Origin of the sequence: Roseovarius roseus, from assembly GCF_043355935.2 — a bacterium.
GTDB classification, from domain to species: domain Bacteria; phylum Pseudomonadota; class Alphaproteobacteria; order Rhodobacterales; family Rhodobacteraceae; genus Roseovarius; species Roseovarius roseus.
Genome location: NZ_JBHFPE020000005.1, coordinates 168,383 through 224,945, shown reverse-complemented (window position 1 = coordinate 224,945; position 56,563 = coordinate 168,383). Strand labels below are relative to the sequence as shown.

The following is a 56,563-nucleotide window of genomic DNA, read 5'->3' as shown; positions in this document are numbered from 1 at the left end:
CCAGAAGGGCCTGCGCCAGTGGATGCGGCAGGCCAAGGGCCATCGCAGCTTTACCGTGCTGCGCCACCCGGCGGCGCGCGCCCATGCCGCCTTCTGCCATCGCATCCTGCATCCCGGCCCCGGCTGCCTTGGTGAAATCCGGCGCGTTCTGCGCAATTTTCACAAGCTGCCGATCCCCGGCAGCGGCCCGGACGCGAGCTATGACCGGCGCGCGCATTACATGGCTTTTACCGCGTTCCTAGAGTTTCTACGCGCCAACCTGCGCGGCCAGACCAGCGTGCGAGTGGATGCTAACTGGGCGACGCAAGCCGCGATCCTGCAAGGCATGGCGCAATTCGCCCTGCCCGACATGTTGATCCGCGAAGATGAAATGCCGTTGCAACTGGGCGCGCTGGCCAAGCAGGTGGGTTATCCCGGCGCGGCGCCGATCGCAGCCGTGCAAGACGACACCCCCTATGCGCTGGCGGACGTCTATGACGACGATATCGAAACGCTCGTCGCCGACATCTATCAGCGCGACTACATCTTGTTCGGTTGGGATCGCTGGCGCTAAGACCCCCGCCGCGTCACGCGGCGAGGATCGACTGCGCTTCGGTTACAATCGTGTAGAGCGTCGCCGGATCGGGATTGCCCCGCAACTTGGCGCAAAGCTGGGCATCGCGCAACGTGCGCGACACCAGCGCGAGCGCCTTCAGATGCTCGACCCCGGCCTCCTTGGGCGCAAAGAGGGCAAAGGCCAGATCGACGGGCTGGCGGTCGATCGCGTCGAAATTGATCGGCGTGTCGAGCAGCACGAGCACACCGACGACCTGGTCGAGATCGTCCAGCCGTGCATGCGGCAGGGCCACACCGTGGCCCACGCCGGTCGGCCCCAGCGACTCGCGCTCTTGCAGCGCTTCGACGGCGGCATGAGCGTCCACGCCATAGACGGCGTGGGCGATATCGCCCAATTCATGCATCAGCCGCTTTTTGCTGGATGCCGCACCAAGCACGCGCACGGCCCCGGGTTTCAGGATCATGGGTATGTCCATTCACTGCTCCGACGGCCAAGGTCGCTTTCGCAGCCCGGCCAGATTTTACGGATCGATCCACCCTATATTGCCGTCATCGCGGCGGTAGACCACATTCAACCCGCTTTTTGCCTCGTTGCGAAACACCAGGACGGGGGCCCCTGCCAGCTCCATCTGCATCACGGCCTCACCAACGGAGAGGGACGGGATCTGCGCCTCCATTTCGGCGACGATGATGGGCTGAAGGCTATCGGGCTCTGATTCCCCCCCTTCGGCTTCTGACGCGAGGATATACGAGGAGCCCCCCGAGAGTTCAACCGGCTGCGCGCGTTCCTTGTGGTGGTCTTTCAACCGGCGCTTGTAGCGGCGCAGCTGCTTCTCCATTTTCTCGCGTGCGGCGTCGAATGCGGAGTAGATCTCGTGTGCCTTTCCCGTTGCCTGCGCGGTCAGGCCGGTCGACAGGTGGACGATAATCTCGCAGGCAAATTCGCTGGCGCTTTTCGAAAAGATCACATTCGCACTGGTCGGACGCTCGGCATATTTTGCCACAGCCTCGCCTAGTTCGGTTCGCACATGGGTTTGCAGGGCCTCGCCAATATCGATCTGTTTGCCAGTGATTTGATAGCGCATGGTCTCTCCTTCAAAAAGGCGTGCCTCTCCAGGCCCAAAGCGTCGAAACGCCCCTCGGACGGCCAGGAAGGGCTGCTGAAAATTGATATTTCGTTAACGATTTCAACGCACGTCCGATGCTGCGTGGCGTTTGAATTCTGGAAACATCATCCCTCAATTGACGCCCTTTCGGCCGCTGTTGTCAATGATGATCGGCGCGGCGCCGGCGGAATCTGCCGACTGATTTCACGAAATGCGAAAGTTCTCGCCCAGATAGACGCGGCGCACATTCTCGTTGGCGACGACCTCTTCGGGGGTGCCCGACATCAGCACCTTGCCGTCATGCAGAATATAGGCCCGGTCGACGATCTCAAGCGTTTCGCGGACGTTGTGATCGGTGATCAGCACGCCGATGCCCCGCTTCTTCAGGTCAGCCACAAGATGGCGAATATCGCCAACGCTGATCGGATCGACGCCGGCAAAGGGCTCGTCCAGCAGCAGGTATTTCGGATTGGCCGCGAGGCAGCGCGCGATTTCGACGCGCCGCCGCTCACCGCCCGACAAGGCCAGCGCGGGCGCGCGGCGCAGATGCTCGACCGAGAATTCGGCCAGAAGCTCTTCGAGGCGTTCGCGCCTTGTATGAGCATCGGGAACGGAAATATCGAGGATTGCCATGATGTTATCTTCGACCGACAGCCCGCGGAAGATCGACATTTCCTGCGGCAGATAGCCAACGCCCAGCTTGGCCCGGCGATACATGGGCAGGTTCGTCACGTCGCGCCCGTCGATGCCCACATGCCCGCCCTCTGGATAGATCAGACCGGCAATCGCGTAGAAGGTCGTGGTCTTGCCCGACCCGTTCGGCCCCAGGAGGGCCGCAACCTCGCCCTGGCGCAGGTGCAGCGACACGTCCCGAATGACGGTGCGTTTCTTGTAGCTTTTGCGCAGGTTGCGGACCACCAGCCCGCCATCCTCCAGGCGCACGGGATCAGTGTCGCTCGCGATGTCCAGATCAGGCTTGGTCACTGGGACGACTCGGGTTGCAGCACGGTGCTGACCCGTCCGTTCATGCGCGCCGTGCCCGCCACCGTATCGACCGACATCCGGTCCGCGGTCAGCGCCGCCGGCCCCTGGACCAGCAAGACGTCGCCTTCCATCTCGATCATGCCGGTCTGCACATCGTAATCCGCCTGCGCCGCCTCGGCCGCGTCCTCGCCGCTGACCAAGGTTACGCCGCCCGTGGCCTGCAGGCTTGCGATTCCGCTGCGATCGGCCAGATAGACGACCAGAACCCGCGGCGCCGACAGACGCATTTGCCCTTGACCGACGATAACATCACCGGTGAAAACCGCTGTCCCGTCATTCTGATTGACGTCTAGATTCTCGGCGGTCACCTCGACCGGCAGATCGCCCTCCTCCGCAGCACTGCCGAAGGCAACCTGCATCCCCTGCGCCTCTGCCGTACCGCCAAGGGCTATCAGCAGCACGAAGAGTGTGGCTTGAACAAAGCGTGACACGTAACTCAATCCTTCGGCTTTGCGGGGTTGTATATCAGCTTGACCCCGTCCGTGAACTGCAAATGTGCAGCGCCGGTTACCGGATCGGAGGTCAGGATCATGCGCCCCGCATTCAGCGCGCCCGGCGGGCCGGTGCCACTGACCGGGCCGGGCGTTTCGGCAAACAGGGTATCGAGGCGGGTATCGATCGCCTCGGTTTGGATATCGTAGCCTGTGGTTGTGGTGACATGCACCTCCCCCTCCAGCCGGGCGGTCATGAGGCTCTGATTGGCCTCACCCCGCAGCGCGGCAATATCGACGACGCCGCCGCCATTCAGGCGCAGCGATGCCGCCGCATTTTCGGCCAGCACCCTGTCACGATCCTCGGGGTCCGGCCGGACCGTGGCGGCGCGGAACGAGATTTCCTCCCCCCCCACCGCCATGCCTGCAAAGCTGGGATTGGTCGCGCCCTGATCTTGCGCGCGCCGCACGAGGTCGACATCCGCATAGGGGATCGTGTCGCCGATATCGGCCTTCTGTGACAAGAGGAACACGGTCGAGAGCAGTCCCAGCGCGACGAGCGGCAGGATGATCTTGGCCCAGTTGACCAGACGCGTGTGAAAATTGTCGCCCCGGCGGATCAATGTGAAAAGATATCCTGTTCGGGCCAGCCCGCCAGATCAAGCGCCGCGCGGGTGGGCAGAAAATCAAAGCAGGCCTGCGCCAGGTCCATCCGCCCCTCACGCTCCAGCCGCTTGTTCAGCGCCTCGCGCAGACGGTGCAGGTAAAGAACGTCGGATGCTGCATAATCCAGCTGAGCCTCGGTCAGCTGCGGCGCGCCCCAATCGCTGCTTTGCTGCTGCTTGGAGATGTCGACATTCAGCAGTTCCTGCAGCAGGTATTTCAGGCCATGCCGGTCCGTGTAGGTGCGGATCAGCTTGCTGGCGATTTTGGTGCAGTAGACGGGCGCGGTGACGGCGCCAAAGGCGTTCTGCATCGCGGCGATGTCGAACCGGCCAAAGTGAAACAGCTTGAGCACGTCAGGATTGGTCAGCATGTCGCAAAGGTTCGGCGCCTCGGTCTGGCCCTTGGCGACCTGCACCAGATGGGCATTGCCATCGCCGCCCGACATCTGGATCACGCAAAGCCGGTCACGATGCGGGCTCAGGCCCATCGTCTCGCAATCGACGGCCACGACGGGGCCCAGATCCAGCCCGTCCGGCAAATCGCCCTGATAGAGGGTGTTCGTCATGTCCGCTCCTTCGCATGTTTGCCTTGGGGGATATATAGGAACGGCGGGACGGGCCACAAATATCTGGCGCATCGTGATGCCCAGGCGCTGAAATCCGGCCGGATTTCAGGCGGGAAAACGCGCGTTTTGCCGTTACTCCTCGCCTTCGACCTTGCCGCGTAGCGCTTTCTTCTCGCCCTGCACCTTCTTGGCCTTGAGGCGGCGCTTCTTGCTCCCCAGCGTCGGGCGCGTTGGAATGCGGCGCTTTGGCTTCTCGACCGCCTTACGGATTAGCTCGGCCAGACGGTCGCGCGCGATGTCGCGGTTTCGGGCCTGATGCCGCGTCTCGTCGCATTGGATGACCAGCGTGCCCTCGGTGGTCCAGCGCCGTCCAGCCAGGCGCCGCAGCCGCCGTTTGACCGGATCGGGCAGGTTGGGCGAGCGTTCGGCCTCGAACCGCAACTCGACCGCGCTGGAGGTCTTGTTGACGTTCTGCCCGCCCGGCCCGCTGGAGCGGATGAACTGCTCGGTCAGCTCCCAATCCTCGATGGCGATGGTGTCGGTGATGCGCAACATGCGCCTAATCTAGGGCGCGGGCCGCGAAACAGGAAGGCCCGCAAGCAAAAGGGCCGCTCCGCTTGTGGAACGACCCTCTAGAGTTTTTCGGAGGCGGGCCGGTTAGATGGCTCACCAATTCAGGTTCGTCTATGCCTCGGGGCTGCCCTAGGCACGGCTCTCCCAAACTGTTCCGACACCTCGCTCCAATACCTCTGTAGACACTGGACCACCTCCTTTCAGCTGTTGAAAACTAAGGACAGGTTGCCACAGATTTCGCACATGTCAAAACAAAATACAGTGGCGGCCCAAGTTTTTTCCACGCCATGTGGTTGCGGCCCATAGGGGTTGCCTATTGTGCCTGCAAAACCCCCACGCATTGCTGCGGCAGGTCGGCCATGGTCAGCTCACGCCTCGGCTTGGGCTTGGGCGCGTTCGGATCGGGCGGCGGCGGGTTGAGGATGTTGTTCACCCATTGCTGCGCATCGGCGCAGCCATCGCCGCGTGGCATCGGATCCTGATCGATGCAGCCGGAGGCGCCCGCCGGGCAGGCAAGCCGGACGTGCATGTGATAATGGTGCCCCCACCAAGGCCGGACCTTGCGCAGCCAGTCCCGGTTTCCGGTCTCGTCGCTGCACATCTGAACCTTGGCGCCGGGAAAGATGAAAATGCGCGCAACGCGCGGATCGCTGGCGGCAGCCTTGACCAGTTCGTGCTGGCCGCGGCTCCAGCCGGAGTTGACATAGGCGCCGTTCGCGCGCCGCATGGAGGTGGCCGACAGGTTCTCCCGCTCGCGGATGCTCAGGTTCAGGCGACTGGGCTGCATCAGCCAAATATCGGCATCAAGGCCCATCTGGTGCGAGCGGTGCCCGGTCAGCATCGGGCCACCGCGCGGCTGGCTGAGATCGCCGACGTAGATTCCGGGCCAGCCTGCCTGCCGCATGTTGCCCGACAGGTCCGCGATGAAATCAATCAGTTGCGGGTGGCCCCAGTTACGGTTGCGGCTGAGGCGCATGGCCTGCCACGTGGGCCCGGTCTGCGGCAGTTGCACGCCGCCCGCGACGCAGCCCTTGGCATAGCTGCCGAAGGGCGCGGCATTCTGGCGCGAGCCGACCTTGGCCGCACCGAAGAATTGCTTGGCCTCCTTGCCCTGCATCGATGCGGGCACGCCCTGGGCAAAGGCAGGCAGTGCCGCAAGGCCGAGGATGACGGCGACGGTCCTGAGATAGATCATCATTCGGATGGGTCTCCTTGGGGTTTCACCCAGACTAGCAGCACCAGGCCCAATGCGAAAAGCCCGATCAGCGGACTGACGCCAATTTGCTGACTGCCCGAGGCCGCCGTGGCCATCCCGATCAGCGACGGCGCGATAAAGGCCGTCGCCTTGCCCGCCAGACCGTATAGCCCAAAAGACTGCGCCATCTGCCCGGTCCGCGCCTGCCGCACCATCATCGACCGGCTGGCAGATTGCAAAACCCCGCCCGCCGCCCCGATCAGGATGCCGCAGCCGTAGAAGAGGATATCCGGCAGGGCCGATCCCGGCGACACGGCAATGCCGTAGACCGATCCGCGCGATATGGTCGCGATCGAGATGGCGACAAAGAGCAGCACCAGTATGGCGCTCACGATCACCGCCTTGGGGCCAAAGCGGTCATCCGCATGCCCGCCCAGCGCCGCAAAGACGGCGCCCGAGATCAGCGCAAGGATGCCAAAGACACCCACATCGACCACGCTCCACCCCAGAACGCCCGAGGCATAGATGCCGCCAAAGAAATACATGCCGTTCAGCGCATCGCGGTAGAACATCGACGCGCCAAGGTAGGAGAACATCGAGGGCGTCTGCGGCAGCGCGCGAATGGTCCCGATCACCTCGGCCAATGCGCGGCGCACGGCGCCCGCGCCCACGCGCACCGGCCTCGGGTCGCGCACCCACAAGAAGAACGGGATCATGAAGACGATATACCACATCCCTGTCAGCGGCCCGACAAAGCGCGTGCCCTCGCGCGCCTCCGGATCGAGGCCAAAGGCCGGCGCAAGGCCGATCAGCGTGCGGCCCGTGCCCGCCCCTTCGGCGAAGAAAAGCAGCATGATCAGCAGTGCCACCAGTCCGCCCAGATACCCGAACGCCCAGCCACTTCCGGAAATCCGCCCGATCTCTTCCGCGCTACCCAGGTCGGGCAGCATCGAGTTGGTAAAGATCGTGGCGAACTCCATTCCGATCATGCCCAGCACGAAAAAGCCAAGGATCACGAGCAGGTTCGGATCCCCCGGCGCGGCCCACCAGATGCCGAAGGCACCAAGGACATACATGACCGAGAACCCCCAGATCCAGCGCAGCCGCGCGCCCGAATGATCCGCCATCGCTCCCAGCACCGGCGCGCCCAGTGCGATGATGACGCCGCCCGCCGCGATACCGAAGGCCCAAACCGTCTGCGCCCGCGCGCCATCGCCGATCAGCTCGTTCATGTAAGGCGCAAAGATGAAGGTGATCAGAAGGGTGTTATAGGGCTGACTGGCCCAGTCGAAAAAGAACCAGCCCCAGATGCGGCGTCTCTTGCTGATGGCTGCCATGCTCGTCCCCGCACCTTGCGCTAATCGCCGCCCCGGTATGACAGCGCCCGCGCCCGCGCGGCAAGCCATTCCTGCCTGCACTCTTGCGCTTTGCGCCGCTGCGGCCTAACTCGGGGCTAGCTTGATACAAGGGATGGCATGACATGCTGGCAATCTACGGACCTTTGCAACTGATCCTCAGCATCGTCTATTTCGTGATGATCATTCACATCATCATGAGCTGGCTGATCAATTTCCAGGTGCTGAACCTGCGCCAGCCGCTGGTCGCCCAGATCTGGGAAGGGCTGAACCGCCTGCTCGAGCCAATTTACCAGCCGATCCGCAGCATCCTGCCCGATACGCGGCCTCTGGATCTGGCGCCGCTTGTCGCGCTGATCATCGTGATTTCGCTGCGCGCCTACGTGCTGCCGGTGATTTTCGGCTTCGCCTGACGCGCCTCGGGACTTGTTCACCGAATCTTAGTGTGAAAATACTTCTGTAAGAGCGAACGCCACCTACAGGATACCCCGCATGCCCTCCGCCGCCACCCTTCTGAGGGATATCTTCGGATTCGATGCCTTCCGTCCGGGGCAGGAGGATATCGTCAGCGCCGTGGCTTCCGGGCAGAACGTGTTGGCCATCATGCCCACGGGCGGCGGCAAATCGCTTTGTTTCCAGTTGCCCGCGCTGATGCGCGAGGGGGTGACAGTGGTCATCTCGCCGCTGATCGCGCTCATGCGTGATCAGGTCCGCGCCCTGAAGGCCGCCGGCGTCGAGGCGGGGGCGCTGACCTCCGGCAATACCGAGGAAGAGACCGCCGCAGTCTGGGAGGCGCTCGAGGCCGGGCGGCTGAAGCTGCTCTACATCGCGCCCGAGCGGCTGGCGGCCGGTTCGGCCATGGGCATGCTACGGCGGATCAATGTCAGCCTGATTGCGGTGGACGAGGCGCATTGCGTCAGCCAGTGGGGCCATGATTTCCGCCCCGATTACCTGCGCATTGGCGAATTGCGCAGCGCGCTGAATGTGCCGCTGGCCGCCTTCACAGCGACTGCAGATGCGGAAACCCAAGACGAGATCATCGAGAAGCTGTTCGACGGCGCCGCGCCCGAACGCTTCCTGCACGGCTTCGACCGGCCGAACATCCACCTTGCCTTTGCCGCCAAGGACAGCCCCCGCCGCCAGATCATGGACTTCGCCAAGTCCCGCAAGGGACAGTCCGGCATCGTCTATTGCGGCACCCGCGCGCGCACCGAAACGCTGGCGCAGGCGCTGCGCGAGGCGGGGCATAACGCAGTCGCCTACAATGGCGGGATGGAGGCGGGCACCCGCCGCGAGGTCGAGGCGCGGTTCAACGCCGAGGACGGGTTGATCGTGGTGGCAACGGTGGCCTTCGGAATGGGCGTGGACAAGCCCGACATTCGCTGGGTCGCGCATGCCGACCTGCCCAAATCCATCGAAAGCTACTATCAGGAAATCGGCCGCGCGGGCCGCGATGGCGCCCCTGCCGAGACGCTGACGCTCTACGGTCCCGACGACATCCGCCTGCGCCGCTCCCAGATCGACGAGGGGCTGGCCCCGCCCGAACGGCGCATGGCCGATCATGCCCGGCTCAACGCGCTTCTGGGCCTCGCCGAGGCGCTGGAATGCCGGCGCGTCAAACTGCTGGGGTACTTCGGCGAGGAAGCAGAGCCGTGCAAGAATTGCGACCTCTGCGACACGCCCCCCGCCACCTTCGACGGGACGGAGGCGGTGCGCAAGGCGCTGTCGGCCATCCTGCGCACGGGCGAATATTTCGGCGCAGGGCATCTGATCGATATCCTCATGGGCAAGCCCACAGAGAAGGTGCGCCAGCGCGGGCATGACGATCTGCCCACTTTCAGCGTGGGCAAGGATCTGTCCAAGGGCAACTGGCAGGCCATCTTCCGCCAGATGATGGGGCACGATCTGGTGCGCCCCGACCCCGAGCGGCATGGCGCGCTGCGCATGACCGATCCCGCCGTGCCCATCCTCAAGGGCGAGGCCGGGATTACGTTGCGCAAGGACATGGTGCAATCGGGCGACCGCCGCCCGGCGGCCAAGGCGCTTGTTTCGGACGAGGACGCTCCGCTCCTCTCGGCGCTCAAGGCCAAGCGCCGGGCCTTTGCCGAGGCGCAGGGCGTGCCCGCCTACATCGTCTTCAACGACCGCACCCTGATCGAGATGGCCGAGGTTCGGCCCGCCAGCCTCGACGACATGGCACGTATCGGCGGCGTCGGTGCAAAAAAGCTGGAGCAATATGGCGATGCCTTTCTGGAGGTGATCAATGGCGAGGCGGCGCAGGTGCATCCCTCGCGGCGCAAGCTGGCCGGGCGCGCGGCGGGCAGTATCTATGATCGGCTGAACGAGGTGCAGCGTGAATTGGCCCGCGGCGAGGGAGGCACGGACAAACCGCTCAGTTGCGCATCCAGCCTGATCACCCGCGTGGCCGAGCAACGCCCCCGCGACGCGGTGCAAATGGCGCGTATCCTCGGTGACAAGCGGGCCGAACGCTTCGGCCCCGCCTTTCTGGACGTTCTGCAAGAGGCGGACTAAGTCAGGCGCAAGCTGAAAGGATTTGCCATGCTCGTCGCCATCTCGCCCGCCAAGAAACTGGACATGTCGCCCACGGATCGCCATGCCACCGTCCCCGGCTTTGCCAAAGATGCCAAGGCGCTGGCCGAGGTCGCGCAAGGTCTAAGCCAGGAGGAGCTGCGCAAGCTGATGCATATCAGCGCCGATCTTGCCAAGCTGAACGCCGAGCGCTTCGCCAATTTCGGCGAGATGGAGAGCAAGCCCGCCGCGCTGGCCTTTGCCGGTGACACCTATCAGGGGCTTGAAGCGAAAAGCCTGGACGACGATGAAATAACCTGGGCGCAAGACCACCTGCGCATCCTGTCGGGTCTCTACGGCGTCTTGCGCCCACTTGACGCGATCCAGCCGTACCGGCTGGAGATGGGCAGCAAGCTGAAGACCGAGCGGGGTAAATCACTCTACGAGTATTGGGGCACGCGCCTGGCCGAGGCACTGAACCGCCACGCGAAGGACGTGCAGACGGACATTCTGGTCAACTGCGCAAGCCAGGAATACTTCGGCGCGGTCGACCTTGAGGCGCTGAACCTGCGGGTCATCACGCCGGTCTTTCTGGAGAACAAGGGCGGGCAGCCCAAGATCGTCAGCTTTTACGCCAAGAAGGCGCGCGGCGCGATGGCGCGGTTCATCATCCAGAACCGACTGACCGATCCCGAGGCATTGACGGAGTTCGACACGGGCGGTTACGCCTACAGCCCGGACCTGTCGGAAGAAAGCAAACCCGCCTTCCTGCGCGCCGCGGACTAGGCGTCATCCCACATCATCGACCGGCGGACGGGGCGGGCGCACATCGGGCGGGCATGCCTCCATGATACGCTCGTGGATCGCGGCCTTGCGCAGCGGCTTGGTAAGGTAGTGATCGAGGCCCGCAGCCAGGATGCCCGCATCATCGCCCTCCATCGCATGGGCCGTCATTGCCACGATCGGCGCATGCGCGCCGGTCGTCGCCTCGATCGCGCGAATACGGCCAGTCGCCTCCTTGCCGTCCATCAGCGGCATCGAGATGTCCATGAAGACGATATCGGGCCGCAGGGTTTGATATTTCTCGACCGCCTCGACGCCGTTTTCGGCAAAGGTCAGTTCGATATCCAGCGTGCCGACCATCTTGGAAAAGACCAGCCGGTTCGTCTTGTTATCCTCGGCGGCCAACACGCGCAGGGCGCGCGGCGGCGCGCCGGGGGTGGGCTGCTCGGGCATGGGAGGCGCGGGCGCGGAAATGGATCCTATCGCGGCGCAGAGGTCTTGGCGTGACACGGGCTTTTGAAGCACCGCGTGCAGCAGGGCGCGCGCCGGATCCTGCGCCGCATAGCCCGTGCTGTCGCTCAGAAGGATGACCGGCACGTCATGCCCGGCCGCGCGCAACGCCTCGGCCAGTTCCAGCCCGTCCATTGCGGCCAGGTGATGATCCGTCAGCACCAGATCCACCTCCGGCCCCATGCGCGCCAACGCCTCGGCAGCATCCGCGCAACATAGCGTGCCAGCCCCCAGCAAGCTGATCCGTTTTTCGAGGATCTGCCGGTTCGCATCATTGCCGTCGACAATCATTACCGTTTGCAGGTTAGCTATCTCAACCGGGCAAGGCGGCTCGGCCCCGCCCACCATCGGCATCGTGATTTGAAAGCCGAAGGTCGACCCGGCGCCCAACTCGCTTTCGACCCAGATACGCCCGCCCATCATCCGCACCAGTTGTTGCGAGATGGCAAGGCCCAGCCCTGTGCCCTCGAAACGCCGGTTATGTTCGTCATCCACCTGATTGAACTCGCCAAAGACGTGATCCACCTTGTCCGCCGGAATGCCGATCCCGGTATCCTCGACCGTGATATGAACCTGCGCCTTGCCATCCTCGCCCACGAGGCCGGTCACGCGGATCAGGACGTGGCCCTTCTCGGTGAACTTGACGGCGTTGCCCATGAGGTTGGTCAGCACCTGCCGCAGCCGGCCGGGATCGCCGATGAATTGCGTCGGCAGGAAGAGGTCATAATCCAGCAGGATGTCGAGCCCCTGATCGCGCGCCTTGGGCTGCATCAGCATGATCAGCTCGTGAATGCAGCGCTCGAGGTCGAATGGCTCGGGCTTGAGCACCAGCTTTTCGGCCTCGATCTTGGAGTAATCCAGCACGTCATTGATGATGACCAACAGCGCCTCGCCCGAATTCTTGATCGTGTCGGCGTATAGGCGCTGCTCGTCCGTCAGCTCGGTTTCCTTGAGAAGATCGGCCATGCCTACCACCCCGTTCATGGGCGTGCGGATCTCGTGGCTCATATTGGCGAGGAACGACGATTTCGCCCGGCTTGCCGCCTCGGCGCGGGCGCGCGCTTCCTTCAGACGCTCCTCGTAGCGGATCGTTGCGGTGATGTTCAGCGCCAGGCTGACCACGTCACCGCCATGACCGCGCTGGTCGATCAGCTTGATATACTCGCCGCTCCAGAGGCGAATGACGGTCGGTTCGGGATCGGTGGTTTGCCAGCGGTCCAGCATCGTCTCGCGCCATGCGGCGGGGTCGTCGTCCCCGATATTGACGATGCCTTCCTCGGTGGCCAGTTGCAGGATCTCGACATAGCTGATGCCCGGCTCGATCGCGCTGAGCCCGTCGAAGACCGAGCAATAGGCCGGGTTTGCCGCAATCATCCGGCCGCTGTCGTCGAAAAAGGCAAAGCCGTCCTGGATCGTCTCGATGGAATGCCAGAGCCGCCGTTCGGCCACCTGGACCTTTTCATTGGCAACATGCAGGTCGGATTTGACGCGCTGGTTTTCATCCAGCGCCGTCTGCACCTTGGCGCGGGTGACGACGATCTCGTCCGAGAGGGCGCGCGCGTGCTTGCCCAGCTTGCGGTTGGCGGCGTGCAGTTCAGCCTGCTTTTGCTCCAGCAAGCGCTCGGCGGCGAGGCGCGCGCGCCTCTCCTGTGCCAGCTTGCCCGCAAGATCCATGCCGATTCCCTGCCATGCCCTGTCCCTCGAATGCGGGTAAATCTGCGGCACCAAGGTGAACATCCCCTTAATGGCGATCACCAGGGCCATTGCCCGAAGCAGGCGCACGTGGCACCGTGGCTGCATTCCAGCCTCGGAGATTGCCATGCTGCGCCCTGCCCTATTCGCCCTGCTTTTCATCGGCATCGCTTCGGGGGCGGCCGCGCAGTCCGCAGTCCCCGACAGGCGCGCGATCATCACGCAGAACGTCGATTTCTACGGCGCGGACCTGACGGCTATTTTCGACACGACCTATGAGGCCTGCCAGAATGCCTGCCTTGGCACGCCGGACTGCCGCGCGTTCACCTATAACAGCAAGTCGAAAGCCTGCTTTCCCAAAAGCGCGATCAGCGACGAAGAGCCCTTTGACGGTGCGATTTCGGGCCGCGTCGTGGCGACCGACCCGGCGGTGCTGGCAGAGGCCGCATCGCGCGCGGACGATCTGGCGTTTCTGGGCGGCGGCGCCATAGACGAGGCGCGGCAGCAGGCGGAGAACATCGGGCGGCTGCATTCCGGTGGTAACTGGACCGCCGATGCGATGATCACCGCCGCGCAGGAGCGTGAGGCCGGCGGCGACATGCTGAACGCGATGCGCTGGATGGGCGCGGCGACCGCCACCACCGATCTCAGCGAGCATTGGACCGATTACGCGCGCCTGTCGCTGCGCATTGACGGCGATCAGTCACAGCATACCGCCCGCGCGATCTCGGCCAGTGCCAATGCCTATTTGCGCGCCCTGCCGGACGGCGCGCGCGTCAACGCGCTGCTGATCATGGCCGAAGCGCTGGAGCGGGCGGGCCAGGGCCGCGACATGGTGCAGGCCTTGCGACTGGCCGAGCGGATCCAGCCCCGCGCGGATGTCACGGCGGCGCTGAACGCGGCGGTGGCCAAATACGGCTTTCGCATCGTGGACAATTCGGTCGAGACAAGCACGGCCTCCCTGCGCATCTGCGCCGAATTCTCGGAAGATCTGATCGAGGCCGGCACCGATTATGCGCCCTTCGTCCGTCTGCCAGAGGCGGGCCTTGTGGTGCAGCCGGATCAGCGCCAGATCTGCATCGACGGCGTCCAGTTCGGCGAACGCTACACGATCACCTTCCGGCAGGGCCTGCCCGCCGCCGATGGCCAGACCCTGACCAAGGATGTCGACATCACCGCCTATGTGCGCGACCGCGCGCCGCAAATCACCTTTCCGGGCCGCGCCTACGTCCTGCCCCGCGCCGCCGATGCCGCGCTGCCGATCGAGACGGTGAACCTCGATGAGGTGCAGCTGTCCCTGCGCCGCGTCAGTGACCGCAACCTTCTGCGCACCATGCAGGATGGGTATTTTGGCCGCCCGCTGGACGCCTATGCGCTGGATGCCTTCACGCAGGATATCGCGCAGGATGTCTGGAGCGGTACCGGGGAGGTGCAGAACCAGCTCAACCGCACCATGACGACGCGCCTGCCACTGGGCGATGTCCTGGCCGAGCAGCCGCCGGGCATCTACACACTGACCGCAAGTATCGAGGGTGTGGATCGTCATAACGACGCGGGCGCGACTCAATGGTTCGTGCTGACCGATCTGGGGCTGACGACCCTCTCGGGCAATGACGGGCTGCATGTCTTTGCCCGCAGCCTTGCCAGCGCCGAGGCGCTGGAGGGGATCGCGGTGACGCTGGTCTCGCGCGCCAACGCTGTGCTGGCCACCGCCACGACCGATGCCGAGGGCCATGCCCTCTTCGATCCCGGCCTTGCGCGCGGCGCGGATGGCGCGGCACCCGCGCTGATCCTGGCCGAACGGGGCGAGGAAGACGCGGCGTTCCTGTCCCTGACCGATCCCGCCTTCGATCTTTCGGACCGCGGTGTCGAGGGCCGCGCGCCTGCGCCGCCTGTCGATGTGTTCCTTGCCACCGATCGCGGCGCCTACCGCGCGGGCGAGGTGATCCGCGCCACCGCTCTGGCGCGCGGCGATACCGCCGAGGCGATCACCGGCCTGCCCCTGACCGCGATCCTGACGCGGCCCGATGGCGTCGAGTACACCCGCGCGTTTTCCCCGGATGGTGTCGCAGGCGGCCATGTCTTTGATCTGCCCGTGGGCGAGACGGCCCCGCGCGGGACATGGACGCTGGACATCAAGGCCGACCTTGGCGCGCCGGCGCTGGCCAGCACGCAGGTTCTGGTCGAGGATTTCCTGCCCGAGCGGATCGACTTTGATCTCTCGCTGCCCGCAGGAACGCTGAGCGCGGGCACCCTCCCGCCCCTTGAAGTCGCGGCGAAATACCTCTTTGGCGCGCCCGGTGCGGGGCTCAAATCTGAAGGCACGCTGGTCCTGCGCCCGGCGCGCGCGCTTGAGCCATATCCCGATTATGTCTTTGGCCGCCATGACGCCGCCACCGGCCCGCGCGTCGAGGTGCTGGACGGGGCTGAGACTGCCGAGGATGGCACGCTGACCCTACCCTTGCGCCTGCCCGAAGATCTGGACGCCGCCCGCCCCTATACCGCCACTGCAAACCTGCGCCTGCGAGAGGCCTCCGGCCGCCCGGTCGAGCGGCAGATCACCCGCAGCGTCGCCCCCGCCGCGCCGATCATCGGGATCAAGCCCGCCGGTGAGGACGTGGTACCCGAAGGGTCCAATGCGACATTCGAGATCATCGGCGTCGCCCCCGACCTCAGCCGCACCGACATGCAGGTGGAATGGACGCTGAACCGCGTGAACACCCGCTATCAATGGTATCGCCAATATGGCGACTGGAATTGGGAGCCGATCACGACCCGCACCCGCGTTGCTACCGGCACAGGCACCCTGGGCGAGGCCCCGCTGACGGTCAGCGCCCCCGTCGAATGGGGCGAATACGAGCTGTTGGTCGAGCGGACGGATGGTGCCTACACCGCCTCCTCGGTCCAGTTTTACGCTGGCTGGTACGCGCCCGCAGAAGGCAGCCAGACACCCGATACGCTACAGGTTTCCTTGGATGCAGAGAGCTATGCGCCCGGCGACACAGCGCGCCTGCGCATCGACGCGCGCCATGCCGGCACCGCACTGATCAATGTCATGTCGAACCGCGTCATCTCGCGACAGTCTGTCGAGGTCAGTGAGGGCGAGACCGTGATCCCGGTCGAGGTGACAGAAGACTGGGGCCCCGGCGCCTATGTGACTGCACAGCTGATCCGCCCGATGGACGTGGCCGCCGGGCAGAACCCGGCGCGCAGCCTTGGCCTTGCCTATGCCAGCATCGACCCCGGCGCCAAGCAGCTGAGGGTCAGCATCGACGCGCCCGAGACGGCAGAGCCGCGCGGGCCGCTTGCCACCAGTGTCACCGTGGACGGGCTGGCGGGCGAGACGGGCTACGTCACACTCGCCGCCGTGGATGTGGGCATCCTCAACCTCACCGGGTTCGACAGCCCCGATCCCTCGGGTCACTACTTCGGCCAGCGCCGCCTTGGCGTCGAGATCCGCGACATCTATGGCCGTCTCATCGACGGCATGAACGGGGCCGAGGGCGCCGTGCGCTCGGGCGGGGATGCCGGGACCAGCATGCAGCGCCAATCGCCGCCCCCAACCGAAGAGCTGGTGGCCTATTTCACCGGACCGCTGACCGTGGGGCCGGATGGCACCGCCACGGCCAGTTTCAATCTGCCAGATTTCAACGGCACCGTGCGCCTGATGGCCATCGCGTGGAGCGCCGGGGGCGTGGGGCAAGCCGCGCGCGAGGTGATCGTGCGCGATCCGGTGGTGCTGACCGCCTCCCTGCCTCGCTTCCTCGCGCCGGGCGATACCAGTTCGCTCCTGCTCGAAGTGGTCCACGCCACCGGCCCCACAGGCCGCGTGGGTCTGGACGTCACGGCCGAGGGCATTGCGCTGAACGGCGATATCCCCTCGGGCTTCGATCTGGCCGAGGGGCAGAAGCAGAGCTTCCGCCTGCCGATTACCGCGGGCGAGGTGGGCGACCATCCCATCCGCATCGCGCTGACCACGCCGGACGGAAAGCAACTGACCAAATCGCTGACCCTGCCCGTGCGCGCCAATGATCCGCCCGTGTCACAAACGCGCCAGTTCCAGCTGGCAGCAGGCGACACCTTCACGCTCACCGATGACGTCTTTGCGGACTATCGCGAGGGCACGGGCGAGGCTGTCGTCTCGGCGGGGGCCATCGCGCGGCTGAACGTGGCCGGGCTGCTGCAATCGCTGGACCGCTATCCTTACGGCTGCACCGAGCAGGTGACCTCCCGCGCGCTGCCGCTGCTATACTTCAACCAGGTCGCCAGCGCGCTGGGCATGGGCAATGATGCGGGCATCAAGGCGCGAATAGATCAGGCGGTCGCGCGGGTTCTGACACGCCAGACGGCCAGCGGCGCCTTCGGCCTCTGGCAGGCGCAATCGGGTGATTTCTGGCTGGATGCCTATGTCGCCGATTTCCTGTCGCGCGCCCGCGCCGAGGGGTATGACGTGCCGGACCAAGCCTTCGCCATGGCGATGGACAACCTGCGCAACCGCGTGAATTACGCCCCGGATTTCGACAATGGGGGCGAGGATATCGCCTATGCGCTCATGGTGCTGGCGCGCGAGGGCGCGGCGGCGATGGGCGATCTGCGCTACTATGCCGACGTCAAGGTGGGTGACTTCGCGACGCCGCTGGCGCAGGCGCAACTGGGCGCGGCGCTGGCCTCCTACGGCGACCCCAGCCGCGCGGATGCGATGTTCCGAGCCGCACTGGCCAGCAGCAGGACCGACAGCAGCACCGCGCAGGTCTGGCGCTCGGATTACGGCACGGCGATGCGCGACCGCGCGGGCGTTCTGGCGCTGATGGTCGAGGCGGGCAGCACGGCGGGTGATGCCATGGACCTCGCGCGCAGCCTCGATACCGACGGCCCGCACCTCTCGACCCAGGAAGAGGCGTGGAGCCTTCTGGCCGCGCACGCCCTGATCGACGAGACGGGGGCGGCGGGCCTCACCCTCAACGGTGATCCGGTCAACGGCCCCTTCATCCGCAAGCTGGAGGCAGGGGTCGGCGCCCCGCAAGCGATCCGCAACACGGCTCAAACCGATACCGACATCACGCTGACCACCTTCGGCGTGCCTCAAGTGCCCGGCCCTGCGGATGGCTATGGCTACCGGATCGAGCGTGAATACTTTGACATGGACGGCGACGCGCGCAACCTGGACGGCGTTCCCTCAGGCACGCGCCTCGTCGCGGTTCTGACGGTAACGCCCTTCGAGGCCAGCGAGGCGCGGCTGATCATCGACGATGCGCTGCCGGCGGGGCTTGAGATCGACAATCCAAACCTCGTCACATCCGGCGATATCGGCGCGCTGGGCTGGCTGCAGACGGCCTATGCCCAGCATACCGAGTTTCGAAGCGACCGCTTCATCGCCGCCGTCGACTGGCGCGAGGATCGGCCCTTCCGCCTCGCCTATATCGTGCGCGCGGTGACGCCGGGCGACTACCATCACCCTGCCGCCACGGTCGAGGATATGTATCGTGCCGAATACCGCGCCAATACCCAGACCGGCGCGATGTCGGTGACGGAGTAGGCCATGCGCGCGCATCGCTGGCTCTTTGCGCTCGCCCTGACCCTCGGGCTGGGGGCCGGTGCGCGGGACGGGCTGGACCGCTGGATTGCGGCCACGCCCATGCCCCCGCTGCTGACAACGACGGGGGCCGAGGTACTGGACCGCAACGGGCGGACGTTGCGCATCTACACCGTCGCCGATGGCCGCTGGCGGCTGGCACCGGGGCAGGTCGACGCCGCCTTTATCGACATGCTGATCGCCTATGAGGATCAGCGCTTTCACAACCATTCGGGCATCGATCCGCGCGCCATGCTGCGGGCCGCCGCACAGGCCGTGCGGCATGGCGGCATCACGTCGGGCGCCTCGACCCTGACGATGCAGGTGGCGCGCCTGATGGAGGATGGCAGCACCGGGCAGTGGGCGGGCAAGCTGCGGCAGATCCGGCTGGCGCTGGCGCTGGAGCGGCATCTGACCAAAGATCAGATCCTGCAGATCTACCTTGCCCGCGCGCCCTATGGCGGCAATATCGAGGGCGTCCGCGCCGCCACCCTCGCGTGGTTCGGCAAGGAGCCACGGCGCCTTACCCCCGCCGAGGCCGCCCTGCTGGTGGCCCTGCCCCAATCGCCTGAAACGCGCCGCCCCGACAGGCACCGGGAGGCCGCGCGCGCCGCGCGAGATCGCGTGCTGAACCGGATGGCACGGCAAGGCGTGCTGAGCTGGGAAGAGGCCGAGGCCGCCAAGCTGGACCCGGTCCCCACCGCGCGCCGCCCCTTCCCGGCGCTGGCGCCGCATCTGGCCGACCGCGCGCTGGCCGAGGAGCCCGGCGCACTCCGCCATGATCTGACCATCGACGCCGCACTTCAGACGCAGCTTGAGGCCCTGGCCGCCCGCGCCGTGCGGGGCCTGCCGGGGGCGGTATCGGTCGCCATCGTCATGGCCGACCACCGCAGCGGCGAGATCCTCGCCTCGGTCGGCTCGGCAGGCTTTGACTCTGGCGCGCGGCAGGGCTTTGTCGACATGACGACCGCGCTGCGCTCGCCCGGATCGACGTTGAAGCCCGTGATCTATGCCATGGCCTTTGACCGGGGTCTGGCGCACCCGCAGACCCTGATCGACGACGCGCCGGTGCGCTTTGGCCCCTACGCGCCGCAGAATTTCGACGGGTGTTTTCGCGGTGAGGTGACGGCGGCGGATGCGCTGCGCCAATCGCTCAACATTCCGCCCGTGCGCCTGATGGATGCCATGGGCCCCGCGCATCTGATGGACGTGATGCGCCGAGCCGGGATGCATCCCCAACTGCCCGGCGATCACGCGGGGCTGGCCGTGGCGCTGGGTGGCGTGGGCGTCAGCCTGACCGATATGGTGCAGCTCTATGCCGCCCTCGCGCGGGGCGGTGAGGCGGTGCCGCTGCGCTGGCGACAGGGCGAGGATGGCGCGCCGCGCCGCATCCTTGGCCGTGCCGCCGCGTGGCAGGTGGGCGATATCCTTGCCGGTCTTGCGCCACCCGCGAATGCCCCCGCCCGCGCGCTGGCTTACAAGACTGGCACCTCCTACGGGCACCGCGACGCCTGGGCGCTTGGCTGGGATGGCGCGCATGTGGCGGGCGTCTGGATCGGGCGGCCAGATGGCACGCCGGTGCCGGGCGCCTTTGGCGGCGATCTGGCCGCGCCGATCCTTTTCGAGACGTTCCAGCGGCTGAAGCCTGCCTTTGATCCGCTGCCCCCGCCCCCGCCCGAGACGCTGACCCTCAGCACCGCCGAGCTGCCGCAGCCCATGCGCCGCTTTGCCGGGCGCGGCGCCGCTTTCGACCTGGCGCGCGGCGCACCCGAGCTGATCTTTCCGCCCGATGGCGCGCGCATGGCCGTCGAGGGCGACCTACCGGTCAAGGTGCGAGGCGGCACACCGCCCTATACCTGGATGGCAAATGGCGCGCCCATGCTGACAGGCATCCGGCGCGAGCATGCGAATATCCCCGGTCTGGGGCAAGGTTATAGCCAGATCGCCGTGATCGACGCCAAGGGGCGCAGCGCGCGGATCACGGTCCAGCTGGAGTGAGGCCGCTCAGCCCTGCGCGGCCTCGGCAGCGGCGCGGATCGCGCGGATATTCTCCCCGTAAGCTGCGGGATTGTCGATGCTGCCGCCCTTGAACACGCCCGAGCCGGCGACAAAGACATCGGCCCCGGCCTCGGCCATCAGCGGCGCGGTTTCGGGGGTCATGCCGCCGTCGATCTCGATATGGATGGGCCGGTCACCGATCATGGCGCGCAGGCTGCGCACCTTCTCGATCTGGCTGTGAATGAATTTCTGGCCGCCAAAGCCGGGGTTCACCGTCATCACGCAGATGAGGTCCACCATATCCAGCAGGTGCGGCAGCGCATCCAGCCCCGTGCCGGGGTTAAGCGCCAGTCCGGCCTTGCACCCGGCCCCGCGAATGGCCTGCAGCGTGCGGTGGATATGCGGGCCGGCCTCCACATGTGCGGTCAGAATATCCGCCCCGGCGCCTGCATAGGCGTCGATATAGGCATCGACCGGCGAGATCATCAGATGCACGTCCATAACCGTCTGGATATGCGGGCGAATGGCGGCCAGCAGCGGCGGGCCGAAGGTGAGGTTCGGCACGAAATGCCCGTCCATCACATCGACATGCACCCAATCGCATCCCTCGGCCTCGATCGCGCGGATCTCCTGCCCGAAATTGGCGAAATCGGCGGAAAGGATCGACGGGGCGATCTTGATCTTGCGGTCAAATGGCATGGCATGGGCTCCGGGGGGTGTGGCTGTTGCGGCGTAGATGGGGCCTAAACCCCCTTGGGGTCAAGTCCACGCGATTGCGGCGGGCGCAGCTTTGTGCCACCTATCGGATCACATGCACTCAAAATGGCGCTGCCCTCCATGTCCGACACGTCCCACGATACGCCCATCGACCCCTCCCTGCTCGAGGCGCCTTCGGGCCTGCAAACCCATCTGGGCTTCGAGCTGACGGAATGGTCGCGCGATTTCGCGAAAGTGGAATTGGATTTCACACCGCATCTTTATAACCGCCAGGGCCTGCTGCATGGCGGGGTCCACGCGCTGATGCTGGACACGGCCATGGGCTATGCGGGCTGCTATACCGGCGATCCGGATCAAAAGCAGGACGCGCTGACCCTGTCGATGACGGTCAATTACATCGGCCAGCTTAAGGGTAAACGCATCATCGCCACGGGGCGGCGCACGGGGGGCGGTCGGCGCACCTATTTCGCCGAGGCCGTGGTGACGGATGAGAATGGCGAGATTGCAGCAAGCGCGACAGGCGTCTTTCGCTATCGCAGCGGGCCGTTGACGGGCTGACATGTCAGGGCCAGTGGTCTCTCAATCGCGCACGCCGCGAAACGGGGCGCGGGCCGATCCCCGCGTCATTTTCGACATGCGCCCGGTCGGCTATGTCATTGGCCTGACGCTGATGGCGATGGGCCTGACCATGCTGTTGCCGCTGGTGGTGGATATCGCCGAGGGGCGCGGCCATTGGGAGGTGTTTGCCCAGTCGTCGATCATGACCATCCTTGTCGGCGGGCTGGTCGCGGGTGCCTGCCGCAACGGGGTGGGCGAGGGCCTGACCATCCGCCAGACCTTCCTGCTGACGACGGGCGTCTGGGTGGTGCTGCCGGTCTTTGGCGCATTGCCTTTGATGCTGGGGGCGACAGAGCTGAACGTCACCGATGCGGTGTTCGAGGCAATGTCGGGTCTGACGACCACCGGATCGACCGTGATCGTGGGCCTCGACACGCTTCCCAAGGGCATCCTGCTGTGGCGCGGGATCATCCAGTGGCTGGGCGGCGTCGGCATCGTCGTCGTGGCCATGGTGTTCCTGCCCGAGTTGCGCGTGGGCGGCATGCAGATCTTTCGCGCCGAGGCCTTCGACACGATGGGCAAGATCCTGCCCCGCGCCACCGAGATCGCCAGCCGCATCTCGGTGATCTATCTGGGCATGACCATCGCCTGCATGATGGCCTATATCATGACTGGAATGACGCCTTTTGATGCGACCGTTCATGCGATGACAACCGTCTCGACCGGCGGCATGGCGAATTACGACGCCTCCTTCGGCGCACTGCATAAATCGGCCGAATATGTAGCGGTCGTTTTCATGATCCTAGCGGCGCTACCATTCGTGCGGTTCGTCCAGATGCTGGCCGGGACGGCGCAGCCGATGCTACGCGATCCGCAGGTGCGCGGGTTTTTCATGACGATCTTCAGCATCGTCACCGCGCTGACCGCCTGGCAATTCGTCCAGCGCGCGCATTTCACCGAAGAGACGTTCCGCGAGGTGCTGTTCAACGTGGTGTCGATCATCACCGGCACCGGCTATTCAAGCGAAAACTACATGCTGTGGGGGCCGTTCGCAGTCTCGATCTTCTTCTTTACCGGGCTGATCGGCGGCTGCGCCGGATCCACCTCCTGCTCGGTCAAGATTTTCCGTTATCAACTGCTCTTTGCCTCAATCCGGGTGCAGCTGGCCCGCATCCGCGCGCCGCATGGCGTGTTCACGCCGCGCTATGCCGGCAAGACCGTTGGCGACGACGTGATGAACTCGGTCATGTCGTTCTTTGTCTTCTTCACCGTCAGCCTTGGCCTCTTCGCGGTTCTTCTGGGCCTGACGGGCCTCGATTTCGTCACCGCCCTATCGGGCGCGGCCACGGCGCTGGGCAATATCGGGCCGGGCCTTGGCGATACGATCGGGCCGGCCGGAAATTTCGCCACGCTCAACGACACCGCCAAGTGGATCCTGACGACAGCCATGCTGGTTGGCCGATTGGAGCTGCTGGCGGTCTATGCCATCTTCACCGTCTCATTCTGGAGGATCTGATGTCCGAAACCCACCGCAGCCGCCCCTTGGGCGCGCAAATCTCGCATATGCTGAAATCGCGCGGGGTCGATACGATCTTTGGCATCCCCGGCGTGCATAACCAGGAAATGTATCGCGGCATCGAGGAGGCGGGCATCCGTCACCTGCTGGCCCGGCATGAACAGGGCGCGGGCTTCATGGCGGATGGCTATGCAAGGGCCAGCGGCAAGCCGGGGGTGGCCTATGTCATCACGGGCCCGGGCCTTTGCAACACGATGACGCCGATGGGCCAGGCCTATTCCGACAGTGTTCCGCTTTTGGTTCTGTCCTCCTGCTTGGACGAGACGGCGGCGACGCGCGGCCAGTTGCACCAGATGCTGGATCAGCAGGCGGCAGGCGCCACGGTATCGGACTGGTCCTATACCGCCCATACCGCCGCTGCGGCCTACAGCCTGATCGACCGCGCCCTGACGGAATTCCAGACAGAGCGCCCCCGCACCAAGCACATCCAGGTGCCGATCGCGGCGCTGGTCGCCGAGGCGGGCCCGGCCCCGGACGCCGCCCCCGAGACCACGCGCACGCTTCAATCCCTGCCCGAGGGCATCGCGGACCGTATCAAGGCGGCCAAGCGCCCGCTCTTCATCCTTGGCGGCGGCTCGGTGCGCGCCTCCGAGTCGGCTCGAAAGGCACTTGCCACGCTCAAGGCCGCCAGCTTCCCGACCTATGCCGGGCGCGGCATCATCTCGGTCAAGGACGACCCCTTGCATTACAGCGGCTTCTTGGGACGCCCCGAAAGCGCGAGTGTCGCGGCCAGCGCCGATCTGGTCGTCGTCGTCGGCAGCGAGCTCTCGGAAATGGATCTCTGGCGCGATACGCTAGGCAATGAAGGCCCGATGATCCGCGTGGACATCGACCCCGAAGTGCTGGGCCAGGTCGCCGGAAGCACCGCCGTCCAGATGGATGCGCGTGATTTCTTCGAAGGGCTGAACGCCACCCTTGAGGGCCACGCGGCGAACACGTCATGGAGCGCCGATGATGTGGCCAAGGCCCGCAAACGCTGGCGCGCCGAGAGCGACTCCGAGCGCAATGGCATCATGCGCGTCTGCGATGCGCTGATCGACGTGATGCCCGAGGATACCATGTATTTCTCGGACATGACCCAGTTCGCCTATACCGGTAAGGAAGTTTGGGACATGCATCGCCCCGGCCACTGGCACCATCCCTACGGCTTTGGCACGCTGGGCTATGCCCTTCCTGCAGGGATCGGCGGCGCCGCCGCCCGGCCCGGTCTGCCCACGGTCGTCATCGCGGGGGATTACGGCTTTCAATATACCGTGCAGGAGCTGGGTACGGCGGTCGAACTGGGCCAGCCGCTGCCGATCCTTCTGTGGGACAATGGCAAGCTGAAAGAGATCGAAGACAGCATGGTGCGCGCCCAGATCGCGCCAAATTCGGTGATCGCGCATAATCCCGATTTCTGCGCTCTGGCCGAAGCCTATGGCGCGAAATCGGCGGCACCCAAGTCGCTGAAAGAATTGCAGGACGCGGTGAAAGCGGCGTTCAAGGCCGATGGTCCGACGCTGATCTACATGACGGCAGACATGGCGGACTGAAACCGAACGCCCAAGACAAATCAAATTGTCTTGGGCAAATCCCTTTGCAAATTTGCGCCTAGCCGATCCGCCCCACAGGACCGATCGCGCCCGTCTGGCCGCGATGCAGCAGCAGGTGATCCAGCAAAACGCAGGCCATCATCGCCTCGCCCACTGGCACCGCGCGGATGCCGACGCAAGGATCGTGCCGACCTTTAGTGACCACCTCGGTCTGTGTACCGTCCATGCGGATGGATGCGCGCGGGCTGAGGATGGATGAGGTCGGCTTGACGGCGAAGCGCACGACGATCTCCTGACCGGTCGAGATACCGCCCAGAATACCGCCCGCATGATTGCTGCCATACTCGGGGCCGGTCTCGCCCATATGGATCTCGTCGGCATTGTCGGTACCCATCAGCTCCGCCGCCGCCATGCCTTCGCCAATCTCGACACCCTTCACGGCATTGATCGACATCATCGCGGCCGCCAATTCGGTATCGAGCTTGCCATAGACCGGTGCACCGAGGCCCGCGGGCACGCCGCGCGCCACCACCTCGATGATCGCCCCGACCGAGTTGTGATCCTTGCGCAGCTTTTGCAGATACGCCTCCCATTCGGGCGCGGCCTCTGCATCAGGCAGCCAGAAATCGTTGCCGTCGATCGCCTCCCAGTCAAAGCGCTCCCGGTTCAGCGCCATCGCGCCCATACGGGTCATGTAGCCCTTGACCTGCACGCCGGGGATCAACTGATCCAGCGCCGCGCGCGCGATGCCACCCGCCGCAACGCGTGCCGCCGTCTCGCGTGCGGAACTGCGACCGCCGCCGCGATAATCGCGGTGCCCGTATTTCTGGTGATAGGTGATATCGGCATGGCCGGGGCGGAAGGTGTTGGCGATGTCGCCGTAATCGCGGCTGCGCTGATCGGTATTCTCGATCATCAGCTGGATCGACGTGCCCGTCGTCTTGCCCTCGAACACACCCGACAGGATGCGCACGGCATCGGGCTCGTTCCGCTGGGTCATGTTCTTGTTCTGACCGGGGCGGCGCTTGTCCAGCCAGTGCTGCAGCACCCTTTCGTCCACCGCCACGCCGGGAGGGCAGCCGTCCACCGTTGCGCCAAGAGCTGGCCCGTGGCTTTCGCCCCAGGTGGTGACGCGAAACATATGTCCGAAAGTATTGAGGCTCATGGCGCGGCTCCTTTGGGCATGGGTCTAGCCGCCCGGCCCCAGCGCATCAAGCCATTCAAGCGAAAGGGGCCGCATGTCGCGGCCCCCTCGGGAATTACAGCAGCGACTCGGGATGCACCCAGTCGATGCCCAGAGCCTCGCCGACCGCCTTGTAGGTCAGCTGGCCCGCATGGACGTTGAGACCGTTCAGCAGATGCGCGTCATCGGCGCAGGCCTTCTTCCAACCCTTGTCGGCCAGAGCCAGCATGAATGGCATAGTGGCGTTGCCAAGCGCGATGGTCGAAGTGCGCGCGACCGCGCCGGGCATGTTGGCGACGCAGTAATGCATGATCCCGTCGACCTCATAGATCGGGTCGGCATGGGTCGTCGCCTTCGACGTCTCAAAGCAGCCGCCCTGGTCGATGGCCACGTCGACCAGAACCGCACCGGGCTTCATGTCGGCGAACTGTGCGCGCGTCACCAGCTTGGGCGCGGCGGCTCCGGGGATCAGAACCGCGCCGATGACCATGTCGGCTTGTGTCAGATACTCGGCCACGAGGCCCGCCGAGGAATAGCCGGTGTTGAACGTGCCGCCGAAGACATCGTCAAGGTATCGCAGACGCGGCAGCGAGCGGTCGAGGATGGTCACATCCGCGCCCATGCCCGCAGCGATCCGCGCGGCATGCGTGCCGACAACACCGCCGCCGATGACCAGCACCTTTGCCGGGCCGACACCGGGCACGCCGCCCATCAGCACACCGCGACCGCCGTTGGCCTTTTGCAGCGTATAGGCGCCGACCTGCGGCGCAAGACGCCCCGCGACCTCGGACATGGGGGCCAGCAGCGGCAGGCCCCCGTTGCGGTCGGTGACCGTCTCGTAGGCAATCGCAGTGCAGCCCGAAGCGATCAGGTCATGCGTCTGGTCGGGATCGGGCGCGAGGTGCAGATAGGTGAACAGCAGCTGGCCCTCGCGCAGCATCTTTCGCTCGGCGGCTTGCGGCTCCTTGACCTTGACGATCATGTCGGCGGTGTCGAACACCTCCTTGGCGGTGCCGATGATCCTGGCACCTGCGGCGATGTAATCCTCGTCCGAGAAGCCTGCGCCAACCCCGGCACCCGACTGGATAAGAACCTCGTGACCGTGCTGCACGGCCTCCTGCGCGGCGTTGGGCGTGACGCCAACGCGAAATTCCTGCGGTTTGATTTCTGTCGGGCATCCGATTTTCATGACTTATCCTCCTGTTGATTGCGCCACATATGAAGCAGCTGCCACGCAAGGCGAGTGAAATTTCGCCCGTCAAACCGCTTTTCATGGCAAGAATCTTCGATAAACTGGCTCGGCATGCGAAAGGATTGCCGGAATGTCCCTCGACTCACTCGATCGCCGCCTGCTGAACGTGCTGCAGAAACGCGGCCGCATCTCGAACGCGGACCTCGCCGAGACAGTGAACCTCTCGGCCAGCGCCTGCCACCGCCGGGTGCAGCGGCTGGAGGCCGAGGGCTATATCACAGGCTATGTCGCGCTCTTGGACCCGCAAAAGATGGGCGTCTCGGCCACGGTCTTTGTCGAGATCACGCTCTCGGCGCAGGCCGACAATGTGCTCGAGGCGTTCGAGACCGCCGTCGCCCGCGTGCCCGACGTGCTGGAATGCCACCTGACGGCGGGCACGGCGGATTACATCCTGAAGATCGTCGCCGAAAGCACCGAGGATTTCGCGCGCATACACCGGCAGTATCTGACGCGGTTGCCGGGAGTGGCGAAGATGCAATCGAGTTTCGCGCTCAGGACGGTGTGCCAGACAACGGCGCTGCCGGTCTAGCGGGGAGATCGAAGGTCAGCAAAGCGGGACGAAGCGGACGTCCTGCGCAAGATTTTGAGTGCCCGCCTTATTTCCAGTGGCTATGTTCGACAGATCGTCGTGACATTGGATGAGCGTCGTCGGTGAGAAGGCAGTAATACATCATGACCCTATCCTTTCACCGCCTCGTGGAGCAGCAAATCCAGAAGGCCCTTGCGGAGGGCAAGCTTCGCGGCCTCGAAGGCGAGGGGAAACCGCTGCCCGACCGCTCAGGCGAGGCTTTCATTGACATGGCAACAGCAGTGGCGGCCCGCATAATGGCCGAAGCAGGCGCACTGCCCGAGGAATTCAAAATCAAGAAGCTGCTGGAAGCGGCGAAGCAGAGCTACAAGGAGGCAGAGGGCGACGATGCCAAAGGCGTTGCGATGGCTCTGATCGCCGACCTCCAGCAGCGCTACAACATAGCCGTTGAAGCAAGGCGGCGGTTCATGGGGTCTTAGCCTGAAGCGGCAACTCGTCGGCTGCGCAGCATTCGACACAATGGGCTCAAAGCCGACATTATACTGGCTGAACCAAAAAGCCCCGGCGTCTCCGCCGGGGCTTCTTCATTCCAACCTAAGAGAAATCCCTCACCCTTCGGCTTTCTCTTCCGTCACTTCCTCGCCGGTCTCCTGATCGACGACTTTCATCGACAGGCGCACCTTGCCGCGGTCATCGAAGCCCAGAAGCTTGACCTTCACGTCCTGGCCTTCCTTCAGAACGTCCGAAGGATGGTTCAGGCGACGGTTCTCGATCTGGGACACGTGGACCAGACCGTCCCGCTTGCCAAAGAAGTTCACGAAGGCGCCGAAATCGACGATCTTGACGACCTTGCCGTCATAGACCTGGCCCTCTTCGGGCTCGGCCACGATGGACCAGATCATGTCATAGGCCTTCTTGATGGCCTCGCCGTTGGGCGATGCGATCTTGATGATGCCCTCGTCGTTGATGTCGACCTTGGCGCCCGACACTTCGACGATCTCGCGGATGACCTTGCCGCCCGAGCCGATGACTTCACGGATCTTGTCCGTCGGAATCTGCATCGTCTCGATACGCGGCGCATGGACCGAGAATTCCTGCGCGCCGGTGATCGACTTGTTCATCTCGCCCAGGATGTGCATGCGGCCGTCCTTGGCTTGGGCCAGGGCCTTTTGCATGATCTCGGGCGTGATGCCCGCGACCTTGATGTCCATCTGCAGCGAGGTGATGCCGTCCTTGGTGCCTGCGACCTTGAAGTCCATGTCGCCTAGGTGATCCTCGTCGCCCAGAATGTCGGTCAGAACCGCGTAGGAGCCGTCCTCTTCGAGGATCAGGCCCATGGCCACACCGGCCACGGCGGTCTTCAGCGGAACGCCCGCATCCATCATGGAAAGCGAGCCACCGCAGACCGACGCCATCGAGCTGGAGCCGTTCGATTCGGTGATCTCACTGACCAGACGGATCGTGTAGGGGAAGTCCGTCGCGGCGGGCAGAACTGCCTGCAGCGCACGCCAAGCCAGCTTGCCATGGCCAATCTCGCGGCGGCCCGGAGGGCCCACGCGCCCAGCTTCGCCCACCGAGTAGGGGGGGAAGTTGTAATGCAGCAGGAAGTTGGATTTGAAGTTGCCATGCAGCGCGTCGATGAACTGCTCATCGTCACCGGTACCCAGCGTGGTGACGACCAGGCCCTGCGTCTCGCCGCGGGTGAACAGCGCCGAGCCGTGCGTACGGGGCAAAAGGCCCGTCTCGCAGACGATCGGGCGCACCGTGTCGAGCGCGCGGCCGTCGATCCGCTTGCCGGTTTTCACGACGTCGCCGCGCAGAACCGAGGCTTCCAGCTTTTTCAGGGCCGAGGAGAGGTTCGGATCTTCCAACTGCTCTTCGGTCAGGGATGCCTTGATGGCCTCCTTGGCGTCGGACACGGCTGTCGTGCGCTCCTGCTTGTCGGTGATCGCATAGGCGGCGCGGATCTTGTCCTCGCCGGCTGCCTTCACCGCCTCATACAGCTCCGAGTAGTCGGCGGGCTGGAAGTCGAACGGCTCTTTCGCCGAGGCTTCGGCCAGATCGATGATCAGATCGATCACCGGCTGGATCTGCTCATGCGCAAAGTTCACCGCGCCCAGCATTTCCTCTTCGGTCAGCTCGTATGCTTCGGACTCGACCATCATCACGGCGTCCTTGGTGCCGGCGACAACCAGATCAAGGCGTTGATCGGGGTTGTTCTTGAGGTCCTGCATGTCGTCGACGGTGGGGTTCAGGATGTAATCGCCATCCTCATAGCCCACGCGGCAGCCCGCGATCGGGCCGCGGAAGGGCGCGCCGGAAATGGTCAGCGCGGCGCTGGCAGCGATCATCGCGACCATGTCGGGGTCGTTGACCAGATCGTGGCTGAGCACGGTGCACATCACCAGCGTCTCGTTCTTGAAGCCGGGGACGAAAAGCGGGCGGATCGGACGGTCGATCAGACGCGCGGTCAGCGTCTCTTTTTCCGTCGGGCGCGCCTCGCGTTTGAAGAAGCCGCCGGGCACTTTGCCGGCCGCGTAGTATTTTTCCTGGTAATGCACCGTCAGCGGAAAGAAATCCATTCCGGGCTTGGGCGCTTTGGCGAATGTCACGTTGGCCATGACCGACGTCTCGCCCAGAGTGGCGATGACCGATCCATCGGCCTGACGGGCAATCTTGCCCGTTTCCAGTGTCAGCGTTTCCTCGCCCCACTGGATTGATTTTTTCACTTCGTTGAACATCTATCGTTTCCTATCTGGAGGCACAGCGGGCCCCTGCCCGGTCCTCCGTTTTCAATGGCGGCCCCATTGCCGCCGACCCCAATCATCTTGTGTTCCAGGTGCCGGGGCCATGGCACACAGTCTCAGATGGGCGGGCCATACAGGAAAACGAAGCGTTTTGGAAGGCATTGCGGCAGAGCGCCAGTGTCCATCCCAAAGCCTCCAAACAATACTGGTGCCGAACGCAAAACGCCCGCTGGATGCAGCGGGCGTTTCCGTATTGAACTTAAACCGAAATGTGCGCTTAGCGGCGGATGCCCAGGCGCTTGATCAGGTCCTGATAGCGCGCTTCGTCCTTGGCCTTGGTATAGTCCAGCAGCTTGCGGCGCTGGGCGACCATTTTCAGAAGGCCACGGCGACCGTGGTTGTCCTTCTTGTGGGTCTTGAAGTGCTCGGTCAGGGTGGTGATCCGCGAGGTGAGGATGGCAACCTGAACTTCGGGCGAGCCGGTGTCGCCTTCCTTGGTTGCGAATTCCTTCATCAGGCGGTGCTTTTCTTCGACGGTGATCGACATCGGGATCTCCTTGTATCAAGGGTTGCGGGCGCAAGCCGGGATGTCGTCCAGCAAGGTCCATAGAGAATCGGCGCCAGCCGGGGGCAGACGCACGCTGCGGCGTATAGGGCAAATACGGCGGGTTGAAAAGATGCTGTGCCGAAAGCGGTTTGAGGTACGCAAAAGGCACATGCGTCAGAGGCGGATCTGGGCCCCCAGCAGGCTGGAGCCGATGACGGTGATATGCCCTGCGTTCAGGCCCGCCACTTTGTTGACCGCCGCGATAGCGGTGCCGTTCAGCATGACATGCATGATTCCATCGTCATTCGGGTCTTCTGCCAGATCGACATCCGGCGCGCTGCCATCTGCGTCATCATAGACCACCATCAACGTGTCCTCGTCCGGCGCAAAGTCCAGGATCTCGGCCTGATGCGCGGCGCTGAGCCACTCGCCAAGGATGACCGTATCCGCGCCGTCGCCGGTGGTGACGATATCGTCCGCGCCGGCGGTGATCACGTCTGACCCGCCACCACCGTTAAGGAAATCCATCCCGTCGGTATCGGTCCCGCTCTCCCCCTCGTAGCCCGACAACGTGTCATTGCCCCAGCCGCCGAAGAGCGCGTCATGTCCGGCGCCGCCGCGCAGATCGTCATCCCCCAGACCGCCATGCAGTGCGTCATCGCCATCACCGCCCTGCAGCATGTCATCGCCAGCGCCGCCGACAAGACTGTCAGCTCCGGCGCCGCCGTCCAACCTGTCCGTGTCGCCATGGCCATGAAGCAGATCATCTCCGTCGTCGCCAGTCAAAGAATCATCGCCGCCATCACCATTCAGGATATCCGCATCAGCGCCGCCCAACAGCGCATCCGCCCCGAGGCCGCCCCAGAGCTGATCAGCCTCCGGACCGCCTGTCAGCGTATCGTCACCCGCATAGCCATTGGCCACATCGCGCGCCTGCGCCCCTTCGATCAGGTCATCACCGGAGGTACCCACAGTTACGACCTCATCCTTGGCAGTGGGAAGCTCGGGTAAAGTCTGCGCCATGCCCGGCTCTGCCATGTCCATACGTGACATAACGGCGAGCTGAACCTCGTCGGCATCCGATTGAGCGGCGGCATCGTCTATAGGATCGTCCGCCTCTATGCTCGGCTCATCTTCCGCGCCGACATAGGCCAGCAGCCCGCCCTCGGCGTCGACTTCGGTCTGTTCTTCTTCCGACTCATCAGGCAGGTCGTCAGCCGCGTTCATAGCGGACACACCGATCAAGGCGCTTGCGCCCAGCGCGACCACTCCCAACAGACCTGCAATCAACAGCATGCCATCAAACCCTATCGCCTCGGCGCAGAATGCCCCGAGACGGCTATACTGCACAGTCAATTATGAGCAATTGGTTAACGGCTGTGCGAAACATCCCACAGGCAGGGCTGCTGCGCATAGGCGACGTATAGTGGATGGCGCGGATGGCCCTCCTTGGTCAGGCCCAGATGGTGGAGCGCCACCCCCGCGCCGCGCAGCAGGGCCAGGACTTGCGGCCCCCGGTCCAGATGCGCGCCATGCGTGCCCCAGGCGGCCACATTGCATGCGGCCCAAGCGCAGCCTTCGAGGATGGCGGCGTCATTGGCGGGGCCGACGGGATCCGCCGCCGCGCGCATCTTGCGCGGATCGGTATCGCGCCAGGCAAAGATGTTGCTGACGCGAAACGCGCCAAAGCCCAGCGTGCGCGCCCTCCGCTCGCACCGCTCGACGGTGGGGTCGTTCTGCAGCTCGGTCGCAGTCGAGGGGTTCAGCATGATGAAATGCACGCGCCCGCCGCCCTCATCCCAGATGCGGGTCAGGGAATATCTGTAGCGCTCGCAGTCCGAATAGACGGCGGTCGAGGCCGCGTCGCCCTTGAGATGCGTGCGCGTGATCACGCCGGATCCACAAAGACGCGGCTGGGATGCAGTTCGCCCGCCTTGTAGATGCCCACGGCCACGGCGCGCCCGTCCAGCGAGGCCCAGCATTCGTCGCCGTATTCCGCCTCACCGGGATAGACCATCCCCGGATTGCCATTGCGCAGCTTGGCCGCGCCCTCGGGGGTGCAGCGCAGCTCGGGCAGGTCGGTCAGGCCCACTTCCAGCGGCTGGACATACGCGTCAAGCGCCGGGTCATGGGCCAGCTCGTCGATGCGGTCCAGCGTCAGGCCATCCTCGGCCTCGAACGGGCCCGACCAGACGCGGCGCAGCCACGTCACATGGCCATGAGAGCCCAGCGCGTTGCCCAGATCGCGCGCAATCGAGCGGACATATCCGCCCTTGCCGCAGACCATTTCCAGCACGGCGTTATCGGGACCGGGGCGGTCCGCCAGCAGCAATTCGTCCACGAAAAGGGGCCGCGCGGCCAGCGTCACATCCTCACCGTCGCGCGCCAATTTATACGCGCGCTGCCCGTCGATCTTGACCGCCGAGAACTTGGGCGGCACCTGCATGATGTCGCCCGCGAACTGGTGCAGCGCCTCCTTGATCTCGTCATCGGAGGGGCGCGCGTCGCTTTGTGCGATCACCTCACCCTCGGCATCGTCGGTATTTGTTGCGGTGCCAAAGCGCACCTCGAACCGGTACGCCTTGAGAGCGTCGGTAATGTAGGGCACCGTCTTGGTCGCCTCGCCCAGCGCCACGGCCAGCACGCCTGTCGCCTCGGGATCCAGCGTGCCGGCATGGCCCGCCTTCTTGGCCTGTAGCGCCCAGCGCACCTTGTTGACGACAGAGGTCGAGGTGATGCCAGCAGGCTTGTCCACGACCAGCCAGCCGGAAATATCGCGTCCCTTGCGTTTGCGTGCCATGCGCCTTGCCCTCATTGCCTCGAAGCGCGCGGGCTAGCCCAAGGGCGCCGGGCTGTCAATCGCGGGCGGGTGTCGGCTCGGCCCCCATGACCCCGGCCAGCCGATCCGATGGGATGCGAATGGGCGCCCAGTCAAGGACACCAAGGCCGACCGAGCGCACGGCGATCAGCGACAGCCACCCGCTGACCAGATTGGCCACCAGCGCGCCGATGATCATCCCGCCATAGCCGCCCAACTGGACGCCGAGCCACGTCATCGGGACATAAAGGAGAAAGATCCGGGTGCCGCTGAGGCTCATCGACCAGAGGGCGCGGTCACGGGCGTTCATCGCCGCATTGGCAGTGATGAGGATGCCATACCCCATGAAGCCCCAGCTGGCGATGCGCAGATAGGTGGCGGTATAGACCTGCGCCTCGCTGCCCGAGGTCATGATCCTGGCCAGCGGCACCGCCGAGACCAGCAGCAGCGCCGCAACGCCAAGCCCGAAGATCACGCAAGCGGCATGACAGATGCGCAGGCCATCGCGCGCACGCTCCTCGTTGCCTGCACCCCAAGCCTGTCCCACCACCGGCCCGATCCCGGAGGACAGCGCCAGAAGCGGCACGACGACCACGCCCTGAACGCGGGTGGCGGCGCCGAAGCCCGCAACAGCGGTATCGCCGATCGTGGCGACAAACCCGGTGACGATGGCCATGCCCAGCGGGTTGATCGCATTCGACATGGCGGCAGGCGCCCCAACCCGCACGATGCGCCGGACCGAGCGGACGGCCCCCTGCCACGGCGCCGAGCCAAGTTGCAGCACGCCCGCCTGCAACGCAAACAGCACCAGCCCGGTCAGCGACGCCATCCGCGCCAATAGCGAGGCAAGGCCCGCGCCATCCATGCTCATCGCCGGGATAGGGCCAAGCCCGAAGATCAGCACCGGGTCCAGCCCGATATTGAGAAGCGCCTGCAGCAGCATCGTGACCGCCGCGACTCCGCTGCGCCCACCCGCGCGGAAGACGGCGTTCAGCGCCATGCCGGTCACCAGAAAGGGAAAGCTGAGGCACCAGAAGCGCATGTAGCCTAGGATGGCCTCCAGCACCTCATTCTCGGCCCCCATCGCGCCGAAAAGATAGGGCGCCAGCAGGTAGACCAGCAGCGACACCGCGCAGGACAGGGCCAGTGCCAGCGTCATCGCATGCAACGTCATGCGGCGCCTGTCCTCCGCCTCTTCGCCGCGCCCGATGGCCTGGCTGATGACGGTGTTTGTGCCCGCCGATAGTCCAATGGACAGCGAGGTGAGCGCCGTAATCACCGGAAAGACAAAGCCGATCGCCGCCAGCGATGTCGCACCATCGCGCGCAAGGAAGAACGCATCGGCCAGCCCGACGCTGAGAACGCCAAGGATGCCGATGGTCATAGGCGCGCTGACGGACCAGAGCGCGCGGCCGACAGGGCCATCGTTCAGAGTTTTCTCGGCACTCACGGCGGGCAATCCTCGGGCATGGCTGCGGCCCGGATCGGCCGCCAAACCGCAAACCTAAGGCGAATTGCGCAAAAGCCTAGGGATCAGCCGCGCGGCGATACTACTCGGCTGGCGCGCGGCGCACCGTGCCGATGATAGGGCCCATGGGAAAGCCGATATCGCTGCGGTTCAGATCTGGCGCCTGAAGGCGCGAGATATTGCCATCGAAGTAAAGCGCCTGCGGCAGATCGAGGTGATCCCGAAAGAGCCGCCCGAAGTTGTGAAAATTGACCGGCCCCTCCGAGATCGCAAAGACGGCGCGCATGCCATCCGCGCTGGTCCCGACGCCGTTGCGCACATAGAGGCTGTCGCTATCCTCGAGGAACCTCGGGTGCAGCGCGCCGTCGATGACCAGCATCGGCCCCGATTGCGTCGCATAGCGGCACGCGGGCGCCTCGGCCTTGAAGCGCAGCGTCTCGATCACGTCGGCGCGACCTTCGCCGATGCACAGAACGCCATTCGGCAGCAGGCCGAAATTGCCCGGCCCCTCGCGGGTGACTAGGCCCGCCTGCTGCTGGCCATCCTCGACGTATAAGCCGACCGGCCGGCGGTCTGAATGGTACATGCCCGCGTTCATGGCGAAATCCAGCGCCGCGCCCTCGGCGCGGAGCATGGTATCGACGCGGCTGAAACTGCCCAGATTCTCGCCGTTGGCATCCTTGAGAAAGAGACGCAGATCCTCGCTGCGCATGACGACTTCGCAGATCACGTAGCGCACGCCATCAAAGGTGTCGGTCCGGCAGTCCGCGGCGAGAAGCGCGGCGGGCATCAGTCCAAGCCCGGCAATCAGCGCCGCGGCCCGAACCGCCTTAGTCATCCAGATCGCGCTGCACATCGCCTTGCGAGAATAGCCGCCGGGTCTCGTCCATCTGATCGAATGTGGTATCGAGGCGAAACCGCAGGTCGGGCGCGAATTTGAGGCCCAGCTTCTTGCCCACGACGCGGCGCAGCTCGCCCTTGTTGCGCGCCAGAAGGGCGGGCAGCTCCTCCTGCCCCTGCCCGCCCAGTGGCATGACATAGGCTGTCGCGATCTTGAGGTCGGGCGACATGCGCACCTCGCCCACCGTCACGGACATGCGGGCCAGATCGGGGTCGTGGATATCGCCGCGCGACAGCACCTCGGCCAGCGTGCGGCGCACGTTCTCGCCCACCTGAAGCTGACGTTGCGAAGGGCCGGGGCCATCATGAAACTTGTTCTTTGCCATAAGCCTGCATTTAGTCCCTATGGCGCCCTTTGCCAAGCGGTGATGCCCGCGCTATCAAAGGCGGCAATCAGCAAAGGGGCAGGATGATGAGCGCAGGACCGGGCATTACAGTGACAGGCGCATCGGGACGGATGGGCCAGATGCTGATCCGCACCATCATGCAGAGCGAGCGTGCCCACCTTGTCGGCGCGGTCGAGCGTACGGGCCATGGTTGGATCGGGCAGGATGTGGGCGAGGCGATGGGCGGGGCCAAGCTGGGCGTGACCGTCACCGACGACGCGCTGGAGGCGTTCCGCCACGCGCAGGCTGTCATTGATTTCACCGCGCCCAGCGCGACCATCGCCTTTGCCAAGCTGGCGGCGCAGGCCCGCGCAGTGCATGTGATCGGCACCACCGGATTTACTGCGGACCAGATCGAAGCGCTGATCCCCGCCTCGCGCCACTCGGTCCAGGTGCGCGCAGGCAACATGAGCCTTGGGGTCAACCTCCTCACAATGCTGACCGAAAAGGTCGCGCGCGCCCTAGATGAGGATTTCGACATAGAGATCGTCGAGGCGCATCACAACCAGAAGGTCGACGCGCCTTCGGGCACCGCCCTGATGCTGGGCGAGGCGGCGGCCACCGGGCGCGGCGTCGCGCTGGACCGCGTGGCAGACCGAGGGCGCGACGGCATCACCGGCCCGCGCGAGCGGGGGCATATCGGCTTTGCCGCGATCCGCGGCGGCGATGTGGTGGGCGAGCATGACGTGATCTTTGCCGCCGCGGGCGAGCGCATCGTGCTGCGCCACATCGCCACCGACCGCGCCGTCTTTGCCCGCGGCGCGCTCAAGGCCGCGCTTTGGGGACAGGGGCGGTCGCCGGGAACCTATGACATGCTCGACGTGCTGGGGCTTGGGGACGGGTGACGGGGGCGCTTTGCGGACACAGGTGAAGTTTCGCTGTGGCTGCTTCGATGACCGTTACGAGTACGGCTGAGGATTACTGGAAACAGGCTCCAATTAATTCTTAGCTGACGTGTTTAAGATGACGTTCCTCACCTCTCGGCAGAGCCTCGCGCACCTCGTCCGATTCCCATCGCTCCATCATCAGGTCCAAATCCCATTTTCTGATATCTTTCGCGGTGCGCTGCTCTTTGACTTTCTTGCACTTTGTGAGATGCCGTCGCACCTCTCCGACTTTGAGGCATTTGCGGGCGGCCGGGCCATTCAGGGCTGCACCGTCCGAGACTGCAGGTCCGAAGATGTCGGCGAGGAGTTTGCGTTCGATGCGCGCGAGCCCATTTGTCACCATCGGCCCGAGTAGCAGGCTTTCCGACAAGCATCCATTGGCACTTACTACCTCGTGGCGGTCGCAGGCGAAATGAATCCAGGTGATTGAGGTTTTGCCCTTCATGTGGCGAATGCCCGGCAATGACGTCAGGGATTTCGCCGGGGCAAAGGCCTCGGCCTTGAACCAACCATCCAACTGTCCGCCGCCGCCGACAACCACCCGGTGTTGTGGCGACACGATCAGGTCCTGCATAGGCAGCCCACGCCCAAGCGCCCCGGCGGCGATCAGTACGGGCTTGGCGTCAGGCTCGACCTGTTCCAGCGGATGACTGCCGCTGCGCACCCAGCGAATGGGTTGCGGGCCGTGATCCAGCGTGTTCACCATATCACCCACCGCCAATGCCTCGACCGGGCGCTGCCCATCGGGCGTATCGATCAATGTGCCGGGGGCGTAGCAAGGTGGCCCCGACAGAGCATCCGGCGTGCCGTTTACAGTGCTGAAAGAGAACGTTCCGGCCGGATCGCCATAGTCGAAATCATTGGTGGAATAATTGCTCTCCATAAAGGAGTCATTGCCCGAACCCTCAAGCTCAAAGACCGTTCCCGCTCCGTCCGTGAATCCGGCAATCGCGTTGTCACCGCCAACGTATGCATCCTGAATATCTTCATAGATATATTCGACGTGAAAATCGCCACCACCCAGATCAGTGAGCACGACCTGGAAGGAGTTTGCGGCACCATCGTCATCATCCTCGTAGTCGTCGTTGCGATAATTGTAAGGCTCGACGGCGTCCCAAGTGATCGTGATCTTGCCGTTCGCGGTGTCAAAATCCCAGTAGACCTCGCCACCTTGGTCCACATCAAGGTCAGAGTAGAAAGGCACAAGTGCAGGGAGATCGATGACGGGGAAGCCGTCGTCATTGTCGTTGTCATGTGACCCACCGAACGTGATTATGCCATTCACGCCGAGATAAATCTCGGAGTAGGTTGTTCCGAAGAAATTCATCCCGCCACTGAAAACAGACGTAATGTCGATTTTGACATTGCCGTCATCATTGTCGCCGGAAAATTTGCGGGTCGACGAGAACGCATTCTCGCCGTAGCCGGCAGGCCCACCCATCCCCGAGTTCATTGTGGCCATGATGTTCACCTCCAAAGGTCACGTGGGACCCTAGCGCGTCAAAGGCAAAAGGGTGATTAACGTCACGCGGTAAATGCTGAAAATGCGAAGGAAACTCTCTTCGGATTTTATCGGGCGTGTGAGGATTGCAGTGGTCGGCGGCGCCCTCCATTGCCGTGGCTAGGCGCAAAACCTACTGTCCTCACCGCGACATTTTGGCCAAGACTCCAAGGCGCCTTTAGGGTTGCGCAATCACGGAGTTTTGTATGAAAGGGAGCAATGTTGTCTTGCAATCGCATATCGGCCTTTTTGAACGCCTTCTGCGGCGTTCTGCTCTCCGCGCTGCTTGCGGTGCAGGTTGCGATGGCGTCGGCACCGATGCCTGCGGACGCGGATACGCGATTCAGCATGGTCATCTGTTCCGCCGATGGGCTGCGCATGGTCACGTCTGGCGACGAGGACCCGGGGGATGAGTCCACCGACCCATCGGCGCGGCACGGGCATTGCACGCTTTGCATTCAGGTGGTCGACCTGCCGGGGTGCGCCGGCCCGTGGCAATCTGCCGGACAGATCGAGACGACCCAACGCGCCGCCATCACCGCATCCGCCCAGACACGCGGCCAAGTCTCGGCCCGCGCTGACGGCATTCGCGCACCCCCCGTTCACGTCTGAATTCGCCTTAACGCGATCCTTCGCGAGGGTCGGCGCCCCTGCGTGACCGGCACCGCTATAGGATCGCATGTCTTCAGACTTCTGACGGTAATTCCAAATGACATATCGCAAACCACTGTGCCTTGGCACACATGCTCTTCTGCTCTGCACGATCTCTGAACTGGCCTTGGCGCAAGAGCTGAGCGAGACCACCATTGCGCTCGATCCGATCCTCATCGAGGGGGACATCATCGCCGACGGCCCCATGTCCACCGCACTGGACCCGCAGCTGGCACCTATCGCGCCGGCCAGCGACGGCGCCGAGATTCTGCGCCAGGTGCCCGGCGTAACCGCAGGCCGCATGGGCGGCCACGGGCTGGAACTGGTCATTCGCGGCCAGCAGCAGAACCAGATCAACGTGATCGATGCGGGCTCGTTCACCTATGGTGCCTGCCCCAACCGGATGGACCCGCCGACGGCGATGGCATCCTTCAACCGCGCGGATGAGATCATCGTGCAAAAGGGTTATTCCACCGTCACAAACGGCCCCGGCGGCTCAGGCGGGGCGGTGATCCTCAAGCGAAACCCACCCGAACTGGACCAGGAAGTGGCGTTCAGCGGCGCGGTCAGCGCGGGCATTGCCAGCAATGGCGGCGGTCAGGACGTGGCCGGGCGGTTTACCTATGATCTGGGCAATGGCCTCTACCTTCAGGGCGCCGGCGAGGTGAAATCGGCCGACAATTACGAGGACGGCTCGGGCCGCGAGGTGCGCAGCGCCTACGATCAGCGCAGCGCCGGTGTGACGCTGGGCTATGTCGGCACCGGGATCGATCTGGCCTTTGACCTCGAATACGACCTGGCCGAGGATATCCTCTTTCCCGGCGCGGGCATGGACAGCCCGTTTGACGAAACCTACACCTATCGCCTGCGCGGCGGGGTCGACGTGGCCATGGGCGCGCTGCACCGGATCGAGGGCACGCTTTACTACAGCACCGTCGATCACGTGATGGACAACTATTCGCTGCGTCCCGTCGGGGCCATGGCGATGCGCGTGCCCGCCACCTCGGATACGGGCGGCGGCAAGCTGGAAGGGCATTTCACCTTCGGCGCGACCGAGGCGAAGATCGGCGTCGACTACCAGTCGAACAACCGCAACGCGACAGCCTTCATGGGGATGCCGGGCATGATCCCGCTGCTCGAGGCGGAAAACCCCGCGCGCGCCGCCTTCCTGATGTGGCCCGATGTGACCATCGCGCAGACCGGGATCTATGCCGAGACTGAGACGGCGCTTTCCACGGCGACCTCGCTGATCGCGGGGCTGCGCTATGACTACGTGCATGCGAAGGCGGGCAAGGCGGCGGTCACCCCCGCGCTCGGCGCCGCGCCCAACACGTACTACACCGCGCAATACGGCACCGATTTCAACGCCTCGCGGGACGAGCATAATGTCGGCGGCCTGCTGCGGCTCGAACATGACCTGAACGACGACACCATGATCTTTGCCGCACTCTCGCGCTCGGTCCGGACAGCGGACGCGACCGAGCGGGCGATGGCGCGCCCCAACTGGGTTGGCAATCCCGATATCGACCCGGAAAAGCATCATCAGCTGGACCTCGGCGTGCAGATCGACAAGGGCAGCTGGTATCTGGATGCCAAAGCCTATGCCGACTGGGTGCAGGACTTCATCCTGCGTGACCAGTTCAGCGTCGCGGGCGTGACCACCTACCGCAATGTCGATGCACAGTTGGCCGGGGTCGAGATTGCCGCCGGTTGGGCGCAGGGCAACTGGGAAATCTGGGGCGACGCCACCTATACCTATGGCGAGAATACCTCGGACAACCGGGCGCTGGCGCAGATCCCGCCGCTGCAGGGGCAGATCTCTGTCGCCTATGGGCAGGATGGCTGGCGCGGCGGGGCGCGTGTGAACTGGGCGACCGAGCAGGACCGGATCGACCCGTCCCGCGATCCGGGAACCACGCCAGGTTACGCCACGCTGGACCTCTTCGGCAGCTACGCGCTGTCGGGCAAGGCAACGCTGCTGGCCGGTATCAACAACGTGACCGATGAAACCTATGCCAATCACCTCAGCCGCTCGAACCTCTTCGACGCGACGGTGACACAGGTGAACGAGCCCGGAAGGACGATCTATGTCAAACTCGAAGCGACCTTCTGATCGCGCCTGGGGCCGGGCGCTGCGCATGGCCTGTGCCTGCGCGGCGCTTGCGCTGCTGCCCTGCGGCGCGGCGCTGGCCCAGGAAGCCGAGACCGGGGGCACGTCCCCCGGCTCATCCCAGCCCGCCCCGTCACTGCAGGTCGAGGCACCGACAGCGCCAAGCGCTGCAGCCGAGGATCACTCCGGCCATTCCGGCATGGCACCCGCGCCGGAGGCGCCAGTGATGCCCGAGGCGGCAGAGCCAGCCATCACTGCGCAGACGGCCCCGGCCAGCGGCGCCTCCGACGCGCTGACATTTCTCCAGCGTGGCGGGCCTGCAATCTGGTCGATCTCGGCGCTATCTGTTGTGGCCCTTGCCCTCATTCTCTGGAAGACTTGGCGCCTCGCCATGATGGGCGCATGGAGCGGCGGGCGCCGCGTGCAAAGAGCCGTCGCAATCTGGACCGAGGGCCGCGAGGCGGAGGCGCTGGCCGATCTTGAGGGGCGCCGCACCTGCCGCGCCGCGCTGGTGCGCACCGCCATGGCCGCACGCCGCGACGGCACGCTCGACGATGCAGGCGCGCGTGCCGAAACCGAGCGCGTGGCGCGGGGCCTCATCGCGCGCGCCCGCGATGGTCTGCGCCCGCTGGAATTGATCGCAGCGATTGCACCACTTCTGGGCCTTCTCGGCACGGTCTTGGGCATGATCGCCGCCTTTCAGGCCCTGCAAGAGGCTGGCAGCCGCGCCGATCCGGCCATCCTTGCGGGCGGTATCTGGGAGGCGCTGCTGACCACGGCGGCGGGCATGGCGGTCGCCATTCCGGCCTCAATGGCGCTTGCGTGGTTCGAAAGCGTCGTGGACCGGCTACGCAGCGAGATGGAGGATGCCGCCACCCGGATCTTCCTGCGCCCGACTGCGCAGGACACGCCCCTCGCGCGCGCGGCCGAGTGACATGTTCGCCTTCGACACCCCAAGGCCCACGCGCAGGCCCAGCCTGACCCCGATGATCGACGTGGTCTTTCTGCTGCTGGTGTTCTTCATGCTGGCCTCGCGCTTTGGCGTCGATGGTGCCCTGCCGCTGAACACGGCAGGGCAAGGCGCAGGCGCCGCCTGGTCAGGCCCGCCCCGCCTGATCGACATCTTGCCGGAGGGCCTGCGTCTCAATGGCCAGCCGCTTGCGGCGACGGCGCTGCTGCCCGCCCTCACCGACTTGACCGAAGCGCCCTCCGACACGATCATCCTGCGCGCCCAGGAGGACGCCCAGCTTCAGCGCGTGGTCGATGTGATGGAGCGCCTGGCGCAGGCTGGGTTCACCGCGCCGGTGCTGGTGGAATAACGATGCGTTTTTCCGACCCGCCCCGCCGCAAGCCCTCGGACAGCATCGTGCCGATGATCAACGTGGTATTCCTGCTGCTGATCTTCTTCCTGATGACGGCCCAGATCGCGCCGCCCTTTCCCATCGATGTCAGCCCCCCGACCGCTCAGGAGGCCGGCGCGCCCGCCGAGGCCGATCTCACGCTCTACCTCAGCGCTGACGGCGCGCTGGCCTTCGAGGATGCTACAGGCCCCGCCGCACTCCGCGCACTCGCCCGCGCGCGCGAGCCGATCTGCGCGGGCGGGCCATGGCCATGCACCGACACCGCGCCCCCCTTGATCCTGCGCGCCGATGGCTCCGCCTCGGGCGCGGCGCTCGCCCGTCTGATGGGCCAGCTGGCCGAGGCAGGATTCGCGCAAGTCCAGCTTGTCACGGTGCCGAAATGAGGCGCGCGGCGGAGTTTGCCGTCTTTCTCGTGCTGGCCGCCGCCGCTCATCTGGCTCTCGCCGCGCTCGGGCCCGAGGCAGAGGGCGCGCAATCCGCCGGTCAGGGGGGCGCGGCCACCGTCACGCTACAGGCCGCCTCCGCGCAGGTCAGTGACATGGTCGCCCGCTGGGAAACCCCGCCCGAGGCGCTGGAGCTGGAACAGGACATGCCGGCGCCCGCAGCCGAAACCGCGCCCACCCTGCCCGCGCCCGATACCGGGCCTGTCCCGATGAGCCAAGGCCTCGGCCTGCAACTGCCAAGCGACGACAGCACGCCGGATCAGGTGGATACCTCATCCGCCACACCGGCAGCCGCGCGCTCCGAGGTCTCGGACACCAGGCCGCGCATGCGCCCCGCCCAGCCGCCCAAACCCACCCCGGCGAAGACGTCCCCGCAAACAAGCCAACCCAAATCGCAATCCAGCGCCGCACAGACCGCAAGCGGCAGCGGCGGCAGCGCCAATGCCGGGTCGGCCGGTAGCAGCGCCGCCGCGACCCTCAGCGCGGGCCAACGCCAGAGCCTTGTCGCCCAGTGGGGCGCGCAGGTCCGCAGCAAGATCGAGCGCAGCAAACGCTACCCCTCCGCCGCGCGCGGCGCCGAAGGCACTGTGCATGTCCGCATCACTATCGCTCGCGATGGCAGCCTGCGCGCCGTCTCGGTCGCCACCACGTCTGGTCATGCCGCGCTCGATGCCGCCGCCCTGCGCGCGGTCAAATCTGCGCGCCGGTTCCCGCCTGCCCCACGCCTGCTCGATCAGCCCAGCTACACGTTCACGCTCGCGATGCGCTTCAGCACCTAAGCGATAGCGGAAATCAACACGCCAAGACCGCTCATTCTTCTTGCCGAAAATATCCTGGGGGAGGCGCCCGAAGGGCGCCGGGGGGGGGGCAAAGCCCCCTGGGCGCCGTTCAACTGCCGGTCAGAGCCTGATCGCGAAACGCGCGAGTGGTCAGGATGAGGCTGGCAAGCGTCTGCATCTTGGCCAGCGCCGCATCCATGTCCGTCGGCGCAATCGCGCTGCCCGCCAGCAGGTGCCGCGCCGCGTAATCGACCTCAGCCACGCCATCGGCGCCCGTCATGGGCGCGATCTGAAAACTGGCGCGCAGCCAGATCCCGTCCATCACCGTGCGCAACTGAAACGCGATGCGCGGCGCGTCCGCAACGCCCAAAGGCCGCAGCGCGCTCATCAGGTTGCTGCGCATGCGGGCATGTACCACGGTCTGGATTCGCTGGCTTTGCTCGTTATGTGGAACGTCCGAGCAAAGCGAGATCCAGGCGTGGCAGATCTCCTGCTGGAAAACGGGCGCCGCAAAGTTCCCCACGATGATCGCATAAAGCCGCTCCAACGGGGTTTCGGCATGGCGCAGAAGCTCGGTCACGCAATCGCGCAGGACGGTGTTCGCCTTGCGCTGAACCCCTTCGAACAGAGCGTCCTTGTCCTTGAAATGGTGCAGGACCACGCCCTTGGACACACCCGCGATCTTGGCCACCCGGTCCAGCGTCGTGCCCCGGATGCCGTGCTGCACCAACGCATCGAAGGCCGCCTGGGACAGCTCTGCCCGCCTGATATCCCCGATGCTTTTACGTGCCATATGCCTGCCCATCTCCGCCTCCTTCCAGTCTAGGGCGGCGGCTTGGGAGTCACAATATTTACCTTTTGACTATAAAACTGACCATTGGTAAGTATTTGAGCCAAGATGAAGCTCAGGAGAGTGCGATGCAGGCGGATTTCGTGATCATAGGGTCGGGCTCGGCAGGCTCGGCGATGGCGTATCGCCTGTCCGAGGATGGCAAGCATAGCGTGCTGGTGCTGGAATATGGCGGCAGCGATGCGGGGCCGTTCATCCAGATGCCTGCCGCTCTCAGCTATCCGATGAACATGAAGCGTTATGACTGGGGCTATCGCTCCGAGCCCGAGGCGCGGCTGAATGGACGACGCCTTGCCGCGCCTCGGGGCAAGGTCGTGGGCGGCTCCTCCTCGATCAATGGGATGGTCTATGTGCGCGGCCATGCCGGCGATTTCGATCATTGGGAGCAATCCGGCGCGATCGGCTGGGGCTATGCGAGCGTCCTTCCCTATTTCAAGCGCATGGAGAACTGGACTGACGGCGGCCAAGGCGGCGATCCGGCGTGGCGCGGCACCGACGGACCGCTGCACGTGACGCGAGGGCCGCGGCACAATCCGCTCTTCGACGCCTTTCAACAGGCCGGCCAACAAGCCGGCTACGAGGTGACCGAGGACTATAACGGCGAAAAGCAGGAGGGCTTTGGCCCGATGGAGCAGACGGTCTACAAGGGCCGCCGCTGGTCCGCCGCCAGCGCCTATCTGAAGCCGGCGCTGAAGCGGCCGAATTGCGACATGATCCGCTGCTTTGTGCGGCGCGTCATCATCGAAGAGGGCCGCGCGACCGGCGTCGAAATCGAGCGGGGTGGGCAGATCCAGGTGATACGCGCGAACCGCGAGGTGGTGCTGGCGGCCTCCTCCTTCAACTCGCCCAAGATCCTGATGCTGTCAGGGATCGGCCCCGCCGCGCATCTCGCCGAACATGGGATCGACGTTGTGGCCGACCGGCCTGGCGTGGGCGGCAACCTGCAGGATCATCTGGAGCTTTACATCCAGCAGGCCTGCATCCAGCCGATCACGCTTTTCAAGCACTGGAACGTCTGGTCCAAAGGGATGATCGGGGCGCAATGGCTTTTCGGGAAAAGCGGGCTAGGCGCATCGAACCAGTTCGAGAGCGCGGCCTTCCTGCGCTCGAAACCCGGCGTCGACTATCCCGACATCCAGTATCATTTCCTGCCAATGGCGGTAAGGTATGACGGTCAAGCGGCGGCCGAGGGGCATGGCTACCAGGCCCATGTCGGCCCGATGCGATCCAAGTCGCGCGGGCGGGTCAGCCTTGGGTCGTCCGATCCGATGGCGGCGCCGAAAATCGCCTTCAACTACATGTCCCATGACAGCGATTGGGAGGATTTCCGGCACTGCATCCGCCTGACACGCGAGATCTTCGGGCAGGCGGCCTTCGATCCCTATCGCGGCAAGGAAATCCAACCGGGCGAGGCGGTGCAATCGGATGTCGACCTCGATGCCTTCATCGCCGAGCATGCCGAGAGCGCCTATCACCCTTGCGGCACCTGCAAGATGGGGGCGCTGGACGATCCCCAGGCGGTCGTTGACGCCGAGTGCAGGGTGATCGGCGTCGACGGGCTACGCGTCGCCGACAGCTCGATTTTCCCGCGTATCACCAATGGCAACCTGAACGCACCCAGCATCATGACCGGCGAGAAGGCGGCCGATCATATCCTGGGCAAGCCCCCCCTGCCTGCCTCGAACCAAAGGCCATGGGTTCACCCCGGCTGGCGCGAGACGGTGAAGGCGGCGATACCGGCCTAGTCTTTGCCGCCCTTTGGGCCGCCGCTGCGCGGCTTGCCGAAGGGTTTTGCGCCCGGCTTGCCACCGGGTTTATCGCTTGGCTTGGCAAAGGTCTTGCCCCCTGGTTTGCCGCTGGGTTTGCCAGTGGGCTTGGGCGCGGCGCCGGGTTTACTGCTATAGCCCTCGGCGGCCTTGGCGGCGGCGCGGGCGCGGTTCTTCTTGCTGTTCGGCTTGCCCACGGCGGGCGCACCGCCGGGTCCGGTGGACTTGGCAAAGCCCCCGGTCTTGCCCTTGTATTTCGGCTTATCGCCTGCCGCCGTCACCGCACCGTCACGGGAATAATCAGGCTTCGGCCCCTTGCGGTGGGGCTTGGAGGGCGCGTCGCCCTTCGGCTTTTTATAGCGGGGCGCGGGCGCGTCATCATACTGCACCGGCTTGCTGGACGGCGCGCTGGACTTGGTTCGCGGCTTGCGCTCGGGTGCCTCGGCCTGCGGCTGAATCGGGGGCAGATCGTCCATCTGGCTGGGCGGGGGCGGAGATTTGGGCGCGGGTTTCTTCCATTCGGGTTTCGGCCCTGAATGCATCTTGCCTGCGGGGCCGCCCTTGCGCTGCGCGATCGCAGGGGGCTGGCTCAGCTCCTTCACCTCGGCGCCATCCTCGACGCGCATCGCGTCGCCGATTGCGGCCTTGAATCCTGCGACGGCGGGCTTGCGCAGCTCGACATAGCTCTCATCGTCGCCGACGCGGATCGCGCCGATATCCTCGCGCGTTATACCGCCCGCCTTGCAGAGCATCGGCAGAAGGCGGCGCGGCTCGGCGCCCTTGGCGCGGCCACCGGAAATGGAGAACCAGACCGAGGGGCCGAAGGCGGCGCGCGGCGCGGGCTTCTCGCCCGGATCGCCCAGATCCTCGGGGGCGGAATGACGGGCATGGTAGAAGCGCAGGTAAGCGGCGGCGATCTGCTCGGGCGAGAACCGCTCGAGCAGTTTGGCGACGGCGGGCGTTTCGCTTTCAGTGATGGCCTCGGACCATGCCTCGTCGCCCAGCATCCGCTCCTCGTCCTTGGCGGTGACCTCGTCAGCGGAGGGGGCTGGACCCCATTCGGCGCGCAGCTTGGCCCAGTTGAGGATACGCTCGGCCTTCTTGCGGGCTACAGGCGGCACTATGAGCGCGCTGACGCCCTTGCGCCCGGCGCGGCCAGTGCGGCCCGAACGGTGGAGCAATGTTTCGTGGCTGCCGGGCAGTTCGGCATGAACCACCAGATCGAGATTGGGAAGGTCGATGCCTCTAGCTGCCACATCGGTCGCCACGCAGACGCGGGCGCGCCCGTCGCGCATCGCCTGCAAGGCATGGGTGCGCTCGGACTGCGACAACTCGCCCGAGAGGGCGACAACGGCAAAGCCGCGATTCGAGAGGCGCGTGGTCAGGCGGGCGACCATGGCGCGGGTGTTGCAGAAAACGATGGCGTTGGGCGCCTCGTAAAAGCGTAGGACGTTGATGATCGCGTTCTCGCCATCGCGGGGCGAGACGTTCATCGCGCGGTATTCGATGTCCGCGTGCTGGCCCTTTTCCGCGCTGGCCGTGCTGACACGCACGGCGTCCTGCTGATAGCCCTCTGCCAGCTTGGCAATGGCGGCGGGCACGGTGGCCGAAAAAAGCAGCGTCTGGCGCGTCTCGGGCGCCTCACCCAGAATGAACTCCAGATCCTCGCGGAACCCCAGATCCAGCATCTCGTCCGCCTCGTCCAGAACCACGGCGCGCAAGGAGCCAAGGTTGATCGAGCCGCGCATGATGTGATCGCGCAGGCGGCCCGGCGTGGCGACGACGATATGCGCGCCGCGCTGCAACGCGCGCTTTTCATCACGCATGTCCATCCCGCCGACGCAGGAGGCAAGGATCGCGTTCGCCCCGGCATAGAGCCACGACAGCTCGCGCTTGACCTGAAGGGCCAACTCGCGCGTTGGCGCGATGACCAGGGCCAGGGGTGCGCCGGCGGCATCGAAAACCTCGGCCTCGTCCAGCAGGGTGGGCGCGATGGCGAGGCCAAAACCCAGCGTCTTGCCCGAACCGGTCTGGGCCGACACCAGCATGTCGGCGCCCGTCAGGTCCGGGTTCGTCACGGCCTCCTGAACGGGGGTGAGCGTGGTGTATCCACGGGCTTTGATGGCATCGGCGAGGGCTTGTTTCACGGGTCTGGATTTCTGCTTTGTCATGGGTGGGCGCGCCGGGGGCGGGCGCCACAAGTTGCGCGGTCTATACCCTTGTGCCGCCGATGTATAGCGCTGTCATGGCGCAGTCAGGACCCGCCAAAGAGCTGGGCAATCCCCCAAATCACCAGCAGTACCGCGCCGAGGCCGGGCACGAGGTAGCGCTTGGGGATGTTCCATTGGGCAATCCGCTCGCCTACGAACTGCGCCAGGATGGCCATGCCGAAGTAACGCAGACCGCGCGACAGCAGAATGGCGCCGAAAAAGACCAGGAAGTTGCCGCCGATGGTGCCCGCGCCCAAGGTGGCCAGCTGCAGTGGCGCGGGCAGCAAGGACACCAAAAAGACCGACCAGAAGAGCCCATCACCCGAAAGCCTCTGCGCCATTTCGTCAAAGCTCTCGTCGAGGCCCAGCATTTGCAGCACCGGGATCACCACCGGATCGGCCAGAAGATAGCCGACGAAATAGAAAAGGCTCGCCCCGGCAAGACAGCCCAGCCAGATGATCAGCGCAATGCGGAGCGCCCGGCGCGGGTGGCCCACCATGAGCGGCACGACGATGGCCTCTAGAGGGATGGGCAGAACGGTGCTTTCGGCGAAAGACAGAAGGGCAAGGCCGACCTTGCTGTTAGACAGGCGGTTGGTCCAGCTGGGGGTATCGGGCCGTCCGCCGTTTGCCGTCTCGTCAGTCATGCCGGTGGCCCTTCCTTCGGCGTTTTCTGCCATGCAGGTTCGCGTCATACCTGAGAGCAACGCCCCTTCACCGAGGAGGTTCCGGCCTGCGGAAACGCACGCTGCTGCAGCCGTTAACAGATTGTTTCGACATTTCTGCAACATTCTGTGGCTGAGAGGTGAATTTATCGGGAACCTCTCGCGTCTGCTCGTGTTGAGCCACCGTCCTGAGCATGACGAAGGGCATCAGACACGACCACAAGAACGGAGTGGACGAGGCAAACTTAAAAGCGAGCGAACCTGTTATGAATCCTGTAGCCAAAAACCTGAAACGCGCCTACCGCGAAGCCGAACCGCAAGACATGCCGCCCGAAATGGCCGAGCTGCTGCGCAAGCTGCAGGATCAGGACAAGCCGCCCGCCGAGTGATCGCGACGCGCCGCGCCTGCCCGTTCCAAACGGAACTCCCGGCACTTTCCGGGAGTTGACCCACGTCATGAAGCACGCATCACAGGCCAACGGTATTTTCGGGTGGGCAGGATTTGAGCAACGATCAGACAGATGGGGATGACGTGGCCGAAGCCAAAGTCATGATCACCGCACAGGAAGTCTATCCCGCCATGGAGCGGGATTTTCTGTCTGCCAAGTCCGAGATCTGGGCCGGTTACCGCGTTTTCGATCTGGCGACCAAGCTGCGCAGCGAGGAAGGGCAGGCCATCGGGCATGACTGGTTCGATCTGCTGGTGCATGTGATGCGGCGCGGGGTGCGCCTCAACTTCGTCATTTCCGATTTCGACGCCGTGCTGACGCCCGATCTGCATTATCGGTCGTGGAAGGCGCGGCGCGCCTTTGTCGCGGCCCGCGAGCTGGCTGGCGGAGATGCTGATCTGACTGTGACGAACGCCGCGCATTCCGCCAATGTCGGCATCCTGCCACGTATCGCGCTGTGGCCGCGCCTGATCAAGGAGGTGGGCAAGACAGCCTCCAAACTGAACCACATGAGCCGGTCGGAGGCCGACCGCATCCTGGAATGCAGCCCCGGCCTGCGCCCCATGCTGTGCCAGCGGGACGGCAAATATGCCGCGCGCAAATGGCCCATTCCGCGCCTGATTCCCGGCACGCATCACCAGAAGATCTGTGTGATCGACCGCCGCGTCGCCTATGTCGGCGGGCTGGACCTGAATGAGCGGCGCTATGACGACAAGAGCCATAGCCGCGACCGCGAAGAGACATGGCAGGATGTGCAATTGCGCTGCACCGGCCCGATCGCACGCGATGTGCAAAGCCACCTGAAGGAATTTCTGGACGTCGTCGCCGGGATCAAGCCGCCGACGGCCGAGGGGCGGCTGCTGCGCACCTTGTCACGCAAGCGCAAGCATGACTGGCCGTTCCTCAGCCCGAAACCTCTGGTGCATACGATATCGGACGATCACCACCGCATGATCCATCGCGCCCGCGGACTGATCTATCTTGAGACGCAATTCCTGCGCGACCGCCCGTTGTGCAAACGGCTGGCGCAGGCAGCTTCGGACAATCCGGCGCTGATGCTGATCGTCGTCGTGCCGGGTGCGCCGGAATCCGTCGCCTTCGACGGGGCCACGGGATCGGACGCGCGGTTTGGCGAATTCCTGCAGGCCAAATGCGTCAGCATGCTGCAGGACGCCTTCGGGCCGCGCATGACCATCTGCTCGCCGGTGCGCCCCAAGGCGCTGGATACGGGCGAGCGCGATACGCTCTGCGGCTCGCCCATCATCTATGTGCATTCCAAGGTCTCGATCTTCGATTGCGACCGCGCCATCGTCTCGTCGGCCAACCTGAATGGACGGTCGCTGAACTGGGATACCGAGGCGGGCGTCATGCTGAGCGATACCGAGCAGGTGATGCATCTGCGCGACCGCATTTTCCGGCACTGGCTGGGCAAGGATGCGGGCCCCGAATTCTACGCCCCCGAAAGTGCCGTCGCCCTCTGGGCCGAACGCGCCAGGCGCAACGCCGAGGTCACGCCGGAGGATCGGCAAGGCTTCCTCGTGCCTTATGACGTGCGCCCGGCCAAGGAATTCGGGCGTCGCCTGCCAGGTATCCCTGACGCGATGGTGTGATCCGCTACCGCGCCACCTGTCCAGAAACGAAAGGATTGATCATGACCGAACCGTCTCACCCCGCGTCCGGCGGCCCTGCCATGCCCGACAGCCCCACATCCGAGGCCGCCTATGCCGCCGGACAGGAGGCCGCGCATAACAAATGGCTGCTGCTGATCATCGGCATCGTCACCGTCATCGGCGGCGTTCTGGCCATCGCGATGCCGCTCTTTGCCTCGGTCACCGTGGCCTTGGTGGCCGCATGGGTTTTGATTGCCAGCGGCGTCGTCGGCATCATCGCGGCCTTCCGGCGGCGGCATGGCTGGCACATGGTGGCCGCGGCCCTCACGGCGGCTTTGTCAGTACTGATCGGCCTGATGATCCTGGTGCAGCCCATGGTCGGACTGCTCACCATTACCGCGCTGATCATCGCATTCTTTGCGGTTAGCGGCGCGCTGCGTCTCTATTACGGCATCCGCATGTTGCAGCATGGCGGCGGTGGCGGCTGGATGATCGCAGGCGGTGCCCTGTCGGTGATCCTGGTCGTGATGTTGATCAGCGGTCTGCCCTTCAGCGCGGCCTGGGTGCCCGGCGTTCTATTAGGGATCGACCTGGTGACATGGGGCGCGATCCTGATCGCGCTGGGCACGCGCAATGCGCAACTGGCAGCGGCGCGCGAGGCATCGACGACCGCTTCGTAACATTGCCATGCGCATAAAAAAGGGCAGGCCGATCGGCCCGCCCTTTCGCGTAGGTAATGTCAGAGTTTACGACTGGTCGCCGGTCCACTCTTCCATGTTCTCCAACTCTTCCTCGGTGGCCGAGACATAGGCGCTCACGTCGCCATCATCGCCCATCCGGCGCAGCTCGACCTGGTCCATCGGCATGGAAACGGCACGCTCGCCCAGACCCAGGAATCCGCCGATGTCGAGGATCACCGCCGAGACGTTGCCGTCATCGCCCAGTGCCAGCTCGCTGATCTCGCCGACCCACTCGTCATTGCTGCCGTAGACGGTGGTGCCCAGCAGCTCTTCGGTGGTCATGTCGTCATAGGCCACTGTCTGCATCTCGGCGTCATCGGCGCCGTAATCAGACCATGTGCTTGTGCCCAGCGACTCGCCCATCTCGTTCGATGCGGCTTCGTCATAGTTTTCAGTCTCCTCCAGCATTTGGCGGTCGCCGGTATAGATAGCAAAGAATTCGCCCTCATCGTCGGCGTCAGGCTGGAAGCGAATGGTGTCCAGTGCAACGCGGCGCTGGTTTTCACCCATGCCGAGGAATCCACCAGCGTCGATCAGGACGTCCTGCACGCTGCCGTCCTTGCCGATGATCACGTCATCGATCTCGCCGGCCATGCGCCAGTTGTCCGGGGCATCGGTGATCTCGCCAATAGCGCTCATATCGCCACCGTTTTCGGGAATGTAGATGCGGTGACCGATCAGGTTGGACGCCTTCATGTCCATCGTTTCACCTGCTGGCGACTGTGCCTCGAACATTGACGCGGTTTCCATGGACGCATCGTCGCTGGCAGCCATAAGGGCGCCGGGGGCGGTTGCGGTTGCCATCACGAGTGCGGTTGTCATCATAAAGCGTTTCATGCGAATTGCTCCTCTTAACTTCGGTGCAGGACATGCCTGCTTCATGGTGGGACAAGCGCTCGGCAGGGACGTAAGTTTCAAAGAAAAATGCAGATTCTTCGCGGAACCTGCGCGCCATCTTTCGCGTTTGCAGCGCCTGATCGAAGTTGCGTTTGATGATGTATGCTGTGGGGGAACAATGGCCCCTGCCGCGCGTTGACCCAAAGGCGGCTTGGCGCCGCATCACACGGATCGACGGGAGCCTTTCATGGATTTCATACGTATCGTCATCGCCATTTTCCTGCCCCCTCTGGGAGTGTTCCTTCAGGAAGGGCTGGGCAAGCATTTCTGGATCAACATCCTGCTGACAATTCTAGGCTACCTGCCCGGTATCGTTCATGCCGTCTACATCATTGCATCGCGGGGCCCCGGCCGTGCGGCATCCTGACGAGCTGGCCGGCGACACGGCGCCCGAGGGGCATGCGCGTCCCGGTGCCAGCGCCGTCGAAGCGGATCTGGACCGGATCGACCGTGTCGCGCGGCTGATGGACGCGCAGTTCAAGCTACCTGTGATCGGCACCCGCATCGGACTTGACGGGCTCATCGGACTCGTTCCTGGCATCGGCGATGCGGTGGTGTTTCTGCCATCGGCCTGGATGCTGCAACGCGGCTGGCATCATGGCGCGCGCAAGCGGACGCTGGTGCGCATGGCCACAAATAGCGGGGTCGACCTTTTAATCGGGGCAATACCGCTGATCGGCGATCTCTTCGATATCGGCTACAAGGCCAACCTGCGCAATGCGGCCCTGCTGCGCGCCGAAATGATGCGCCAAGGAAAGGCGTCTGAGCGGGCGTCGGACAAAATTACGCCCCCTCACCCCTGAAGCATCAGAACTGCATCACGGCATAGATCACCGCGACGCCAATCAGTGCGGCAATCACCCATTTCAGCCAACCGCTGGCGCCGGGTTTGGGCGTGTCCGCTCCGAACTCTGCAGACCCCTCGAAATAGGGCTCGGCTGGATCCCGCGGCGTCTCGCGCTCGGCCAGGTTCGAGGCGGCAGAGGCGCCGCCACTTTCGGCGTCGGTTTCGAGCGGGGCCGCGGCGGGCTCCCCCTCTCGTCGGTCGCGATGCTCTTCCATCGTTTTCTCGCGCCCGTGCGGGGCGATGTCGGGTCCGGCTTCAGTTTCTTTCGGCTCGGGCGTCTTGTCGTCGGATTTGGCCATTGGTGTCTCCTTTTCGGGTTTGGATACGGGCCGCTCGGGCCCGTCACAGACATCGGCACGGTGATTGGACAACCCCCGAAACCTGCGCTGCGTTCCGACCTCATGCCCGAAACCGGCGCGGCGCAGTGCCGCATCGCTCACGCTAATGGGATCGACATGTGACCCATCCGGCCGCTCCGGCGGGTTGAACCACACCGGCGACGCGCCCAATTGACGCGCATCACTCACGAAGGAATTGCACACATGACTACACTTTCCCGGCTCGCAAGATCGCCGCGTTACATGCTCGGCGCGGCCACGGCCGTCGGTATCGCGCTGTCGGTGCCCATGGTCGGCGTCGCCCAGCAGGAGGCTGCCAACACCGCTGCCGCGCCCATTGCCGGCGCACCCATCAGCTTCTCGGACATCGTCAAGGAAAAGCTGCCCGCCGTTGTCGGCATCATCAGCACCGTTGAGGCCCCCGCCACCCAGCGCGGCGCACAGCCACAGCTGCCGCCCGGCATGGGCGACCTCTTCGGCGCACCTCGCGGCCCGCGTGGACCCCAAGGCCCGGCGCAGGCGCAGGGTTCGGGCTTCATCATCACGGGCGACGGCTATGTCGTGACCAATAACCACGTGATCGAGCAGGCCTCGGGCATCGAGGTGGTTCTGGAGGACGAGCGCCGTTTTGACGCGACCCTGGTCGGAACGGACCCTGCCACGGATATCGCCCTGCTCAAGATCGAGAGCGACGAAGAGCTGCCCCATGTCGAATGGGGCGCGTCCGACGATCTGGAGATTGGTGACTGGACCGTTGCCATCGGCAATCCCTTTGGCCTTGGCGGCACCGTGACGGCGGGCATCCTCTCGGCGCGGTCGCGCAACATCAACGCCGGTCCCTATGATGACTTCCTGCAGACGGATGCCGCGATCAACCGGGGCAACTCGGGCGGGCCGCTCTTCAATGTCGATGGCGATGTCGTCGGCGTGAATACCGCCATCGTGTCGCCGTCGGGCGGCAGTGTCGGGATCGGCTTTGCCGTGCCCTCCGCGGTGGCGCAGCGGATCGTCGCAGACCTGCAGGATGATGGCGCCGTGCAGCGTGGCTGGCTGGGTGTCGGCATTCAGCCGGTGACCGAGGATATCGCAAGCGCGCTGGATCTGGACGCTGCCGAAGGCACGCTGGTCTCTTCGGTCACGCGCGACAGTCCGGCTGAAAAGGCGGGCCTGCAGCCGGGTGATGTGATCCTGTCGCTGGCCGGCGCTCCTGTCGAAGGGCCGCGCGATCTGTCGCTGGCCGTCGCGGATCTGGAGGTTGGCTCGGACGCGGTGCTGACCGTCCTGCGCGATGGCAGCGAGCAGGAGCTGACCGTCGAGATCGGCCTGCATCCCAGCCAGAGCATCGCGGATGCGGGCACGACTGAAGCCGAGACCGATGGCACCCCGCGTCTGGGCGTGTCCATCGCTCCGCTGGATGCGGCGGTGCGCGCGCGGCTGGAGCTTCCCGAGGAGCTGAGCGGCGTCGCCATTACCGGCGTGCAGCCGGATAGCGCCGCAGCCCGGGCCGGCCTTCAACCAGGCGACGTCATCACTGCGGCGTCGGGCGATGAGGTGGCCGATCTGGACGCACTCAAGTCCTCCGTCAAATCGGCGGCTGATGCCGAGACGCCACTGCTGCTGCGCGTCTATCGCGGTGGCAATTACACCTTCGTCGCGGTCAAGCTGACCGGTG

General features: G+C 64.8%; 52 protein-coding genes (2 of these 52 cut by a window edge). 25 read left to right on the top strand and 27 right to left on the bottom strand.

The features are described from left to right. On the top strand, nt 1–553 hold the 3' end of the coding sequence (locus ACEWPL_RS11050) for a sulfotransferase family 2 domain-containing protein (protein ID WP_393934245.1). 872 nt of this gene lie to the left of the window's left edge; the window shows 553 of its 1,425 coding nt (coding positions 873–1,425); the start codon falls outside the window, past its left edge; it ends in the stop codon at nt 551–553. A 13-nt stretch (nt 554–566) separates the two neighbouring features. Here ACEWPL_RS11050 and ACEWPL_RS11045 read toward each other — a convergent pair whose 3' ends face one another. From ACEWPL_RS11045 to ACEWPL_RS11005, 9 genes are all read right to left on the bottom strand, one after another. Next, nucleotides 567–1,031 carry a PTS sugar transporter subunit IIA gene (locus tag ACEWPL_RS11045; protein ID WP_393934246.1) on the bottom strand — a complete coding sequence of 155 codons (465 nt, stop codon included), beginning with the start codon at nt 1,029–1,031 and terminating at the stop codon, nt 567–569. Between the two features lie 45 nt (nt 1,032–1,076). Then, a complete protein-coding gene (gene hpf, locus ACEWPL_RS11040; protein WP_393934247.1) occupies nt 1,077–1,640 on the bottom strand; it encodes a ribosome hibernation-promoting factor, HPF/YfiA family in 564 nt (187 codons plus the stop codon). A 225-nt stretch (nt 1,641–1,865) separates the two neighbouring features. After that, nucleotides 1,866–2,645 (bottom strand): LPS export ABC transporter ATP-binding protein, encoded by a 780-nt coding sequence (gene lptB / locus ACEWPL_RS11035; RefSeq protein ID WP_393934248.1) that lies wholly within the window; start codon nt 2,643–2,645, stop codon nt 1,866–1,868. After that, nucleotides 2,642–3,136, bottom strand: coding sequence for an LptA/OstA family protein (locus tag ACEWPL_RS11030; RefSeq protein WP_393934249.1), 495 nt, complete (start codon nt 3,134–3,136; stop codon nt 2,642–2,644). Before ACEWPL_RS11030 ends, lptB begins: the two co-directional genes overlap by 4 nt. Before the next feature lie 5 nt (nt 3,137–3,141). Then, a complete protein-coding gene (gene lptC / locus ACEWPL_RS11025) occupies nt 3,142–3,759 on the bottom strand; it encodes an LPS export ABC transporter periplasmic protein LptC (protein ID WP_393934250.1) in 618 nt (205 codons plus the stop codon). Beyond that, a complete protein-coding gene (locus ACEWPL_RS11020) occupies nt 3,756–4,367 on the bottom strand; it encodes a ribonuclease D (RefSeq protein ID WP_393934251.1) in 612 nt (203 codons plus the stop codon). Before ACEWPL_RS11020 ends, lptC begins: the two co-directional genes overlap by 4 nt. A 132-nt stretch (nt 4,368–4,499) precedes the next feature. Further along, the gene (gene arfB / locus ACEWPL_RS11015; RefSeq protein WP_393934252.1) at nt 4,500–4,922 is read right to left on the bottom strand and encodes an alternative ribosome rescue aminoacyl-tRNA hydrolase ArfB; all 423 of its coding nucleotides are present in this window, start codon (nt 4,920–4,922) and stop codon (nt 4,500–4,502) included. Nucleotides 4,923–5,253: 331 nt separating this feature from the next. Continuing rightward, nucleotides 5,254–6,057, bottom strand: a complete 804-nt coding sequence (gene mepA, locus ACEWPL_RS11010) for a penicillin-insensitive murein endopeptidase (RefSeq protein ID WP_393934470.1) — start codon at nt 6,055–6,057, stop codon at nt 5,254–5,256. Between the two features lie 77 nt (nt 6,058–6,134). Continuing rightward, the gene (locus ACEWPL_RS11005) at nt 6,135–7,472 is read right to left on the bottom strand and encodes an MFS transporter (protein WP_393934253.1); all 1,338 of its coding nucleotides are present in this window, start codon (nt 7,470–7,472) and stop codon (nt 6,135–6,137) included. Between the two features lie 143 nt (nt 7,473–7,615). On the opposite strand from ACEWPL_RS11005, the gene ACEWPL_RS11000 reads away from it, so the two are divergent. The 3 genes from ACEWPL_RS11000 to yaaA all read left to right on the top strand — a co-directional run bounded on the left by ACEWPL_RS11000 (nt 7,616) and on the right by yaaA (nt 10,805). After that, nucleotides 7,616–7,903: a YggT family protein gene (locus ACEWPL_RS11000; RefSeq protein ID WP_393934254.1), complete on the top strand. Its 288-nt coding sequence runs from the start codon at nt 7,616–7,618 to the stop codon at nt 7,901–7,903. 79 nt (nt 7,904–7,982) lie between these two features. After that, on the top strand, nt 7,983–10,022 hold the full coding sequence (recQ, locus tag ACEWPL_RS10995) for a DNA helicase RecQ (RefSeq protein ID WP_393934255.1): 2,040 nt from the start codon (nt 7,983–7,985) through the stop codon (nt 10,020–10,022). A 27-nt stretch (nt 10,023–10,049) separates the two neighbouring features. Continuing rightward, on the top strand, nt 10,050–10,805 hold the full coding sequence (gene yaaA / locus ACEWPL_RS10990; RefSeq protein WP_393934256.1) for a peroxide stress protein YaaA: 756 nt from the start codon (nt 10,050–10,052) through the stop codon (nt 10,803–10,805). A 3-nt stretch (nt 10,806–10,808) separates the two neighbouring features. Here yaaA and ACEWPL_RS10985 read toward each other — a convergent pair whose 3' ends face one another. Continuing rightward, nucleotides 10,809–12,986, bottom strand: a complete 2,178-nt coding sequence (locus tag ACEWPL_RS10985) for a response regulator (RefSeq protein WP_393934257.1) — start codon at nt 12,984–12,986, stop codon at nt 10,809–10,811. A gap of 145 nt (nt 12,987–13,131) precedes the next feature. Here ACEWPL_RS10985 and ACEWPL_RS10980 point away from each other — a divergent pair, with 145 nt between their 5' ends. Both ACEWPL_RS10980 and pbpC read left to right on the top strand, forming a co-directional pair. Next, the gene (locus ACEWPL_RS10980; protein ID WP_393934258.1) at nt 13,132–18,540 is read left to right on the top strand and encodes an alpha-2-macroglobulin family protein; all 5,409 of its coding nucleotides are present in this window, start codon (nt 13,132–13,134) and stop codon (nt 18,538–18,540) included. A 3-nt stretch (nt 18,541–18,543) separates the two neighbouring features. After that, on the top strand, nt 18,544–20,574 hold the full coding sequence (gene pbpC / locus ACEWPL_RS10975) for a penicillin-binding protein 1C (protein WP_393934259.1): 2,031 nt from the start codon (nt 18,544–18,546) through the stop codon (nt 20,572–20,574). A gap of 6 nt (nt 20,575–20,580) precedes the next feature. Here the strand turns inward: pbpC and rpe are convergent, their stop codons facing one another. Beyond that, on the bottom strand, nt 20,581–21,273 hold the full coding sequence (rpe, locus tag ACEWPL_RS10970; protein WP_393934260.1) for a ribulose-phosphate 3-epimerase: 693 nt from the start codon (nt 21,271–21,273) through the stop codon (nt 20,581–20,583). Between the two features lie 138 nt (nt 21,274–21,411). On the opposite strand from rpe, the gene ACEWPL_RS10965 reads away from it, so the two are divergent. The 3 genes from ACEWPL_RS10965 (at nt 21,412) to ACEWPL_RS10955 (ending at nt 24,957) form a co-directional block, all read left to right on the top strand. Continuing rightward, complete coding sequence (locus tag ACEWPL_RS10965; RefSeq protein WP_393934261.1) at nt 21,412–21,849, top strand: PaaI family thioesterase; 438 nt, start codon at nt 21,412–21,414, stop codon at nt 21,847–21,849. A 76-nt stretch (nt 21,850–21,925) separates the two neighbouring features. Continuing rightward, on the top strand, nt 21,926–23,365 hold the full coding sequence (locus tag ACEWPL_RS10960; protein WP_393934471.1) for a TrkH family potassium uptake protein: 1,440 nt from the start codon (nt 21,926–21,928) through the stop codon (nt 23,363–23,365). After that, the gene (locus ACEWPL_RS10955) at nt 23,365–24,957 is read left to right on the top strand and encodes a thiamine pyrophosphate-binding protein (protein ID WP_393934262.1); all 1,593 of its coding nucleotides are present in this window, start codon (nt 23,365–23,367) and stop codon (nt 24,955–24,957) included. The genes ACEWPL_RS10960 and ACEWPL_RS10955 overlap by 1 nt, the downstream gene beginning before the upstream one ends. 58 nt (nt 24,958–25,015) lie before the next feature. Here the strand turns inward: ACEWPL_RS10955 and aroC are convergent, their stop codons facing one another. Together aroC and ald are read right to left on the bottom strand one after the other, a co-directional pair. Beyond that, a complete protein-coding gene (gene aroC / locus ACEWPL_RS10950; RefSeq protein WP_393934263.1) occupies nt 25,016–26,122 on the bottom strand; it encodes a chorismate synthase in 1,107 nt (368 codons plus the stop codon). Nucleotides 26,123–26,216: 94 nt separating this feature from the next. Further along, nucleotides 26,217–27,329, bottom strand: coding sequence for an alanine dehydrogenase (gene ald, locus ACEWPL_RS10945; protein ID WP_393934264.1), 1,113 nt, complete (start codon nt 27,327–27,329; stop codon nt 26,217–26,219). A gap of 133 nt (nt 27,330–27,462) precedes the next feature. Here ald and ACEWPL_RS10940 point away from each other — a divergent pair, with 133 nt between their 5' ends. Then, nucleotides 27,463–27,921: an Lrp/AsnC family transcriptional regulator gene (locus ACEWPL_RS10940; protein ID WP_393934265.1), complete on the top strand. Its 459-nt coding sequence runs from the start codon at nt 27,463–27,465 to the stop codon at nt 27,919–27,921. A gap of 143 nt (nt 27,922–28,064) precedes the next feature. After that, the gene (locus ACEWPL_RS10935) at nt 28,065–28,400 is read left to right on the top strand and encodes a DnaJ family domain-containing protein (protein ID WP_393934266.1); all 336 of its coding nucleotides are present in this window, start codon (nt 28,065–28,067) and stop codon (nt 28,398–28,400) included. Nucleotides 28,401–28,529: 129 nt separating this feature from the next. Here ACEWPL_RS10935 and pnp read toward each other — a convergent pair whose 3' ends face one another. The 8 genes from pnp to rbfA all read right to left on the bottom strand — a co-directional run bounded on the left by pnp (nt 28,530) and on the right by rbfA (nt 36,727). Further along, nucleotides 28,530–30,662: a polyribonucleotide nucleotidyltransferase gene (pnp, locus tag ACEWPL_RS10930; RefSeq protein ID WP_393934267.1), complete on the bottom strand. Its 2,133-nt coding sequence runs from the start codon at nt 30,660–30,662 to the stop codon at nt 28,530–28,532. Between the two features lie 283 nt (nt 30,663–30,945). Beyond that, a complete protein-coding gene (gene rpsO, locus ACEWPL_RS10925) occupies nt 30,946–31,215 on the bottom strand; it encodes a 30S ribosomal protein S15 (protein WP_393934269.1) in 270 nt (89 codons plus the stop codon). A gap of 174 nt (nt 31,216–31,389) precedes the next feature. After that, on the bottom strand, nt 31,390–32,511 hold the full coding sequence (locus tag ACEWPL_RS10920; RefSeq protein WP_393934270.1) for a calcium-binding protein: 1,122 nt from the start codon (nt 32,509–32,511) through the stop codon (nt 31,390–31,392). Nucleotides 32,512–32,585: 74 nt separating this feature from the next. After that, a complete protein-coding gene (locus ACEWPL_RS10915) occupies nt 32,586–33,107 on the bottom strand; it encodes a DUF1643 domain-containing protein (protein WP_393934272.1) in 522 nt (173 codons plus the stop codon). Continuing rightward, entirely contained in the window at nt 33,104–34,015 is a 912-nt protein-coding gene (truB, locus tag ACEWPL_RS10910) for a tRNA pseudouridine(55) synthase TruB (RefSeq protein WP_393934273.1), read from the bottom strand. Before truB ends, ACEWPL_RS10915 begins: the two co-directional genes overlap by 4 nt. A gap of 55 nt (nt 34,016–34,070) precedes the next feature. Beyond that, nucleotides 34,071–35,483, bottom strand: a complete 1,413-nt coding sequence (locus ACEWPL_RS10905; protein ID WP_393934275.1) for an MATE family efflux transporter — start codon at nt 35,481–35,483, stop codon at nt 34,071–34,073. Between the two features lie 100 nt (nt 35,484–35,583). Then, entirely contained in the window at nt 35,584–36,339 is a 756-nt protein-coding gene (locus ACEWPL_RS10900; RefSeq protein ID WP_393934277.1) for a phosphodiester glycosidase family protein, read from the bottom strand. Beyond that, nucleotides 36,332–36,727, bottom strand: a complete 396-nt coding sequence (gene rbfA / locus ACEWPL_RS10895) for a 30S ribosome-binding factor RbfA (RefSeq protein WP_393934279.1) — start codon at nt 36,725–36,727, stop codon at nt 36,332–36,334. Before rbfA ends, ACEWPL_RS10900 begins: the two co-directional genes overlap by 8 nt. 86 nt (nt 36,728–36,813) lie before the next feature. Here rbfA and dapB point away from each other — a divergent pair, with 86 nt between their 5' ends. Then, nucleotides 36,814–37,632: a 4-hydroxy-tetrahydrodipicolinate reductase gene (gene dapB / locus ACEWPL_RS10890; protein WP_393934281.1), complete on the top strand. Its 819-nt coding sequence runs from the start codon at nt 36,814–36,816 to the stop codon at nt 37,630–37,632. A gap of 100 nt (nt 37,633–37,732) precedes the next feature. Here the strand turns inward: dapB and ACEWPL_RS10885 are convergent, their stop codons facing one another. Beyond that, on the bottom strand, nt 37,733–39,136 hold the full coding sequence (locus ACEWPL_RS10885; RefSeq protein ID WP_393934282.1) for a Hint domain-containing protein: 1,404 nt from the start codon (nt 39,134–39,136) through the stop codon (nt 37,733–37,735). 258 nt (nt 39,137–39,394) lie between these two features. On the opposite strand from ACEWPL_RS10885, the gene ACEWPL_RS10880 reads away from it, so the two are divergent. The 6 genes from ACEWPL_RS10880 (at nt 39,395) to ACEWPL_RS10855 (ending at nt 44,519) form a co-directional block, all read left to right on the top strand. Beyond that, on the top strand, nt 39,395–39,787 hold the full coding sequence (locus tag ACEWPL_RS10880) for a DUF2946 family protein (protein WP_393934283.1): 393 nt from the start codon (nt 39,395–39,397) through the stop codon (nt 39,785–39,787). Nucleotides 39,788–39,884: 97 nt separating this feature from the next. Beyond that, nucleotides 39,885–41,939 carry a TonB-dependent receptor domain-containing protein gene (locus tag ACEWPL_RS10875; protein ID WP_393934284.1) on the top strand — a complete coding sequence of 685 codons (2,055 nt, stop codon included), beginning with the start codon at nt 39,885–39,887 and terminating at the stop codon, nt 41,937–41,939. Then, entirely contained in the window at nt 41,914–42,870 is a 957-nt protein-coding gene (locus ACEWPL_RS10870; protein ID WP_393934286.1) for a MotA/TolQ/ExbB proton channel family protein, read from the top strand. Before ACEWPL_RS10875 ends, ACEWPL_RS10870 begins: the two co-directional genes overlap by 26 nt. 1 nt (nt 42,871) lies before the next feature. Further along, the gene (locus ACEWPL_RS10865; RefSeq protein ID WP_393934287.1) at nt 42,872–43,255 is read left to right on the top strand and encodes an ExbD/TolR family protein; all 384 of its coding nucleotides are present in this window, start codon (nt 42,872–42,874) and stop codon (nt 43,253–43,255) included. A gap of 2 nt (nt 43,256–43,257) precedes the next feature. After that, complete coding sequence (locus ACEWPL_RS10860) at nt 43,258–43,680, top strand: ExbD/TolR family protein (RefSeq protein WP_393934289.1); 423 nt, start codon at nt 43,258–43,260, stop codon at nt 43,678–43,680. Further along, entirely contained in the window at nt 43,677–44,519 is an 843-nt protein-coding gene (locus ACEWPL_RS10855; protein ID WP_393934291.1) for an energy transducer TonB family protein, read from the top strand. The genes ACEWPL_RS10860 and ACEWPL_RS10855 overlap by 4 nt, the downstream gene beginning before the upstream one ends. Nucleotides 44,520–44,628: 109 nt before the next feature. Here the strand turns inward: ACEWPL_RS10855 and betI are convergent, their stop codons facing one another. Next, a complete protein-coding gene (gene betI / locus ACEWPL_RS10850; RefSeq protein WP_393934292.1) occupies nt 44,629–45,312 on the bottom strand; it encodes a transcriptional regulator BetI in 684 nt (227 codons plus the stop codon). A gap of 125 nt (nt 45,313–45,437) precedes the next feature. Here betI and betA point away from each other — a divergent pair, with 125 nt between their 5' ends. Further along, nucleotides 45,438–47,114, top strand: coding sequence for a choline dehydrogenase (betA, locus tag ACEWPL_RS10845; protein WP_393934294.1), 1,677 nt, complete (start codon nt 45,438–45,440; stop codon nt 47,112–47,114). Here the strand turns inward: betA and ACEWPL_RS10840 are convergent. Both ACEWPL_RS10840 and ACEWPL_RS10835 read right to left on the bottom strand, forming a co-directional pair. Further along, nucleotides 47,111–49,282 carry a DEAD/DEAH box helicase gene (locus ACEWPL_RS10840; RefSeq protein ID WP_393934295.1) on the bottom strand — a complete coding sequence of 724 codons (2,172 nt, stop codon included), beginning with the start codon at nt 49,280–49,282 and terminating at the stop codon, nt 47,111–47,113. The two genes, betA and ACEWPL_RS10840, sit on opposite strands and share 4 nt — an antisense overlap. A 107-nt stretch (nt 49,283–49,389) precedes the next feature. Continuing rightward, nucleotides 49,390–49,992: a YqaA family protein gene (locus tag ACEWPL_RS10835; protein ID WP_393934297.1), complete on the bottom strand. Its 603-nt coding sequence runs from the start codon at nt 49,990–49,992 to the stop codon at nt 49,390–49,392. Between the two features lie 212 nt (nt 49,993–50,204). On the opposite strand from ACEWPL_RS10835, the gene ACEWPL_RS10830 reads away from it, so the two are divergent. From ACEWPL_RS10830 to ACEWPL_RS10820, 3 genes are all read left to right on the top strand, one after another. After that, on the top strand, nt 50,205–50,399 hold the full coding sequence (locus ACEWPL_RS10830) for a hypothetical protein (protein WP_393934299.1): 195 nt from the start codon (nt 50,205–50,207) through the stop codon (nt 50,397–50,399). 113 nt (nt 50,400–50,512) lie between these two features. Continuing rightward, nucleotides 50,513–52,069, top strand: coding sequence for a phospholipase D family protein (locus tag ACEWPL_RS10825; RefSeq protein ID WP_393934300.1), 1,557 nt, complete (start codon nt 50,513–50,515; stop codon nt 52,067–52,069). A gap of 41 nt (nt 52,070–52,110) precedes the next feature. Further along, a complete protein-coding gene (locus tag ACEWPL_RS10820) occupies nt 52,111–52,749 on the top strand; it encodes an HdeD family acid-resistance protein (RefSeq protein WP_393934301.1) in 639 nt (212 codons plus the stop codon). A 66-nt stretch (nt 52,750–52,815) separates the two neighbouring features. Here the strand turns inward: ACEWPL_RS10820 and ACEWPL_RS10815 are convergent, their stop codons facing one another. Continuing rightward, on the bottom strand, nt 52,816–53,646 hold the full coding sequence (locus tag ACEWPL_RS10815; protein WP_393934303.1) for a PRC-barrel domain-containing protein: 831 nt from the start codon (nt 53,644–53,646) through the stop codon (nt 52,816–52,818). 247 nt (nt 53,647–53,893) lie between these two features. On the opposite strand from ACEWPL_RS10815, the gene ACEWPL_RS10810 reads away from it, so the two are divergent. Together ACEWPL_RS10810 and ACEWPL_RS10805 are read left to right on the top strand one after the other, a co-directional pair. Next, entirely contained in the window at nt 53,894–54,073 is a 180-nt protein-coding gene (locus ACEWPL_RS10810) for a YqaE/Pmp3 family membrane protein (RefSeq protein WP_393934304.1), read from the top strand. Then, nucleotides 54,060–54,509, top strand: a complete 450-nt coding sequence (locus ACEWPL_RS10805; RefSeq protein WP_393934305.1) for a DUF4112 domain-containing protein — start codon at nt 54,060–54,062, stop codon at nt 54,507–54,509. Before ACEWPL_RS10810 ends, ACEWPL_RS10805 begins: the two co-directional genes overlap by 14 nt. 4 nt (nt 54,510–54,513) lie before the next feature. On the opposite strand, the gene ACEWPL_RS10800 is transcribed toward ACEWPL_RS10805, so the two are convergent. Then, nucleotides 54,514–54,852, bottom strand: coding sequence for a hypothetical protein (locus tag ACEWPL_RS10800; protein WP_393934306.1), 339 nt, complete (start codon nt 54,850–54,852; stop codon nt 54,514–54,516). 243 nt (nt 54,853–55,095) lie between these two features. Between ACEWPL_RS10800 and ACEWPL_RS10795 the strand changes: the two genes are divergently transcribed. Then, a protein-coding gene (locus ACEWPL_RS10795) for a DegQ family serine endoprotease (protein ID WP_393934307.1) crosses the window boundary here: on the top strand, nt 55,096–56,563 show its 5' portion. 11 nt of this gene lie beyond the right edge of the window; only the first 1,468 of its 1,479 coding nucleotides appear in the window; the start codon lies at nt 55,096–55,098; its stop codon lies beyond the right edge, outside the window.

What these genes read in the sequence shown, in the direction of transcription:
- ACEWPL_RS11045 (WP_393934246.1), bottom strand. Translation starts at nt 1,031, where the DNA reads ATGGACATACCCATGATCCTGAAACCCGGGGCCGTGCGCGTGCTTGGT.
- hpf (WP_393934247.1), bottom strand. Translation starts at nt 1,640, where the DNA reads ATGCGCTATCAAATCACTGGCAAACAGATCGATATTGGCGAGGCCCTG.
- ACEWPL_RS11020 (WP_393934251.1), bottom strand. Translation starts at nt 4,367, where the DNA reads ATGACGAACACCCTCTATCAGGGCGATTTGCCGGACGGGCTGGATCTG.
- arfB (WP_393934252.1), bottom strand. Translation starts at nt 4,922, where the DNA reads ATGTTGCGCATCACCGACACCATCGCCATCGAGGATTGGGAGCTGACC.
- mepA (WP_393934470.1), bottom strand. Translation starts at nt 6,057, where the DNA reads ATGCAGGGCAAGGAGGCCAAGCAATTCTTCGGTGCGGCCAAGGTCGGC.
- ACEWPL_RS11005 (WP_393934253.1), bottom strand. Translation starts at nt 7,472, where the DNA reads ATGGCAGCCATCAGCAAGAGACGCCGCATCTGGGGCTGGTTCTTTTTC.
- ACEWPL_RS11000 (WP_393934254.1), top strand. Translation starts at nt 7,616, where the DNA reads ATGCTGGCAATCTACGGACCTTTGCAACTGATCCTCAGCATCGTCTAT.
- recQ (WP_393934255.1), top strand. Translation starts at nt 7,983, where the DNA reads ATGCCCTCCGCCGCCACCCTTCTGAGGGATATCTTCGGATTCGATGCC.
- yaaA (WP_393934256.1), top strand. Translation starts at nt 10,050, where the DNA reads ATGCTCGTCGCCATCTCGCCCGCCAAGAAACTGGACATGTCGCCCACG.
- ACEWPL_RS10985 (WP_393934257.1), bottom strand. Translation starts at nt 12,986, where the DNA reads ATGGATCTTGCGGGCAAGCTGGCACAGGAGAGGCGCGCGCGCCTCGCC.
- ACEWPL_RS10980 (WP_393934258.1), top strand. Translation starts at nt 13,132, where the DNA reads ATGCTGCGCCCTGCCCTATTCGCCCTGCTTTTCATCGGCATCGCTTCG.
- pbpC (WP_393934259.1), top strand. Translation starts at nt 18,544, where the DNA reads ATGCGCGCGCATCGCTGGCTCTTTGCGCTCGCCCTGACCCTCGGGCTG.
- rpe (WP_393934260.1), bottom strand. Translation starts at nt 21,273, where the DNA reads ATGCCATTTGACCGCAAGATCAAGATCGCCCCGTCGATCCTTTCCGCC.
- ACEWPL_RS10965 (WP_393934261.1), top strand. Translation starts at nt 21,412, where the DNA reads ATGTCCGACACGTCCCACGATACGCCCATCGACCCCTCCCTGCTCGAG.
- ACEWPL_RS10960 (WP_393934471.1), top strand. Translation starts at nt 21,926, where the DNA reads ATGCGCCCGGTCGGCTATGTCATTGGCCTGACGCTGATGGCGATGGGC.
- ACEWPL_RS10955 (WP_393934262.1), top strand. Translation starts at nt 23,365, where the DNA reads ATGTCCGAAACCCACCGCAGCCGCCCCTTGGGCGCGCAAATCTCGCAT.
- aroC (WP_393934263.1), bottom strand. Translation starts at nt 26,122, where the DNA reads ATGAGCCTCAATACTTTCGGACATATGTTTCGCGTCACCACCTGGGGC.
- ald (WP_393934264.1), bottom strand. Translation starts at nt 27,329, where the DNA reads ATGAAAATCGGATGCCCGACAGAAATCAAACCGCAGGAATTTCGCGTT.
- ACEWPL_RS10940 (WP_393934265.1), top strand. Translation starts at nt 27,463, where the DNA reads ATGTCCCTCGACTCACTCGATCGCCGCCTGCTGAACGTGCTGCAGAAA.
- ACEWPL_RS10935 (WP_393934266.1), top strand. Translation starts at nt 28,065, where the DNA reads ATGACCCTATCCTTTCACCGCCTCGTGGAGCAGCAAATCCAGAAGGCC.
- pnp (WP_393934267.1), bottom strand. Translation starts at nt 30,662, where the DNA reads ATGTTCAACGAAGTGAAAAAATCAATCCAGTGGGGCGAGGAAACGCTG.
- rpsO (WP_393934269.1), bottom strand. Translation starts at nt 31,215, where the DNA reads ATGTCGATCACCGTCGAAGAAAAGCACCGCCTGATGAAGGAATTCGCA.
- ACEWPL_RS10920 (WP_393934270.1), bottom strand. Translation starts at nt 32,511, where the DNA reads ATGCTGTTGATTGCAGGTCTGTTGGGAGTGGTCGCGCTGGGCGCAAGC.
- truB (WP_393934273.1), bottom strand. Translation starts at nt 34,015, where the DNA reads ATGGCACGCAAACGCAAGGGACGCGATATTTCCGGCTGGCTGGTCGTG.
- ACEWPL_RS10900 (WP_393934277.1), bottom strand. Translation starts at nt 36,339, where the DNA reads ATGACTAAGGCGGTTCGGGCCGCGGCGCTGATTGCCGGGCTTGGACTG.
- rbfA (WP_393934279.1), bottom strand. Translation starts at nt 36,727, where the DNA reads ATGGCAAAGAACAAGTTTCATGATGGCCCCGGCCCTTCGCAACGTCAG.
- dapB (WP_393934281.1), top strand. Translation starts at nt 36,814, where the DNA reads ATGAGCGCAGGACCGGGCATTACAGTGACAGGCGCATCGGGACGGATG.
- ACEWPL_RS10885 (WP_393934282.1), bottom strand. Translation starts at nt 39,136, where the DNA reads ATGGCCACAATGAACTCGGGGATGGGTGGGCCTGCCGGCTACGGCGAG.
- ACEWPL_RS10880 (WP_393934283.1), top strand. Translation starts at nt 39,395, where the DNA reads ATGTTGTCTTGCAATCGCATATCGGCCTTTTTGAACGCCTTCTGCGGC.
- ACEWPL_RS10875 (WP_393934284.1), top strand. Translation starts at nt 39,885, where the DNA reads ATGACATATCGCAAACCACTGTGCCTTGGCACACATGCTCTTCTGCTC.
- ACEWPL_RS10870 (WP_393934286.1), top strand. Translation starts at nt 41,914, where the DNA reads ATGTCAAACTCGAAGCGACCTTCTGATCGCGCCTGGGGCCGGGCGCTG.
- ACEWPL_RS10865 (WP_393934287.1), top strand. Translation starts at nt 42,872, where the DNA reads ATGTTCGCCTTCGACACCCCAAGGCCCACGCGCAGGCCCAGCCTGACC.
- ACEWPL_RS10860 (WP_393934289.1), top strand. Translation starts at nt 43,258, where the DNA reads ATGCGTTTTTCCGACCCGCCCCGCCGCAAGCCCTCGGACAGCATCGTG.
- ACEWPL_RS10855 (WP_393934291.1), top strand. Translation starts at nt 43,677, where the DNA reads ATGAGGCGCGCGGCGGAGTTTGCCGTCTTTCTCGTGCTGGCCGCCGCC.
- betI (WP_393934292.1), bottom strand. Translation starts at nt 45,312, where the DNA reads ATGGCACGTAAAAGCATCGGGGATATCAGGCGGGCAGAGCTGTCCCAG.
- betA (WP_393934294.1), top strand. Translation starts at nt 45,438, where the DNA reads ATGCAGGCGGATTTCGTGATCATAGGGTCGGGCTCGGCAGGCTCGGCG.
- ACEWPL_RS10835 (WP_393934297.1), bottom strand. Translation starts at nt 49,992, where the DNA reads ATGACTGACGAGACGGCAAACGGCGGACGGCCCGATACCCCCAGCTGG.
- ACEWPL_RS10830 (WP_393934299.1), top strand. Translation starts at nt 50,205, where the DNA reads ATGACGAAGGGCATCAGACACGACCACAAGAACGGAGTGGACGAGGCA.
- ACEWPL_RS10820 (WP_393934301.1), top strand. Translation starts at nt 52,111, where the DNA reads ATGACCGAACCGTCTCACCCCGCGTCCGGCGGCCCTGCCATGCCCGAC.
- ACEWPL_RS10815 (WP_393934303.1), bottom strand. Translation starts at nt 53,646, where the DNA reads ATGAAACGCTTTATGATGACAACCGCACTCGTGATGGCAACCGCAACC.
- ACEWPL_RS10810 (WP_393934304.1), top strand. Translation starts at nt 53,894, where the DNA reads ATGGATTTCATACGTATCGTCATCGCCATTTTCCTGCCCCCTCTGGGA.
- ACEWPL_RS10800 (WP_393934306.1), bottom strand. Translation starts at nt 54,852, where the DNA reads ATGGCCAAATCCGACGACAAGACGCCCGAGCCGAAAGAAACTGAAGCC.